This window comes from Halopseudomonas aestusnigri (assembly GCF_002197985.1).
Lineage (GTDB): Bacteria > Pseudomonadota > Gammaproteobacteria > Pseudomonadales > Pseudomonadaceae > Halopseudomonas > Halopseudomonas aestusnigri.
The window spans coordinates 89,041-146,711 of the sequence record NZ_NBYK01000002.1 but is presented as its reverse complement, the minus strand read 5'-3'; the positions used below and the strand labels follow the sequence as shown (position 1 = coordinate 146,711).

46 protein-coding genes, 1 tRNA gene and 1 riboswitch (1 of these 48 running past the window's edge) are annotated in these 57,671 nt (G+C 62.1%); of the genes, 14 read left to right on the top strand and 33 right to left on the bottom strand.

Features of this window, described 5'->3' with window-relative positions; translation table 11 throughout:
* On the bottom strand, window positions 1-2,041 hold the 5' portion of the coding sequence (gene rlmKL / locus B7O88_RS04745) for a bifunctional 23S rRNA (guanine(2069)-N(7))-methyltransferase RlmK/23S rRNA (guanine(2445)-N(2))-methyltransferase RlmL (RefSeq protein WP_088274069.1). 134 nt of this gene lie to the left of the window's left edge; only the first 2,041 of its 2,175 coding nucleotides appear in the window; the start codon lies at window positions 2,039-2,041; its stop codon lies off the left edge, out of view.
* A gap of 269 nt (window positions 2,042-2,310) precedes the next feature.
* On the opposite strand from rlmKL, the gene rmf reads away from it, so the two are divergent.
* Window positions 2,311-2,526 carry a ribosome modulation factor gene (gene rmf / locus B7O88_RS04740; protein WP_088274068.1) on the top strand — a complete coding sequence of 72 codons (216 nt, stop codon included), beginning with the start codon at window positions 2,311-2,313 and terminating at the stop codon, window positions 2,524-2,526.
* A 99-nt stretch (window positions 2,527-2,625) separates the two neighbouring features.
* Here rmf and B7O88_RS04735 read toward each other — a convergent pair whose 3' ends face one another.
* From B7O88_RS04735 to B7O88_RS04725, 3 genes are read right to left on the bottom strand one after another with little or no spacing between them, the layout of a single operon-like run.
* Window positions 2,626-3,648: a quinone-dependent dihydroorotate dehydrogenase gene (locus B7O88_RS04735; RefSeq protein WP_088274067.1), complete on the bottom strand. Its 1,023-nt coding sequence runs from the start codon at window positions 3,646-3,648 to the stop codon at window positions 2,626-2,628.
* 60 nt (window positions 3,649-3,708) lie between these two features.
* A complete protein-coding gene (locus B7O88_RS04730; protein ID WP_088274066.1) occupies window positions 3,709-3,933 on the bottom strand; it encodes a DUF2835 domain-containing protein in 225 nt (74 codons plus the stop codon).
* Window positions 3,921-8,792 (bottom strand): NAD-glutamate dehydrogenase, encoded by a 4,872-nt coding sequence (locus tag B7O88_RS04725; RefSeq protein WP_088274065.1) that lies wholly within the window; start codon window positions 8,790-8,792, stop codon window positions 3,921-3,923. The genes B7O88_RS04730 and B7O88_RS04725 overlap by 13 nt, the downstream gene beginning before the upstream one ends.
* Window positions 8,793-8,966: 174 nt before the next feature.
* On the opposite strand from B7O88_RS04725, the gene B7O88_RS04720 reads away from it, so the two are divergent.
* The 6 genes from B7O88_RS04720 to B7O88_RS04695 are packed head-to-tail and all read left to right on the top strand — an operon-like array spanning window position 8,967 to window position 15,776.
* On the top strand, window positions 8,967-9,926 hold the full coding sequence (locus B7O88_RS04720) for an AAA family ATPase (protein ID WP_088274064.1): 960 nt from the start codon (window positions 8,967-8,969) through the stop codon (window positions 9,924-9,926).
* A 3-nt stretch (window positions 9,927-9,929) separates the two neighbouring features.
* A complete protein-coding gene (locus B7O88_RS04715) occupies window positions 9,930-10,880 on the top strand; it encodes a DUF58 domain-containing protein (RefSeq protein ID WP_088274063.1) in 951 nt (316 codons plus the stop codon).
* The gene (locus B7O88_RS04710) at window positions 10,877-11,338 is read left to right on the top strand and encodes a DUF4381 domain-containing protein (protein WP_088274062.1); all 462 of its coding nucleotides are present in this window, start codon (window positions 10,877-10,879) and stop codon (window positions 11,336-11,338) included. The genes B7O88_RS04715 and B7O88_RS04710 overlap by 4 nt, the downstream gene beginning before the upstream one ends.
* The gene (locus tag B7O88_RS04705) at window positions 11,331-12,329 is read left to right on the top strand and encodes a VWA domain-containing protein (protein ID WP_088274061.1); all 999 of its coding nucleotides are present in this window, start codon (window positions 11,331-11,333) and stop codon (window positions 12,327-12,329) included. The genes B7O88_RS04710 and B7O88_RS04705 overlap by 8 nt, the downstream gene beginning before the upstream one ends.
* Window positions 12,319-14,115: a VWA domain-containing protein gene (locus B7O88_RS04700; RefSeq protein ID WP_088274060.1), complete on the top strand. Its 1,797-nt coding sequence runs from the start codon at window positions 12,319-12,321 to the stop codon at window positions 14,113-14,115. Before B7O88_RS04705 ends, B7O88_RS04700 begins: the two co-directional genes overlap by 11 nt.
* The gene (locus B7O88_RS04695; RefSeq protein ID WP_088274059.1) at window positions 14,112-15,776 is read left to right on the top strand and encodes a BatD family protein; all 1,665 of its coding nucleotides are present in this window, start codon (window positions 14,112-14,114) and stop codon (window positions 15,774-15,776) included. The genes B7O88_RS04700 and B7O88_RS04695 overlap by 4 nt, the downstream gene beginning before the upstream one ends.
* 538 nt (window positions 15,777-16,314) lie before the next feature.
* On the opposite strand, the gene B7O88_RS04690 is transcribed toward B7O88_RS04695, so the two are convergent.
* The 10 genes from B7O88_RS04690 to B7O88_RS04645 all read right to left on the bottom strand — a co-directional run bounded on the left by B7O88_RS04690 (window position 16,315) and on the right by B7O88_RS04645 (window position 30,484).
* Window positions 16,315-18,669 (bottom strand): efflux RND transporter permease subunit, encoded by a 2,355-nt coding sequence (locus B7O88_RS04690; RefSeq protein ID WP_088274058.1) that lies wholly within the window; start codon window positions 18,667-18,669, stop codon window positions 16,315-16,317.
* Between the two features lie 24 nt (window positions 18,670-18,693).
* On the bottom strand, window positions 18,694-19,827 hold the full coding sequence (locus B7O88_RS04685; protein WP_088274057.1) for a YCF48-related protein: 1,134 nt from the start codon (window positions 19,825-19,827) through the stop codon (window positions 18,694-18,696).
* Between the two features lie 284 nt (window positions 19,828-20,111).
* The gene (locus B7O88_RS04680; protein WP_088274056.1) at window positions 20,112-22,487 is read right to left on the bottom strand and encodes an efflux RND transporter permease subunit; all 2,376 of its coding nucleotides are present in this window, start codon (window positions 22,485-22,487) and stop codon (window positions 20,112-20,114) included.
* Window positions 22,488-22,514: 27 nt separating this feature from the next.
* Window positions 22,515-23,642: a WD40/YVTN/BNR-like repeat-containing protein gene (locus B7O88_RS04675; RefSeq protein ID WP_088274055.1), complete on the bottom strand. Its 1,128-nt coding sequence runs from the start codon at window positions 23,640-23,642 to the stop codon at window positions 22,515-22,517.
* A gap of 261 nt (window positions 23,643-23,903) precedes the next feature.
* Window positions 23,904-26,558, bottom strand: a complete 2,655-nt coding sequence (pepN, locus tag B7O88_RS04670) for an aminopeptidase N (protein WP_088274054.1) — start codon at window positions 26,556-26,558, stop codon at window positions 23,904-23,906.
* Between the two features lie 80 nt (window positions 26,559-26,638).
* Window positions 26,639-27,445: a DUF2797 domain-containing protein gene (locus tag B7O88_RS04665; RefSeq protein ID WP_088274329.1), complete on the bottom strand. Its 807-nt coding sequence runs from the start codon at window positions 27,443-27,445 to the stop codon at window positions 26,639-26,641.
* A gap of 32 nt (window positions 27,446-27,477) precedes the next feature.
* Window positions 27,478-27,744, bottom strand: a complete 267-nt coding sequence (locus B7O88_RS04660) for a YeaC family protein (RefSeq protein WP_088274053.1) — start codon at window positions 27,742-27,744, stop codon at window positions 27,478-27,480.
* Window positions 27,745-27,787: 43 nt separating this feature from the next.
* Window positions 27,788-28,624 carry a rhomboid family intramembrane serine protease gene (locus B7O88_RS04655; RefSeq protein WP_088274052.1) on the bottom strand — a complete coding sequence of 279 codons (837 nt, stop codon included), beginning with the start codon at window positions 28,622-28,624 and terminating at the stop codon, window positions 27,788-27,790.
* A gap of 8 nt (window positions 28,625-28,632) precedes the next feature.
* Entirely contained in the window at window positions 28,633-29,592 is a 960-nt protein-coding gene (locus B7O88_RS04650; RefSeq protein ID WP_088274051.1) for a metallophosphoesterase, read from the bottom strand.
* A gap of 7 nt (window positions 29,593-29,599) precedes the next feature.
* Window positions 29,600-30,484, bottom strand: coding sequence for an NAD(+) kinase (locus B7O88_RS04645; RefSeq protein ID WP_088274050.1), 885 nt, complete (start codon window positions 30,482-30,484; stop codon window positions 29,600-29,602).
* 97 nt (window positions 30,485-30,581) lie between these two features.
* On the opposite strand from B7O88_RS04645, the gene B7O88_RS04640 reads away from it, so the two are divergent.
* Window positions 30,582-31,487, top strand: coding sequence for a DUF1853 family protein (locus B7O88_RS04640; protein WP_088274049.1), 906 nt, complete (start codon window positions 30,582-30,584; stop codon window positions 31,485-31,487).
* Between the two features lie 22 nt (window positions 31,488-31,509).
* Here B7O88_RS04640 and B7O88_RS04635 read toward each other — a convergent pair whose 3' ends face one another.
* Both B7O88_RS04635 and B7O88_RS04630 read right to left on the bottom strand, forming a co-directional pair.
* Window positions 31,510-32,370 carry a hypothetical protein gene (locus tag B7O88_RS04635; protein WP_088274048.1) on the bottom strand — a complete coding sequence of 287 codons (861 nt, stop codon included), beginning with the start codon at window positions 32,368-32,370 and terminating at the stop codon, window positions 31,510-31,512.
* A gap of 232 nt (window positions 32,371-32,602) precedes the next feature.
* Entirely contained in the window at window positions 32,603-34,639 is a 2,037-nt protein-coding gene (locus B7O88_RS04630; protein ID WP_088274047.1) for an NADPH-dependent 2,4-dienoyl-CoA reductase, read from the bottom strand.
* A 165-nt stretch (window positions 34,640-34,804) separates the two neighbouring features.
* On the opposite strand from B7O88_RS04630, the gene B7O88_RS04625 reads away from it, so the two are divergent.
* The gene (locus B7O88_RS04625; RefSeq protein WP_088274046.1) at window positions 34,805-35,842 is read left to right on the top strand and encodes an AraC family transcriptional regulator; all 1,038 of its coding nucleotides are present in this window, start codon (window positions 34,805-34,807) and stop codon (window positions 35,840-35,842) included.
* Between the two features lie 222 nt (window positions 35,843-36,064).
* On the opposite strand, the gene B7O88_RS04620 is transcribed toward B7O88_RS04625, so the two are convergent.
* The 13 genes from B7O88_RS04620 to btuB form a co-directional block, all read right to left on the bottom strand.
* Complete coding sequence (locus B7O88_RS04620) at window positions 36,065-36,799, bottom strand: adenosylcobinamide-GDP ribazoletransferase (protein WP_088274045.1); 735 nt, start codon at window positions 36,797-36,799, stop codon at window positions 36,065-36,067.
* The gene (gene cobC / locus B7O88_RS04615) at window positions 36,796-37,371 is read right to left on the bottom strand and encodes an alpha-ribazole phosphatase family protein (protein WP_088274044.1); all 576 of its coding nucleotides are present in this window, start codon (window positions 37,369-37,371) and stop codon (window positions 36,796-36,798) included. Before cobC ends, B7O88_RS04620 begins: the two co-directional genes overlap by 4 nt.
* Window positions 37,368-38,420, bottom strand: a complete 1,053-nt coding sequence (gene cobT, locus B7O88_RS04610; protein WP_088274043.1) for a nicotinate-nucleotide--dimethylbenzimidazole phosphoribosyltransferase — start codon at window positions 38,418-38,420, stop codon at window positions 37,368-37,370. Before cobT ends, cobC begins: the two co-directional genes overlap by 4 nt.
* On the bottom strand, window positions 38,417-38,938 hold the full coding sequence (cobU, locus tag B7O88_RS04605; RefSeq protein ID WP_088274042.1) for a bifunctional adenosylcobinamide kinase/adenosylcobinamide-phosphate guanylyltransferase: 522 nt from the start codon (window positions 38,936-38,938) through the stop codon (window positions 38,417-38,419). The genes cobT and cobU overlap by 4 nt, the downstream gene beginning before the upstream one ends.
* A complete protein-coding gene (locus B7O88_RS04600) occupies window positions 38,931-40,391 on the bottom strand; it encodes a cobyric acid synthase (RefSeq protein ID WP_088274041.1) in 1,461 nt (486 codons plus the stop codon). Before B7O88_RS04600 ends, cobU begins: the two co-directional genes overlap by 8 nt.
* On the bottom strand, window positions 40,388-41,380 hold the full coding sequence (gene cobD / locus B7O88_RS04595; protein WP_088274040.1) for a threonine-phosphate decarboxylase CobD: 993 nt from the start codon (window positions 41,378-41,380) through the stop codon (window positions 40,388-40,390). Before cobD ends, B7O88_RS04600 begins: the two co-directional genes overlap by 4 nt.
* Entirely contained in the window at window positions 41,373-42,287 is a 915-nt protein-coding gene (cbiB, locus tag B7O88_RS04590) for an adenosylcobinamide-phosphate synthase CbiB (protein WP_088274328.1), read from the bottom strand. Before cbiB ends, cobD begins: the two co-directional genes overlap by 8 nt.
* Entirely contained in the window at window positions 42,284-43,081 is a 798-nt protein-coding gene (locus B7O88_RS04585; protein WP_088274039.1) for a cobalamin-binding protein, read from the bottom strand. The genes cbiB and B7O88_RS04585 overlap by 4 nt, the downstream gene beginning before the upstream one ends.
* Window positions 43,081-43,728: a 5,6-dimethylbenzimidazole synthase gene (gene bluB / locus B7O88_RS04580; protein ID WP_088274038.1), complete on the bottom strand. Its 648-nt coding sequence runs from the start codon at window positions 43,726-43,728 to the stop codon at window positions 43,081-43,083. The genes B7O88_RS04585 and bluB overlap by 1 nt, the downstream gene beginning before the upstream one ends.
* The gene (locus B7O88_RS04575) at window positions 43,725-45,005 is read right to left on the bottom strand and encodes a cobyrinate a,c-diamide synthase (protein ID WP_412779062.1); all 1,281 of its coding nucleotides are present in this window, start codon (window positions 45,003-45,005) and stop codon (window positions 43,725-43,727) included. Before B7O88_RS04575 ends, bluB begins: the two co-directional genes overlap by 4 nt.
* 8 nt (window positions 45,006-45,013) lie before the next feature.
* Window positions 45,014-45,625, bottom strand: a complete 612-nt coding sequence (gene cobO / locus B7O88_RS04570; protein WP_088274036.1) for a cob(I)yrinic acid a,c-diamide adenosyltransferase — start codon at window positions 45,623-45,625, stop codon at window positions 45,014-45,016.
* Window positions 45,622-46,197, bottom strand: coding sequence for a hypothetical protein (locus tag B7O88_RS04565; protein WP_088274035.1), 576 nt, complete (start codon window positions 46,195-46,197; stop codon window positions 45,622-45,624). Before B7O88_RS04565 ends, cobO begins: the two co-directional genes overlap by 4 nt.
* Window positions 46,198-46,299: 102 nt before the next feature.
* The gene (gene btuB / locus B7O88_RS04560; protein WP_088274034.1) at window positions 46,300-48,102 is read right to left on the bottom strand and encodes a TonB-dependent vitamin B12 receptor; all 1,803 of its coding nucleotides are present in this window, start codon (window positions 48,100-48,102) and stop codon (window positions 46,300-46,302) included.
* 121 nt (window positions 48,103-48,223) lie between these two features.
* Window positions 48,224-48,453: riboswitch (cobalamin riboswitch) on the bottom strand.
* A gap of 160 nt (window positions 48,454-48,613) precedes the next feature.
* Here btuB and B7O88_RS04555 point away from each other — a divergent pair.
* Entirely contained in the window at window positions 48,614-48,961 is a 348-nt protein-coding gene (locus B7O88_RS04555) for a DUF5064 family protein (RefSeq protein ID WP_088274033.1), read from the top strand.
* A 67-nt stretch (window positions 48,962-49,028) separates the two neighbouring features.
* On the opposite strand, the gene B7O88_RS04550 is transcribed toward B7O88_RS04555, so the two are convergent.
* The 3 genes from B7O88_RS04550 to B7O88_RS04540 all read right to left on the bottom strand — a co-directional run bounded on the left by B7O88_RS04550 (window position 49,029) and on the right by B7O88_RS04540 (window position 53,338).
* Window positions 49,029-49,105 (bottom strand) — tRNA-Asp (locus B7O88_RS04550).
* 145 nt (window positions 49,106-49,250) lie between these two features.
* Entirely contained in the window at window positions 49,251-52,286 is a 3,036-nt protein-coding gene (locus B7O88_RS04545) for an efflux RND transporter permease subunit (protein ID WP_088274032.1), read from the bottom strand.
* Window positions 52,283-53,338 carry an efflux RND transporter periplasmic adaptor subunit gene (locus B7O88_RS04540; RefSeq protein WP_200818406.1) on the bottom strand — a complete coding sequence of 352 codons (1,056 nt, stop codon included), beginning with the start codon at window positions 53,336-53,338 and terminating at the stop codon, window positions 52,283-52,285. The genes B7O88_RS04545 and B7O88_RS04540 overlap by 4 nt, the downstream gene beginning before the upstream one ends.
* Before the next feature lie 144 nt (window positions 53,339-53,482).
* On the opposite strand from B7O88_RS04540, the gene B7O88_RS04535 reads away from it, so the two are divergent.
* From B7O88_RS04535 to B7O88_RS04525, 3 genes are all read left to right on the top strand, one after another.
* A complete protein-coding gene (locus tag B7O88_RS04535) occupies window positions 53,483-54,115 on the top strand; it encodes a TetR/AcrR family transcriptional regulator (protein WP_088274030.1) in 633 nt (210 codons plus the stop codon).
* Window positions 54,116-54,183: 68 nt separating this feature from the next.
* Complete coding sequence (locus B7O88_RS04530) at window positions 54,184-54,357, top strand: DUF2897 family protein (protein ID WP_088274029.1); 174 nt, start codon at window positions 54,184-54,186, stop codon at window positions 54,355-54,357.
* 84 nt (window positions 54,358-54,441) lie between these two features.
* Complete coding sequence (locus tag B7O88_RS04525) at window positions 54,442-54,969, top strand: DUF2058 domain-containing protein (protein ID WP_088274028.1); 528 nt, start codon at window positions 54,442-54,444, stop codon at window positions 54,967-54,969.
* A 33-nt stretch (window positions 54,970-55,002) separates the two neighbouring features.
* Here the strand turns inward: B7O88_RS04525 and rloA3 are convergent, their stop codons facing one another.
* Window positions 55,003-55,626 carry a retropepsin-like aspartic peptidase RloA3 gene (rloA3, locus tag B7O88_RS04520; protein WP_172409638.1) on the bottom strand — a complete coding sequence of 208 codons (624 nt, stop codon included), beginning with the start codon at window positions 55,624-55,626 and terminating at the stop codon, window positions 55,003-55,005.
* 268 nt (window positions 55,627-55,894) lie between these two features.
* Between rloA3 and B7O88_RS17930 the strand changes: the two genes are divergently transcribed.
* Window positions 55,895-57,529 carry a methyl-accepting chemotaxis protein gene (locus tag B7O88_RS17930; protein WP_088274026.1) on the top strand — a complete coding sequence of 545 codons (1,635 nt, stop codon included), beginning with the start codon at window positions 55,895-55,897 and terminating at the stop codon, window positions 57,527-57,529.
* The last annotated feature ends 142 nt before the right edge of the window (window positions 57,530-57,671 follow it).

Here is a 57,671-nt window from a genome sequence, read left to right as displayed (position 1 = left end):
AGTTATTGGAGAAATACAGTACCCCGCCCGGCGCCAGGCGCTTCATCGCCAGCTCCAGCAAGCGCGCATGATCGCGCTGCACGTCAAATACCCCTTCCAGCTTTTTCGAGTTGGAGAAGGTAGGCGGATCGATAAAGATCAGATCGAATTGCTGATCCCCTGCCTGCTCCAGCCACGCCATCACATCCGAGCGCACCAGCTTGTGCAGGTCAGACAGGCCATTGAGCGACAGATTGCGCCGCGCCCAGTCCAGATAGGTATTGGACAGATCCACACTGGTGGTTGAGCGGGCACCGGCTGCTGCCGCATGCACGGTGGCGGTTGCGGTGTAGCAGAACAGGTTGAGGAAACGCTTGCCCTTGGCCTCGGCGGCGATACGCAGACGGATTGGGCGGTGATCAAGGAACAGCCCGGTATCCAGATAGTCGGTCAGGTTGACCAGCAGACGCACCTGTCCTTCACGCACCTCGAAAAACTCTCCCTGCTGAGCCATGCGCTGATACTGCTGCTTGCCGGACTGACGCTGGCGCTGCTTCAGGGCGATATGCTCGGGTGGCACACCCAGCACCTGTGGCAGCGCCGCCATGACATCCTGCAGGCGCGCCTGCGCCTTGTCTTCATCAATCGACTGCGGCGGCGCATATTCCTGCACGTGCACCCGATCGCCATACAGATCAACCGCTACGGCGAATTCCGGGATGTCGGCATCGTAGACCCGGTAGCACTCGATGCCCTGCTGACGCGCCCACTTGCCGAGGTTCTTGAGGTTCTTTTTCAGCCGGTTGGCAAACATCTGCGCCGACTCACTGAGGCGGGCGGCTTCGACCGGCGCCGCTGCACCTGCCGGAGTATCGGCTGCCTTGGTGACAAAGCGTTCCGATTGCAGATCCATCAGCAACAACTTGCACGGCAGCGCGCCATTAAACAGGTTGTATTGCTTGTGACTGCGAATCCCCATGCGCTTGCCCAGATCCGCATTGCCGGTAAAGATCGCCGCCTGCCAGCCCTGACACTGCTGACGCAGCACCTCACCCAGCTTCTGGTAGAGATACACCAGACTTGCGGTCGTGCCCAGGCGCTCGCCATAGGGCGGGTTGCAGACCACCAGACCCTTCTGCCCGCGATCCGGGTTTGGCGCGAAGGTCGCCAGCTCACCCTGGAACACCTTGACCCACTCCCCCACGCCGGCACGTTGAATATTGTTGCGAACCGGCTGCAGCAGACGGGGATCGGCCTCATAGCCGCGAATCCACAGCGGCGGACGCGCCAGCCCGCGCTCGGCACGCTCGCGGGCATCGGCCAGCACCTTTTGCCAGAGCACAGGTACGTGCTGCTGCCAGCGGCTGAAGCCCCAGTGCTCGCGCTGCAGGTTGGGGGCAACATCGGCCGCCATCAACGCCGCTTCCACCAGAAAAGTACCCGAACCGCACATCGGATCGGTCAGTGCACCGCCAGCCTCGGCCAGCGCCGGCCAGCCCGCACGGATCAGAATGGCCGCCGCCAGGTTCTCCTTGAGCGGCGCCGCGCCCTGCTGAAGGCGGTAGCCGCGCTGGTGCAGACTGGCACCAGACAGGTCCAGCGCCAGCTGAACCTCGCCGCGGTGGCAATGAACGTTGATACGCAGATCCGGCCGTACCTTGTCCACCCCCGGACGGGTACCGTCAGGGCGACGCAGCTGGTCTACAATCGCATCCTTGACCTTGAGCGCGCCGAAGTGCGTGTTGTCTACCCCCGCCAGAGTGCCGGTAAAGTCAATCGCCAGGGTGCCATCCACCGCCAGGTGATCGCGCCAGTCGATGAGCTGCACGCCGGCATACAGGTCCTCGGCCGTGCCGGCCAAAAAGCGCTTGAGCACCAGCAGTACCCGGTTACCCAGGCGCGACCACAGACACAGGCGGTAACCGAGTTCGATATCGCCCTGCACCGAGACACCGGCAACGGTTTCCTTGGCGGCATCGGCGCCCAATGCGAGCACTTCATCGCGCAGCAGACCCTCCACACCCTTCGGACAGGTAACAAAAAATTCAAGGATCTCGCGCATGTCGTTGATTTCCGGAATACGATGACGTTTATATTTCAGTGACAGCTAACCAGCTGCCTCAGGTATGCCAAATCGGTCTTTGTAGCGGTGACGACCGATAGGGTACAACAGGGTATGACTTGAGCGGTGACCCTATTAGAAGCCGGGTCCAATACACCTTTTTCGACCGGCTTCCCTGTAGCGTAGACAAACACTGGCTACGCGCTACCTTGGAACGGATCGACGGTTCGACTGTTCCACAATGTCATACCACACGAGGACGCTACCCTATGAGAAGACTCAAGCGTGATCCGATGGAACGAGCATTTCAGCGTGGTTACCAGCACGGAGTGAGCGGCAAATCCCAAGACACCTGCCCTTTCAACAATCCCTCTACCAGACAGAATTGGATCAATGGTTGGCGTGAAGGCCGCGCGGACCGTTGGGATGGCTTCACCGGCATTTCCGGCGTGCACCGACTCAACGAGATGCATGCCGTAGGCTAGACTCCCAGTCAGTCAACTCATCTTTCCCAAGGGCGCTTGCCCATAGCGCCGGGCCTCTGGAAGGCCCACCCAGCCCCCGCTCTGCGGGGGCTTCCATTTTCACCGGGGCATAGCCGCAATGGCATCCGCACACTCACGAATCAATTCCGGCCCACGATAGATAAACCCGCTGTAAAGCTGGACCAGACTGGCTCCGGCGGCGATCTTGTCGGCTGCATCGGCACCACTGAAGATTCCGCCCACGCCAATGATCGGCATCTGCCCTTTCAGCTCGGCGGCCAGCAGGCGGATTACCTCGGTCGACATATCGGTCAGCGGCGCACCGGACAAGCCACCGGCCTCACTGGCATAAGGTGAATCGGCTACCGCACTGCGATCCAGCGTGGTGTTGGTCGCGATCACGGCATCCATTCCCTCTGCCAGTAGCGTTGCACCAACCAGGGCCACCTCTTCAGCGGTCATGTCCGGCGCAATCTTGATGGCAATCGGCACATAACGGCCACGCTCCTCGGCCAGCACCTTTTGGCACTGTTTGATCTGTCCGAGCAACACCTTCAGGGTCTCGCCGTATTGCAAGGTACGCAGACCGGGAGTATTGGGTGACGACAGGTTGACGGTGACGTAACTGGCACGGTCATAGACCTTGCGCAGACAGTAGAGATAATCGTCAACGGCGTTCTCGACGGGCGTCACCGCGTTCTTGCCGATATTGATGCCCAGCACACCCTGGTAGCGCACACCGGACAGACGCTCCAGCATGGCGTCAACGCCTTCGTTGTTGAATCCGAAGCGGTTGATGATTGCCAGTTGCTCGGGCAGACGGAACAGGCGCGGCTTGGGGTTGCCTGGTTGCGGCCGCGGGGTGACGGTACCAACCTCCAGAAAACCGAAGCCCATTGCTGCCATGCCGTCGACGGCAACCGCGTTCTTGTCCAGCCCGGCAGCCAGCCCGACCGGGTTGTCAAAGGTCAGCCCCATCACCTCTACCGGTTGAGCCGGTACCGGGCGCACCAGCTTCTCGGCCAGTCGCAGCCGCCCGGCGGCGCCGATCAAGTCCAGTGCAAGGTCGTGGGAGGTTTCCGCGGGCAGGCGGAACATCAGCGAGCGAAGCAGATCGTACATGGCGGGCATCCAGGGGCAGAAAATCAGGCGGCAGAGTATACCTGAATCAGGCGCCCAGGCTCAGCCGGCCAGACGCTCCAGCTTGAGCAATTTGCCGTCATCGGTAAATTGCATGAGAAAACTGCCGTAAACCCCCTGATGGGTCAGGAAGGGCCGCAGGTGATGGGCCGGCAAACTCACACGCCGGCCATCACGGCTGTACATCAACACCCGCTCGGCGCGACCCTGATACCAGGCCAGGTAGCGCTCGGCGGGTAACGCCAGATCGATTATCAGTTGCTGCATTCATTGTCCTGAGAGGTGAGACGGGCATGCTGGGCCAAATCCAGCAACTCGCGCATCGCCACTGCCACTATGGGGTAATCACCGGCACCGGCGCTCCTGAGTTCGCCCAGCATGGCCTGCCAGCGCAGCACCATCGACTGATTGCGATCGACCCATTCAGCCACCAGAGCCTCCACCGGCGTTGACGCATCGCCGCCCTGCAGGGCAGCAATGGTCATGCTGCGTGCCTGCCAGTCGAGATCATCCCGATAGCTTTCACGCGCCAGCGCCTGCCAGTGGTTATCCACCTGCAAGCCGGCCACCTGTTGACTGAACCAGGGAAGCTGAAGCTGGGAGCCGAGCGCGAAAAATACCTGCGCAACGCGCTCGGCATTCTGCCCGGTTGCATCGGCGGCTTCAACAATGCCAAGCAGCGTGTAGGCATGGCCGGTTCCAGCGACCACCCGAGCGATGGCTTCGGGCACCCCTTCATCGACGTAGTGCTGATAGCGATCATCCCAGAGCTGCCGCACATCCCCTTCCAGCAACTGATCGAAGCGTTCTGCCAGTGTTCGCACGCAAGGTCCGAAATGTGCTACCTCGCGCTCGGGTGACAGCTCGCTGCGACGATTGCGAATAAACCAGCGGCTTGCCCGGCGACCAAGTCGCATCAGCTCTTCCATCAGCTCAAGCTGAACCTCTGCCGCAACCTGGTAATCCAGCGCCTCGATACCGGCAAAATGCGTCTGCAGCTCGAACACGTCGCGGGCAACAACCCAGGCCCGGGCGATATCGGCAGCAGCGGCACCGGTCGACTGTTCCAGCCGTCGCAGAAAGGTGATCCCCATATGGTTGACCAGATTATTGGCCAACTGGGTGGCGACGATCTCGCGGCGCAGACGATGGCGACCCAGCGCGTCGCGCCAGGATTTGAGCAGCACCGGCGGGAAGGCGGTTTCAAGCTCGCGCGCAAGGTAGGAATCTTCGGGCACGTCTGAGGCAACCAGCGCCTCCTTGAGATCCGCCTTGGAGTAGGAGATCAGCACCGATAGCTCGGCGCGGGTCAGCCCCTTGCCGCTGGCCTTGCGCTCGGCCAGCTGATCGTCCTCAGGCAGGAACTCCAGAGCACGATTGAGCTTGCCGCTGCCTTCCATCGCGCTGATGAACCGCTGGTATTCCCCCATGGTCTGCGCGGCCTGGCGCTGAGCAAGGCTGATGGCCTGGGTCTGCTTGTAGTTGTTGCCCAGCACCAGTTCGGCTACCGAGTCGGTCATGCTGGCCAGCAGCCTGTTGCGCTGTTTTGCGGTCATGTCCTGGGCGGCGACCACTTCGTTCAGCAAAATCTTGATATTGACCTCGTGGTCGGAGCAGTCAACGCCACCGGCATTGTCGATAAAGTCGGTGTTGAGCGCGCCGCCATGGAGGCAGTATTCGATTCGCCCCAACTGGGTCAGCCCCAGGTTGCCGCCCTCACCCACGACCCGGCAACGCAGGTCACGACCATTAACCCGCAGCGCATCGTTGGCCTTGTCTCCGACATCGGCGTGGGTCTCGCTGCTGGCTTTCACATAGGTACCAATGCCGCCATTCCAGATCAGGTCAACCGGCGCCTTGAGCAGTTGCTGAATCAACTCGGTCGGGGTCAGCCGTTCGGCACTGATCGCAAAGCGTTCACGCATCTGCGGCGTCAGGGTGATCTGCTTGAGGCTGCGAGAAAATACCCCGCCGCCCTCGGAAATCAGGTCGCGATCATAGTCTGCCCAACTCGAGCGCGGCAGGCTGAACAGCCGCTCACGTTCGGCAAAGCTGCGCTCGGGCTCCGGATCCGGGTCGATAAAGATATGCTGGTGATTGAATGCCGCCACCAGCTTGAGCGTGCGCGACTGCAGCAGGCCGTTGCCAAATACGTCGCCGGCCATATCTCCGATGCCGATTACGCTGATCGGATCGGTCTGCACATTAATGCCCAGTTCCCGGAAGTGCCGCTGCACCGACACCCAGGCACCGCGGGCGGTAATACCCATTTTCTTGTGGTCATAGCCCGCCGAGCCGCCGGAGGCGAAGGCATCACCGAGCCAGAAGCCGTAGCCGGCGGCGATCTCGTTGGCTATATCCGAGAAGGTTGCCGTGCCCTTGTCTGCCGCCACCACCAGGTACGGATCATCGGCGTCGTGACGAACCACGTTGGGCGGCGGCACCACCTTGCCTTCGGCCAGGTTGTCCGTAATGTCCAGCAGACCCTGAATGAACAGCCGGTAGCAGGCGATCGCCTCCTGTTGGACCTCGTCGCGCGTGCCACCCGGAGGCAGCCGGCGCGGAACGAATCCACCCTTGGCTCCGACCGGCACGATGACCGCATTCTTGACCTGCTGCGCCTTGACCAGCCCGAGCACCTCGGTACGGTAGTCCTCCTCCCGATCCGACCAGCGCAGCCCGCCGCGGGCGACCTTGCCGCCACGCAGGTGAACCCCTTCCACCCGCGGCGAATAAACAAATATTTCGAACATCGGACGGGGCAGCGGCAACTCCGGAATCGTCGAGGGATCAAACTTGAGACTGAGATAATCCTTGCTCTGGCCGTTGGCGTCCGGCTGGTAGAAGTTGGTGCGCAGGGTTGCCTTGATCAGGTCCAGGTAGCGGCGCAGGATACGGTCTTCATTCAGCACTGCTACCTCGTCCAGCGCACCAAGAACGGCCCGCTCAAGCTTCTGCTGCATTTCGCCAAGGTCCTCGGCACTCAGCTTGCGGGCCAGGTAAAAGCGGGTGCGGAACAGGCGCACCAGTTCACGTGCGATGTCGGCATGGGCAACCAGGGTACTGGCGATATAGGGCAGTTCGAAGCCCAGGCGGATCTGTTTCAAGTAGCGGGCATAGGCACGCAACAGGGCCACATCGCGCCAGGGCAGGCCCGCCAGCAATACCAGGCGATTGAACCCGTCATTCTCTGCCTGACCGGACCAGACGGCCTTGAACGCATCGCGAAACAGTTCGTTGGCTTCCTGGATGTCCAGGGTTGCCCCGCCAACAAAGGTAAACTCGAAGTCGTGAATCCAGAAAGCGGTGCCATCGGCCTGGGTAATACGAAAGGGAAACTCGCCAAGCACCCGCAGCCCCAGATTCTCAAGCACCGGGATCACGTCCGACAGCGGCAGAGAATCGCTTAGATGATACAGCTTGCAGTGCAGAATACCCTGCTGCTGGGCCAGAGGCTGATAGAAGCTCATCGCCAGCGGCGACTCGGGCGTCAGTTCCAGCAGCGTTTGCAGGTCGACCACACCGGTCGCCGGGGTAAAACGATCACTGTAGCCTGGCGGGAAGCCGTCCCCGAGATGGGCCAGCACGTCAGTGGCACGAGCCTCACCCATGCTTTCCAGCAGCCGGTCACGAAACTCGTCCTGCCAGTTGCGGCACGCGCGCACCACTTCCTGTTCAATTTTCACGGGGTCGATATCCGGATTTTTGGTCGGGTCAACGCGCAGAATAAACTGGGTACGCGCCAGAATGGATTCGGAAAAATAGGTCCAGAACTCGCTTTCGCTCGCCTGCAGCCGCTCCATCAGCACCGTCTGAATCTTCAGGCGGATATCGGTCGAGTAGACATCGCGTGGCACGAACGCCAGGGCGTAATAGAAGCGCCCATAATTGCCGCGCCGCAGGAACAGGCGTATCTGGTTGCGCTCCTGCATCTGCACGATATTGAGCGAGGTTTGGGCCAGTTCGTCGACCGACATCTGAAACAGGTCATCGCGCGGCAGCACCTGGAGCACCTGCTCCAGTTCCTTGGCCAGATGACTGCGCGGCAGAAACCCGGAGACAGAACGCACATGCGCGACCTTGCGGCGCACGTGAGGGATATTGTCGACCAGCGCCGAATACACCCGCGAAGTATAGAGCCCCATGAAACGGTGCTCCTGGACGACCCGCCCGTCCGAATCGACCTCACGTACCGAGACATAGTCCGGGTAGGCCGGTCTGTGCACCCGGCTGAGCTGCGATGCCTTGGCGAACGACAGCAGCAGCGGCGCCTGCAGGTAACGGATCACCTGCTCCGGCAAATCCTGCACACTTTCGTCCCGCGGATTTAATGCCAAAGCGCCCAGGCTCGCACCGGTGCGCAGACCCAGTTGCTGTTGCGGCAACCCCTCATTGATCGCGAAGCACTCATAGCCCAGGAAGGTGAAGTGGTCATCCAGCAGCCACTCGAGAAACGCCACCGCCTCGGTGCGCTCTTCCCTTGCGAAATACTGGCGCTTGCGGCTGCCCAGCATGGCGATCAACTCAAGTATCCGCTCGCGCATGGCCGGAAAGTCCTTTACCGTCGCCCGGACGTTGCTCAACGCTTCGAGCAGGCCATCTTGCAAGGTGCGCAAATCCGCGTTGGTGGTCGCGCGGTCGATCTCGACATACATCACCGACTCGGCACGACCGCCCTTGGCCTCGCTGCCGCCCGGCAGCAGTTGAACAAGCTTGCCGCCCTCGTCGCGCACCACCGTCATGATGCTGTTATAGAGGTTGTGAATCGCATAGCCCTGACGGTTCAGCTCCATGCGCACCGAGTCAACCAGAAACGGCAGGTCGCGGTGCACCACTTCCACCACTGTATGGGTGCTCTGCCAGCCATGCTGCTGGGTATCGGGGTTGAACACGCGCAGCTTTACCTCACCCCCGGGCAGGTTCTGCAGGAAGCGCCAGGCAGAGAGGGTGCAGCCGAGCAGGTCATGATCCTGACGCGAGGCCAGTTCGGCGTGGGAGGCGATGCCGAAAAAGTTGTTGCAGAACAGGCCGATGCTGTCACGGTCGGCCTTGCCGACGAGCGCACGCAAACGCTCGGTCAATGAATCGATAAATGCCTGCTTGGAGCTGGCCATGATCAACGCCATCTTGCCGACCTCCCAAATCGCGGGGTGTATCTGCGGCGTCTGGCAGATCGGTGCCCGAGGGCCGAAACCTGCTGCGCCGGATTAATTGTGATCAGAGGATAGTCTAGACCAAAGGGATTTCGTTAAAGTGACGTACACTGACGCCAGCCAGTGAACCAGGACAACGGATAACACATGACCCATCGGGAATCCCTGCTGCAGTTGAAGGCCTTTATGGGCCAGCACATTTTCGGCCAGGAGCATCTGATCGATCGCATGCTGATCAGCCTGCTCGCCGGCGGCCACGTGCTGGTCGAAGGCGCGCCCGGTCTGGCCAAGACCAAGGCGATCAAGGCCCTGTCCGAAGGCATCGAAGCGGATTTCCATCGAATCCAGTTCACCCCGGATCTGCTGCCGGCCGACATCACCGGCACCGAGGTATACCATCCGGAAACCACCACCTTCAGTTTCCAGCAAGGGCCAATTTTTCATCACCTGGTACTGGCTGACGAAATCAACCGTGCTCCGGCCAAGGTCCAGTCGGCGCTGCTTGAGGCAATGGCCGAGCGTCAGGTAAGCATCGGTCGCCAGACCTACGCCTTGCCCGAGCTGTTCATGGTGATGGCGACCCAGAACCCGATCGAGCAGGAAGGCACATACCCGCTCCCTGAGGCACAGCTTGACCGCTTTCTGATGCACGTGCGGATCGGCTTCCCGGACGCGGCGCTGGAGCGTCAGATCCTGCAACTGGCCCGCGGCGAAGCGCGCGGCGACGAACCGAAAATGGCCGAGCGCATCACCCAGCAAAGCATTCTGGCCGCCCGCCGGGAGGTACTGGACCTGTTTATGGCCGAGGCGGTGGAGGAATATCTCATCCAACTGGTGATGGCGACCCGACGCCCTGACCAGTACAACCCGCAGTTGGCCGAATGGCTCGAAATGGGTGCCAGTCCGCGCGGCACCATCGCCCTTGATCGCTGCGCCCGCGCCCACGCCTGGCTGGCCGGCCGTGATTTCGTCAGTCCGGAAGATGTGCAGGCAATTGCCCACGATGTGCTGCGTCACCGGGTTCTGCTGAGCTTTGAAGCCGAGGCGGCCGGCATCGACAGTGACCAGGCGATCAACCTGCTTATCGACTCGGTCCCTGTTGTCTGAACCATGACGGTCAACCTTGATCCGGCCCTGCACACCAGCCTCGACGCATTGCTGGCGACACGCCGACATTGCCACGAGCTGCCCCTGTTCACCCGCCCGGTACGCAGCGGCCGGCAGACCGGTCAGCAAAACTCGCGCCTGCGTGGCCGAGGGGTCGACTTTGATCAGGTTCGCGCCTACCTGCCGGGCGATGACATTCGCAACATCGACTGGCGAGTAACCGCACGCAGCCAGAAGGTGCACACCAAGGTATTCAATGAAGAACGCGAACGCCCGGTGTTCCTGATCGGCGAGCAGAGCCCCCGGCTGTTCTTCGGCAGCCAGCGCTGCCTCAAATCGGTACTGGCCGCAGAAACCTGCGCCCTGATCGCCTGGACGGCACTGGCACACCACGATCGGGTTGGCGGCATGGTGTTTGGCCCCGGACAATGCCACGAGGTACGCCCAAGGCGCGATCGCAAGGCTCTGCTCCAACTGTTGCAGCTGCTGGTTCAGGCCAATCAGATGCTGACACCTGAACCGTCGGAGCCGCTTGAGCCGGCTTCCGAGGCGCTCAATCTGGCGCTGCGCCATAGTCGGGAAATCATTCGCCCGGGCAGCATCCTGTACATCGTCTGTGATCACGCTGCCATCGATGGCCTGAACCAGAGCCTGCTGGTGCCGCTGGCCGGTCACAACGACCTGATCCTGCTGCCGGTATTTGATCCGCTCGACAGCGAGCTACCCGCCAACGGTGCACTGGATTTTGTCCAGGGAGAACAACGGCTAACCCTCAACAGCGGCGACACCTCGCTGCGTGAAGCCTACGCCGCCCAGTTCCAGTCCCAGCGCCAGGCCTGGCTTAGACTCGCTCGCCGCCTGCGCTGCAGTCTGCTGCCGCTGGACACCCGGTCACCCGCCCACGAGCAACTGCGCGACAACTTCGGCAGCCTGCCAAAGGCGCCGCAGACATGACCAGCCCGCTGGAAGGCAGCCTGCTGCTGCCCGCCCTGCCGCCCCCGATCAGCTGGTGGCCCCCGGCGCCGGGCTGGATCGCGCTCGCCCTGCTGCTGTTGCTGCTGGTCATCCTCTCACCACTGGCGATACTGCTGAACCGGCGCCGGCAACGCAGGCGGCTCAAGGCCCAGCGCATTCTTTGGGAAATTGCCGACGACCTCTCGGATCACGACTGGCTGGCCGCACTCAACACCCAGCTCAAGCGCCATCTGAAAAGCCGCGGCGAGGTCGCCGCTACCCGGCTGTATGGCAACGCCTGGGTCAGCTATCTGTGCCAGCACTACCCCAAGCCGCGGGCCGACGTTCTGGCACCACTTGGTGGCACCCTGTACCAGGCCGATGCCCACCTCAGTGTTGCTGATCGCCGCATCCTGCAACGCGAGCTGCTGCGCTGGATAAGGCACAATCATGTTTGAACTGGCCTGGCCCGCGAGTCTTCTGCTGCTGCCGCTGCCATGGCTGTTGCGCTGGCTGCTGCCGCCGGCAAAACGGCCAGAGGCCGCGCTGCAGATCGCCTTTCTGGCACGTCTGCAGCGGCTGAATGCCGGCCAACTCTCCGCTGCGCGCACCCATCGACGCTCGGCACCGCTCATTCTGATCTGGCTGCTGCTGGTGCTGGCGGCGGCTCGCCCGCAACTGCTCGGCGCCCCCTTGCCGCCCCCGAGCAGTGGCCGCGACATGATGCTGGCAGTGGATCTGTCAGCCAGCATGGACACCCGTGACATGCGCCTGGATGACCAGCCCAGCGACCGACTCAGCGTGGTCAAGCACTGGCTTGATGCACTGATCGAACAGCGCACCGGTGACCGCATCGGTCTGATCCTGTTCGGTACCCGCGCCTACGTGCAGTCCCCGCTGACATACGATTTGCACAGCGTCCGGCAATGGCTGGATGAAGCCTTTATCGGCCTGGCCGGGCGCGATACCGCCATTGGCGATGCCATTGGCCTGGCCATCAAGCGCCTGATGGAACAGCCAACCAACAGCCGGGTGTTGCTGCTGGTAACCGATGGCGCCAATACCGCCGGCGGCATATCGCCGATTCAGGCCGCAAGACTTGCCGCTGACGAGCATATTCGGATCTTCACCATCGGCGTCGGCGCTGAAAGTCAGGGCAACACGGATCTGATGAGTCTGCTCGAGGGCAATGCCGACCCGGCCAGCGATCTGGATGAAACAACCCTGCAGGAAATCGCCAAGATTACCGACGGCGCCTACTTCAGAGTGCGCGACAGCGCCTCGCTGGCGAGCGCCGTCGAGCGCATCGAGCAGCTTGAACCCAGCCTGCGCAGTGGCCCGGCGACTCGCCAGGCACTGCCGCTTTACCATTGGCCGCTGGCCATGGCGCTACTGATCAGCCTGTTGTGGAGCAGCCCCTCGCTGCGCCGGAGGCTGCATGCCGACTGAACCCATGCTGCCCTTCACCTTTTTGCGCCCGCTCTGGTTGTTCGGCATAGTGCCGATCCTCGCGTTGTCCTGGTACCTGTACCGCCATCGCCGTCAACGCTCGGGCTGGGACAGCCTGCTGCCGGCGGCGATGCGCAAGGCGCTGGTAGAGGGCCAGCCGGGCCGGCACTACATCGGCCGCTATCTGCTGCTGGCCGCCGTCTGGACACTGGGCCTGATCGCCCTCGCCGGCCCGGCCTGGGAGTCAACCGACAGCGTACAACGTGAAGACAGCAGCAGCCTTATCCTGGTGCTGCAGGTGTCGCGCAGCATGCTGTCCAATGACCTGCAGCCGACGCGGCTGGAGCGCGCCAAACGCAAGATTCGCGACATTCTGGAGCATTACCCCGACCGCCGGGTAGCGCTTGTTGCCTACGCCGGCAGTGCCCACCTGGTCGCCCCGCTGACTCGAGATCACAGCACGCTGATCAATCTGCTCGACGCCCTGCATCCCGACATCATGCCGGTTCGGGGCCAGCAGGCCGATCAGGCCCTGTTGCTGGCCGCCAGCCTGCGCAATGAGCAAGGTGGCAGCGCCACTCAGGTATTGTTGCTGACCAGCGGTATCGAGGACCTTGACCGCGCTCGTCTTGAACTGGCCGCCGAGCGCTTGGGCGACAGCCTGCAGGTCATTGGCATCGGAACCGCCGATGGCGCACCGGTACCGCTGGCAGAGGGCGGCTTCATGCGCGACGACAAGGGGCGCATCCTGCTGCCACGTCTGAATGAACCCGAGTTGGCCGAGTTCGCCTACTCGCATGGCGGACGCTACGCCCGCATGAGTCTGGATGACAGTGATATAACCCAACTGCTCAACAGCGAGCAGGCAGCGCAACAGGTGAGCGCCGAACAACGACAGCGCAGCGACCAGGGCCACTGGCTTGTGCTATTGCTACTACCACTGGCGGCCCTTGGCGCACGCCGTGGCTGGCTGCTGCTGATGTTCTGCGCCATCTGGCTGCCACCGCCGGCCTCTGCAATGAGCTGGGCCGACCTGTGGTTACGAGCCGACCAGCAGGCCGCAGCCATGATGGCCGAAGGACGGGCAGCGGACGCGGCAGCACGCTTCGAAGACCCGCAGTGGCGAGCCCATGCCCTGCTTGAGAGCGGTGACTACGCCGGAGCGGCAGAGGTCTGGGGCGCGCTGACCGAGCAGCAACCTGACAATGCAGAACTGCATTTCAGCCACGGTACCGCCCTGGCGCTCGCTGGAGACTACCCCGCCGCGCTCGCGGCCTTCGAACAGACACTGACACGGGCACCCGACCATACCGCAGCACGTTACAACCGCGAGCGGGTTGAAGCCTATCTGGCAGAACAGAAAGCCGAACAGACCGCACCCGACGGGACAGAGTCTGCGCCGCAACCCGAAACCGGCGCTGGCAGCGGCAATCGCAGCAGCGACACCGAAGACGGTGCCGGCGCATCGAATGCCAGCGCAGCCGATGCCGACAAAGCCGGCGCCCAGACCGGTATATCCGCAAACTCCGCCAGCAGCTCTGCGAGCAATGCCGAAAGCACGGGCAGCAGCAGTGAACCAGCGGTTGCCGGGGAGCTGATCGACAGTCCGGAGCTGGAAAATGGCGACAGCACCGTCATGGGCGGCGGTGCCGGCGGTCGGCGACAGATCGAACAGCGCCAGGCTGTGCAACAATGGCTGCGGGACATACCCGATAACCCTGCTGAGCTGCTGCGTCGCAAGTTCCTGTATCAGCACCTGCAACAAAACGACGGACGCCCTCGATGATGCGCCAGCTGCTTTTCACCCTGCTACTGCTAACCATCAGCCTGCCCGCTTTCGCAGCTTTGCAGGCAAGTGTGGATCGCACCCAGTTGATCGAAGGGCAGCCGCTGGAACTGACACTGGAAAGCACCCTGGCAAAGCGCGATGATGCGCCGGACCTGACTCCGCTGGAGCAACACTTCCGGATCGAATCCAGCCGCAAGCTCAATCTGGTCAGTACCATCAACGGACGCAGCCTGCCGGTGACCCGCTGGATCGTGCGCCTGATGCCGCTGCGCACCGGCTTTGTGGTTATTCCTCCGCTGCAACTGGCCGATGAGCGCAGCGAACCGGTTACCCTGCGCGTGCTGAGCGCCGAGCAGGCTCGTGATGTCAGCCCGTCCGACATTGCGCCGATTTTCATCGACAGTGAATTGGATACCCGCACGCCCTATGTTCAGGCCCAGGTGCTACTGACCCTGCGTATCTACCATTCGGTCTCGCTGTACGACGACTCGGCCCTCAGCGGGCTGGAAATACCCGATGCCCGCGTTGAGGCGCTCGGCGCGCCCAAAACCTACGAACAGGAGATCAACGGCGTCGTCCACGGTGTCATTGAAGTGCGCTATGCCATCTATCCGCAGCACAGCGGCACACTGGACATTCCCTCCCAGCTGTTCAGCGCCACCGCGGTGCCGCCGCGCGCATCCGAAGGTCAACCCGGGACCCACAACGCCCGCTTTATTCAGCTGCGATCGCCGAGCCAGCAGCTGACCGTCAAACCCATCCCCGACACCTATCCCGCAGGCGTTCCCTGGCTTCCCGCCAGACAGGTCAGGCTGAGCCAGAACTGGCAGCCTGATCCGAGTACCGAGCTGACCCGCGGAGAGCCGCTGACAAGAACCCTGTCGATCCAGGCTGACGGGCTAACCGCAACCCAGTTGCCTGAACTCAACACCTTGACCAATGATCAGGACGAGCTGCGCCAATATAGCGACCAGCCCCAGCTGGAGAACCAGCTGTCGAGCAACGGCATACTGGGTCTGCGCCAGGAAAGCTCGGCGGTGGTGGCGCGTCACGCAGGACGTTTCACCGTGCCGGCGATCCGTGTGCAATGGTGGAACACCACCACCGACCAGCTGGAAGTGTCCGAGCTCGACGCCGTGACCCTGACTGTTCGCGGCAACAGCAGCTTTAACGACAGCAGTGCACCCTACCCCAGCCAACCCGCCGGCGAATTGCCACTGCTCTGGCCGTGGCAGCTTGCTACCGCATTGCTGCTGGCGGCACTGGGCTGGGCGCTGCTGCAGCTGCGTACAGCCCGACGTGCCCTGATCGCGCTCGATGAGCTGGGCGAAGATACGGTCAATCTCGAAGCCGATCAGGCCGGTAATCCGCTGGCCGACCTGCAAACAGCCTGTCGTCACAACCAGCCTGCCGAGGCCCGCAAGGCCCTGGAACACTGGGCCAAACAGCAGGAAAGCGACCTCATCGCCCTCAGTCACGCCCACCCCATCCTTGCCGACGCGCTGGATGATTTGAACGGCTGCCTGTTTGGCCAGACCGAACACGCCTGGCGCGGCAAACCGCTCTGGCGCGCCGTTCGCAAGGTAACCCAAGCCCGCCAGCGCGAGGCCGAAGCGCTGGGTGAGAATGCGATTGAGCCGCTATATCCGGATGTGTGACACAGACAATCCTTGGTTTGTCGTATCGACGCCCAACACGGTCTGCCTTGACAGGTCATTGAATCTCATTAACCGAGCTTCGTTCCTGTAGGCCCAAGACGGCACACCGCGCCGTCTCCGATGGTCGAGTGTGCACAAGCTCAAGTCCCGTTTACGCGGGCGAGTAGCGCAGGGCTGGCGGGAAGAAGGACGGCAGCCTGTTTGAGGAGCGTAGCGACGAGTTCTGCCGGCCCCCGCCAGACCGAGCAACGCAGCGAGCCCGCAGGGCCGCGTAGCCGGGTGCCCGGGGGGATTGCTAAGGGGGGCCGGGCAAGCGGTCCCCCTTGGCTCGCCAGGAAAGGCGAAAAATGAGGATCGCGGCAACTCGGCAAACAGCTCTGCTACTCGAATTATCTCTTCCCAGTTACAGCATTACCCCTGCCCTCCCCGGACCGCTGAGCAACGACCTCCAACAGATGCGTTTATCTCGAAACTCAGCGTTGAACCGTCCCCACAAAAAAACCGCCCGAAGGCGGTTTTTTTGTGCAGCTCAAACCACTCAGCTACGCAGCTTCTCCGGACGGATCAGGAAGCGAGCCAGAGCCGGCAACAGCCACAGTGCGCCGAACATGTTCCACAGGAACATGAAGGTCAGCAGGATACCCATGTCGGCCTGAAACTTGATCGCAGAGAAAATCCAGGTCGCCACACCAATGGCCAGGGTGAAGCCGGTGAAGGTCACGGCCTTACCCGTGGTCTTCAGGGTTTCATAGTAGGCCTCCTGCAGCGGCAGGCCCTGACGCAGATAGGTTTCCAGACGGCTGTAGATATAGATGCCGTAGTCGACACCGATACCCACACCGAGCGCAATTACCGGCAACGTTGCCACCTTCACGCCGATGCCCAGGAATGCCATCAGGGCGTTGGCCAGAACCGAGGTCAGGGCCAGCGGGATGATGATACACAGCACCGCGCGGATCGAACGGAAGGTAATCAGACACATCAGGATGACCACCGCGTATACGGTGAGCAGCATCTTGGTCTGGGACGCTTCGATCACGACGTTGGTCGCCGCTTCGATACCGGCATTACCGGCAGCCAGCAGGAACTGCATGTCCTCGGTGTTGTACTCGGCAGCGAACGCTTCCACTTCTGCGGTCGCCCGCTTCAGGGTGTCTGCCTTGTGATCGTCCAGGAAGATCATGACCGGAGCCAGCGAGCAGGCCGAGTTGAACATGCCCGACGGCGCACGGCTGATGGCGTTGTTCAGGTTGTCCTGGTTACGCGACAGGGTTTGCCACTTCAGGTTGCCCTCGTTGTTACCCATGATCACCTGTTTGGCTACCGTAACCAGCGAAACCGCCGACTGCACGCCTTCCAGGTTGTTCATCCGCCATTCCAGCTGATCGATGGCTTCCATGGTCTCGTAGGCCGAGCACATCTCGTCTGGCGTCTTGACCATGACCACCAGAATGTCGGAGCTGGTGGAATAGTTTTCGATGATGAACTGGTTATCCAGGTTGTAACGCGAATCGGCACGCAGCTCCGGTGCACCCGGATCCAGGTCGCCGATGGCCACGTTCTTGCCGTGATAGATACCAAAGCCGAAGGCAATAATGGCCAGCACGACCGAAATCGGCGCGACCGTCGGATGAGCAAACTTGGCAACACCGAGCCACAGGCCTTGCGGACGGTTGGCCATGTTGCGGTTGCGCTCGACCGCCTTGCGGCTGATACCGATGTAGGACATCAGGATCGGCAGCAGCATCAGGTTGGTCAGGATGATCACACCCACACCCACAGACGCTGCAATACCCAGCTCACGGATGACCTCGATCTCGATCAGCAGCAGGGTTACAAAGCCGACCGCATCGGAAATCAGTGCAACGATGCCCGGGATGTACAGTGCACGGAACGCACGACGGGCAGCGGTCTGGCTGTCATCGGCGTTGGTGTACTCGATCGCCATGCCATTGATGATTTGCACACCGTGGGAAATGCCGATGGCAAATACCAGGAACGGAACCAGAATCGAGTACGGGTCCAGACCAAAGCCCAGGGTACGCAGCAAGCCAAGCTGCCAGACCACCGCGATAACCGAGCACACCAGTGTGGTGATCGAGCTTTTCAGGCAGCGGGTGAACATCATCAGCAGAACAAAGGTGATCAGCAGCGCAGCACCGAAGAACATCACCACCTTGATGATGCCGTCGATCAGGTCACCGACCTTCTTGGCAAAACCGACAATGTGAATCTGGATGTTCGGGTTCTCGCCCTGAAACTCGCTGCGGATCTTCTCTTCCAGCTGACGGGAGAAATCGCCGTAGTCGAGCTGAATCAGTTCGCCCTGATTCTCCGGGTTGGGATACGCTTCCTGCAGCGGGATGTCGATGATGGTGGACTTGAAGTTGTTCGCCACCAGACGACCGATTTCACCGGACTTGAGCACGTTTTCACGCAGCTCTTCCAGGTCGGCCTCGCTCAGATAGGCCGGACGATTGGCAACCGGACCACCGTCAAAACCGTACTCGGTCACCTCGGTCCAGCGCACGTTAGGCGTCCAGAGCGAACGCAGATTGGAGCGGTCAACACCGGGCAGGAAGAACACCTCGTCGTTGATCCGCTTGAGGGTCTCCATGTACTCGGTACTGAAGATATCGCCATCCTTGATCTCGACAGCGATGCGAATCGAGTTGCCGAGGTTCGGCAGATCGTTCTCGTGCGCGATCATGTTGGCAATGTAGGGATGCTTGAGAGGAATCATCTTCTCGAAGCTGGTATCGGGCTTGACCTGCGCAGCCTGATAACCGAAGAACACGGTCAGCAGCGCGAACAGCAGAAGAACAACAATCCGATTGTTGAAGATCAAGCGTTCCACAAAGGGAGCGCTCGTTTCCTGATGAAGCTTGGACATCCAGACTCTCCTGGCAGCTGTTTGTTATTGGTTTTCGGGCAGGCCATTGGCTGCCGCCTTGACCACGCCTTGCTGGCCGACCAGCACCAGCTCGCCGTCTGGCAGGCGCTTGGCTGTTGCCAGGGCAACGCGGTCCGGACGAACCGCAACATTGAAGGTCTTGCCATGATCGGTGCTGGTCACCACCACGCCACCGGCGCCAACAACCGACAGCGAACCGTCAGCAGACAGGTTGCCACCAAGCAGGGTCGCTTCCAGCGGGCCATTGTTCGGGGTGTGCAGCTCGACCTGCTCCCAGCTGTCGCCAAAATCAGCCGAGCGGTACATGTTTCCGCGCAAACCCCAGACTACGACCTGGCCTTCAAGGCCGGTACCGGCGGTACCGAACCAGGTACCGTCATAGGGCGAGCTCTGCAGAGTTTCCCAGCTATCACCAAAGTCGGGGGAACGATACATGGTGCCCATCTCGCCAACCAGGAACAGGCCGGTGCCTTGCACGGCGGTCACCGCGTTGTAGTGGAAGCCATCGGGGTTATCGATGTCGAAAGACAGATCTTCCCAGGTCTTGCCCGCGTCATCGGTGCGCAGGTAAGTACCATAGGCACCGAAGGCAAAACCGGTGTTGGCATCACGGAACCAGACGTCCATCAGCGGGCGCTCAAGCAGGCCCGGGCCGTCCGGATCGGCCGCTTCATCCAGGGCGGGGTCACGGTACTGCAGCTCCCAGCTGGCACCGGCATCACTGGAATGCAGGATCACGCCATCGTGACCAACCGCCCAGCCGTGGCTGGCGTCAGCAAAATAAACGGCGGTCAGCAGCTGGCGTACGGGAGATTGAGCCTGAGTCCAGCTGGCACCCTGATCATCCGAATAGACAATATGGCCACGGCTGCCCACGGCCACCAGACGATCGCCGGCAGACGCGACATCCAGCAGCAGAGAGTGACTGGCCAGATCAGACATGATCGCCGGCTTGGGTGCTTCAGCAACGGTATCGGCAGCCAGAGCGGGTGTGATTGATGCGGTCATCAGTAGAGCGCCCAGGCCAGCGGCCTTGAGCACACGTGCAGCAAAGGATTGCTTGCGGAACTGCGCCCGCTGGCCGATGGCAAAGGCCAGTTGAGTCGTTTGAGTGCGCCAACGAGTGGGCTCGCGCATACACCATTCCCCCTTATTGTTATCCATCTTTCCGTTATTGAACGGGACTGCCCATGGTAACGAGCACGGGGAGGCTGCGCCAACGGCTCACGGTTATCTTTTGTTAATCACGTTATCAATGCAGAAGCCCGCATTTTCACTGCAATATTTCGTCACACAGTTTATTGAATGCATGATGCATTGGAGCAGGCTGGCGAATAAACCGTGGCACCGGCCCATCGAAAGCAGGCGCCAAGACATAAAAAAACCCGCCGGTTGGCGGGTTTTTTTACAGCAGTCAGCTATCAGTGAGACAGCTTGCTACCGCTGGATTTCCGTACCTTCTCCGGGTTGATCAGGAAGCGCGCCAGTGCCGGCAGCAGCAGCATCGCACCGATCATGTTGACCAGGAACATGAAGGTCAGCATCAGACCCATGTCAGCCTGGAACTTGATTGCAGAGAAGATCCAGGTAGCGACACCGATCGCCAGACACAGACCGGTAAACAGTACCGCCTTACCAGTGGAGCGCAGGGTCTCGTAATAGGCCTCCTGCAGCGGCATGCCTTGACGCAGAAAGCTCTCCAGACGGCTGTAGATATAGATACCGTAGTCCACACCGATACCCACGCCCAGCGCGATAACCGGCAGCGTTGCCACCTTCATACCGATGCCGAGGAAGGCCATCAGCGCGTTACCCAGCACCGAGGTCAGAATCAGCGGCAGTACGATACAGATGGTCGCCGGCAGCGAACGGAAGGTGATCATGCACATCACACCTACCCAGATGTACACCAGCACCAGAATCAGCAGTTCGGAGCTGGAGATGATCTCGTTGGTTGCCGCTTCGATACCGGCGTTACCGGCAGCCAGCTTGAACTCCATGTCATCGGTGTTGTACTCGGCTGCGAACTCTTCGACGGCCGCCGTGGCGCGCTTGAGCGTGTCAGCCTTGTGGTCATCCAGGAAGACCATGACCGGAGCCAGCGAACAGGCCGCGTTGAACATGCCCGACGGCGCACGGCTGATGGCGTTGTTCAGCACATCCTGGTTACGCGACAGCCCCTGCCACTTCAGGTTGCCCTCGTTGGAGCCCATGATCACCTGCTTGGCGACGGTTACCAGAGACACAGCGGACTGCACGCCTTCCAGGTTCTGCATCTTCCACTGCAGCTGATCGATCGCTTCCATGGTTTCGTAGGCAGAGCATTTCTCCGGCGGAGTCGCAACCATGACAACCAGAATGTCAGAGCTGGTGGTGTAGTTCTGAATGATGAAATCGTTGTCCTTGTTGTAGCGCGAATCCGGACGCAGCTCCGGCGCACCGGCATCCAGGTCACCGACCTTGATGTTGTTCTTCTGGTAAACGAAGCAGGTAGTACCGGCTACCAGAGCAACGATGACCATCCAGGGCGCCACATTCGGATGAGCGACGTTGGACAGGAAGCGCCAGAACGGGTGCTCGCGAACCGCATCGCGCTTGGAGCGTTCAACCGCCTTCTTGCTGATGCCCAGATAGGAAATGGTGACCGGCAGCATGATCAGGTTGGTAAACACGATCACCGCAACACCGATGGATGCACCGATTGCCAGTTCGTGGATCACGTCGATCTTGATGACCAAAAGGGTAATAAAGCCTACCGCGTCAGCCAGAATCGCGATCATGCCCGGCAGGAACAGCTGACGGAAGGTCAGACGTGCCGCCACCAGCGCGTTATCCGCCCCACCGGACTGCAGGGCAATACCGTTGATCTTCTGCACCCCGTGGGAAATACCGATGGCGAAGATCAGGAACGGCACCAGCATCGAATACGGGTCCAGACCAAAACCGACCAGGTTGATCAGACCCAGCTGCCAGATCACCGCAATCACGGTAGTCACCAGCACCGATACGGTACTGCGAATACACCAGGTAAACATGTACAGCAGAACGAAGGTAATGACGAACGCAATGCCGAAGAAGCCGACAACGCCGATCAGACCATCGATCAGATCACCCACCTTCTTGGCGAAACCGACAATGTGAATCTTGATGTTCGGGTTTTCGGACTGGAAGCGATCACGAATCTTCTCTTCCAGCAGGTGCGAGAACTGCTTGTAATCCAGACGCAACAGCTCGCTCTGGTTGTCCGGATTGGGATAGAACTCCTGCAGCGGCACCTCGATGATGCTCGACTTGAAGTTGTTCGCGACCAGTCGACCGATCTCACCGGATTTCAGGACATTGGCACGCAGCTCTTCCAGATCCTCCTCGTTGGTGTAGGACGGATGGTTGGTTACCGGGCCGCCGTCGAAACCGTACTCGGTTACCTCGGTCCAGCGCACGTTCGGCGTCCACAGCGAACGCAGGTTCGAACGGTCTACACCGGGCAGGAAGAAGACTTCGTCGTTGATCTGCTTGAGCGTCTCCATGTACTCGGTGCTGAAAATATCACCGTCTTCGATGGCGACCGCAATGCGGATCGAGTTGCCGAGGTTGGCCAGATCATTCTGGTGCTCAAGCATGTTGACGATATAGGGATGTTCCAGCGGGATCATCTTGGCAAAGCTGGTGTCGGGTCGCACCTGCAGCGCCTGATACCCCAGAAACAGGGACACGAGAGAGAAAATAATCACCACGGCAAGGCGGTTATTAAATACCAACCGCTCCATGAATGGTGCGTTACTCTGGTCAAAAGACATCCAGATTCTCCTGGCTTGTAATTATTATCAGTGAGCTTTCAAGGCGCTTGCCGGCATGGTGGCGACACCATGTTGACCGACCAGCAGCAGTTCGCCGTCACCCAGCGCCTTGGCAGAAGCCAGTGCGATACGGTCAGGACGGGTCATCACGTCAAAGCTGTTGCCGCCATCAGTACTGCTCAGCACAACGCCGCCAGCACCGACGACAACCAGCTTGCCGTCGCCGGACAGACCACCACCCAGCAGGGTCGCTTCCAGCGGACCGTTGTTCGGCGTCAGCAACTCGACCTGCTCCCAAGTGTCACCGAAGTCGGTGGAGCGGAACAGGTTGCCACGCAGGCCCCAGACCAGAACCACGTTGTCGCTGCTGGTACCGGAAGCACCAAACCAGGAGCCGTCATAGGGCAGATCGGTCAGGGTTTCCCAGGTATCACCGAAGTCCGGCGAGCGGTACAGGGTGCCCATTTCGCCAGCCAGCATCAGGCCGGCGCCCTTGACGGCGGTGATCGCGTTGTAATGGAAGCCATCGGGATTATCGATGTCGTAGGAGCGGTCTTCCCAGGTTTTGCCGCCATCATCGGTACGCAGGAAGGTGCCGTAGGCACCAATTGCAAAACCGGTATTGGCATTCTTGAACCAGACATCCATCAGCGGACGCTCGAGCAAGCTCGGGCCTTCGGGATCAATCGGTTGATCCAGCTCGGGATCGCGGTATTGCATCTCCCAGTTGGCTCCGGCATCACTGGTATGCAGGATCAGCGAATCGTGCCCCACCGCCCAGCCGTTCTTGTCGTCGGCAAAGTAGACGGCTGTCAGCAGCTGACGCACAGGGACGTTCGCCTGTGTCCAGGTCTTGCCCTGATCATCGGAATAAACGATATGACCACGGCTGCCAACAGCAACCAGGCGATCACCGGCAACGGCCGCGTCGACCAGCAGGGTATGGGCTGCCAGATCCGACTTGATTGCAGGTTGAACGCTTTCCTCGGCGACATCAGCGGCATGGGCTGATGCGGCGCCCAGTGCCATCATGCCGGACAGCATCACGGCCTGAGTCAACGCACTGAGAGAAAAGCCTTTCTTAAGATAGTTGCCCGACGCGTTCAGGTCTGTCCGGGCCACGAATGGAGCGCGCCAATTGCACGGCTTACGCATACACCACCCCTCTTTGTTTTTATAGGTGCTTCTGCTCCGCTACGGGAACACGTTTTATTATCAACCCGGACCGCACCCCACACAGGCGCACCCGAATCAGTTATCCCTCCAGCGGACAAGGCATATTAGAGGCCCGCAAGGCGCTGCACAAATACCTCTCGGTAATTTTTTATTAAAATTTCGGCCTTGCGTGTGCTGAGTAACTCATTTATCAAGGCCGACTTCAAGACCCGCGCCCAACACGAGCGCGGGCTCGCCGGGTCAAGCCAGCGACTTGCTGACCACCTCATAGACATCAGGCGACAACGGACTTTGCGCCATGATGCGCGCCAGCTCGGTCTTCATCAGCTCCTGACGCTTGGGCTCGAACTTGCGCCAGCGGCTAAGTGGCGTTACCAGGCGCGAGGCAATCTGCGGATTACTGCGATCCAGTTCAATGATACGGTCAGCCAGAAACGCATAGCCACTGCCGTCCAGCGCATGGAAATTGATCAGGTTCTGGTTGGCAAAGGCGCCGATCAGCGCACGCACCTTGTTCGGGTTACGCATGGTGAACAGCGGGTGCTCCATCAGCTTGCGCACGCGGTCCAGCGCGCCGGGCTGGCTGGCTGCAGCCTGAATGCTGAACCACTGGTCCATGACCAGAGGGTACTCCGCCCAGCGCTCGGCGAACTCGGCCAGCGCCGCTTCACGCTGCTGCTCGAACGGCGAATTGACCAGCGCCACCAGCGCGGCCTGGCGGTCAGTCATATTGGTCGCCTCGACAAACTGGCGCACGCACCAGCCCACTACCTGCTGCTCACCCGTCAGCATCAGATAACTCAGCAGGCTATTTTTCAGGCTGCGCGCCGCCATGGCATCGGCCTTGGCGCTAAACGCCCCTGACCCGGCCGCGGCCAGAATCTGATAACGCGCCGACATCTCGTCACGCAGCGCCTCGGCCAGTGCCCGGCGCAACCACTCGCGGGTGTAGTGGATGGCATCCACGTCAGCAACTTCGGCCAGCTCGATCAGATAGGCTTCGGAGGGCAGACGGATGATTTCCGCGACCATGGCAGCGTCCAGCTCGGCGTCGGCAATCACGCTGCGCATGACCTCGACCAGCCGCTGATCCAGGTTCAGCGGACGACCGGCACGATGAATCTCGACCAGCCCCTGCAGCACGTCAACGGCCAGTCCCTGCGCCGCTTCCCAGCGGTTGAAGCCGTCCGGATCGTGCTTGGCAAGAAACACCCGATCATCGCGGCTGTAGGGGTAGCTGAGCTTGACCGGAGCGGAGAAGCCGCGCAGCAGCGACGGCAGCGGGCAGTTCGGTACATTCTCGAACACCAGCGTCTGCTCTGCTTCGGTAATCGACACCACTGCCTCGTTGCCAAGGGCCTTGCCCTCCAGCTGCAACGGGATTTCGTTGCCGTCACGATCCAGCAGCGCCATGCGTACCGGGATGACCTGCGGTTGTTTCTCGGGCTGACCAGGGGTTGGCGGGCAGACTTGGCTGAAGTGCAAGCGATACTCGCGACTGGCCGCGTCGTACTCACTGCGCACATTCAGGCGCGGGGTGCCGGCCTGGCTGTACCAGCGTTTGAACTGGATAAAGTCCGCACCGTTGGCGTCTTCCAGCGCCTTGATAAAGTCGTCGCAGGTAACCGCCTGCCCATCGTGGCGCTCGAAATACAGGTCGGTGCCCTTGCGGAAGCCCTCTTCGCCCAGCAGGGTATGCAGCATGCGCACCACTTCGGCGCCCTTCTCGTAGACGGTCAGGGTGTAGAAGTTGGATATCTCGATAAAGGAGTCCGGGCGTACCGGGTGCGCCATCGGGCCGGCGTCCTCGGCGAACTGGTTGGCCCGCAGGAAGGTGACATCCTCGATGCGCTTGACCGTGCGCGAGTTCATGTCGGCAGAAAACTCCGAGTCGCGGAAGACGGTAAAGCCTTCCTTCAGCGACAGCTGGAACCAGTCGCGGCAGGTCACGCGGTTACCCGACCAGTTGTGGAAGTACTCGTGCGCAACCACCGCTTCGACCCGCTGGAAGGCCATATCAGTGGCCGTATCCTGATGGGCCAGCACGCAACTGGAGTTGAAGATATTGAGGCCCTTGTTCTCCATCGCGCCCATGTTGAAATCGTTAACCGCGACGATCATGAAGATATCCAGATCGTACTCGCGGCCATAGACCTCTTCGTCCCAGCGCATGGAGCGCTTGAGGCTGTCCATCGCGTGGTCGCACTGGGTGCGGTTTTCCGGCTCGACGTAGATGCGCAGGTCAATGGTACGCCCGCTCATGGTGGTGAAGCTGTCCTGCAGCAGACACAGGTCACCGGCGACCAGCGCAAACAGGTAGGCCGGCTTCGGGAACGGGTCTTCCCAGCTGACCCAGTGGCGCCCGCCTTCGTGCTCGCCCGAGGCAATCGGGTTGCCGTTCGACAGCAGCACCGGATAGCGCTCGCGCTCGGCGATCACCGTGGTGGTGAAGCGGCTCATCACATCCGGGCGGTCGAGGTAGTAGGTAATCTTGCGGAAGCCTTCGGCCTCGCACTGGGTGCAGAACATGCTGCCAGACTTGTACAGCCCTTCCAGCGCAGTGTTGTTCTGCGGCTCGATACGGGTAGTCAGGGCCAGTTCGAATTGCGCGCGGGACGGTTGCAGGGTCAGGCTGTCGCTGTCCACCTGGTAGGCGCCCTCGACCAGCTCCTGCTCGTCCAGTACCACCTTTTGCAGCTCCAGCTGCTGGCCGTCCAGCACCAGCGGCGGCAAGGCGGTCTCGGCATGGCGTTCGGTATTCAGGCACAGGGCCAGACGGCTGTGCACCAATGCATGATCTTCAAACAGCTCGAAGGTCAGCTGGGTCTCGTCGATCCAGTAATCCGGCGCCTTGTAGTCCTTGAGGTATATCGTCTTTGGTTGTTCGGTACGCATGTTCAGGCTCCGCTGCGGCCGGACCGGCCGCTGAATTCATGTTCGGCCGCCCCGCTGCAGGGCGGCCCTGCCGAAATGGCTCAACTGGCGCTGAAGGCCAACTGATAGGCTGTGTACTTGCGAATATTGATGACTGCGGTGTCGAGCAGCAGATACTGCCCCTTGATGCCGAGCAGAGTGCCTTCGAGCACCGGTTCCTTGTCCAGGTTGGCCGATTGCGGCTTGGCAACGTACTGCTCGACCGGATAACGAATCTCGAGCGCCTCGGCCTGCGGCAAGAACTGCACGGCCTGCAGCCCGAACCGCGCCTGCAGCTCGGCTATGCCGGCCTCGGCATTATCGAGCAGGCGATCACGCTCGGCGCACAGGTCCAGCGGCTCGGGGTCGCCCTTGAGCAGGGCACGCCAGTTGGTCTTGTCTGCCACCTGCTGACGCAGCAAGTCTTCCACCAGGCCGGATTGCTGGCGGGTAGCGACGCGCAGAATCGGCAACGCCTGACTGGCCCCCTGATCAACCCAGCGAGTCGGCACCTGAGAGGCCCGGGTAATGCCCACCTTCAGGCCCGAGGAGTTGGCCAGATAAACGATATGGTCGGTCATGCAGAACTGCTCGCCCCAGGCCGGTTCACGACAGGTACCCTGGTCGTAATGGCACTTTTCCGGGCTCATGATGCAGCTGTCGCACTGCGCCAGCTTGGTAAAGCAGGGGTAGCAGTAACCCTGATTAAAGCTCTTCTTGGTCTTGCGGCCGCAGTGCACGCAGTGAATCGGCCCCAAGGCTTCCAGCCGAATGGTTCTGCCCAACAGACCATTGAGCGGCACCCGCTCTTCGCCGATGGGCAGACTGTAATCGACCGGAGCGTCGGCTGTATCGAGCCGACCGATCATCTTGCTGACGTTGCCTTCGAACTGCAAAAGACTCAATGCAGGGTCTCCGAACCGGTCGAAAACAGGATGTTCGGCACGTCCTTCTGCTGCGACTTGCAGCTCTGCGGCCCCATGTAACCGGTACGTTCCTCTTCCGGCAGGTTGTCCTGTTCCCAGGCAATCATCGCCTGCAGGCACAGCTCCTTCTGCTCTTGCGTCAGCTTGCGGCCATCCGGCCACTTGCCGATCTCCACAGCGAGCTTGAGGCTCTGATAAATATCAGGGGTGATGTTGCGCAGCATATCGATGAAAGTGGTCATCGCGCCTCCCGCTGGAATGATGAAAAACCGCTATTGTACTCGCTCACCGCAGCCGCTGCAGCGTTCCGGCCACGGCGCCAATGGCGCACCCGGCAACAAAGCCGCTGACATGCGCCGCGTTTGCAATGGCACCAAAGCCCAGCAGCGTGATCAGTCCGGTCATGCACAGCACCAGCCACGCCAGCATCATGATGACCACGCCGCGTGGCAGATCAAAAAACACGTTGGGCGCGAGCTTCTGGTAAACCCAGCAGTAGCCCAGCAGGCCATAGAGCACGCCGGAGAGCCCGCCAAACAGGCTGCTGCCACTCCACAGCCACTGGGCGGTGTTGGAAAGCACGCCGATCAGCAGCGTCAGCCCGAGCAGCCAGAGCCCGCCGGAGCGCATCTCGATACGCCGACCCAGCTCCCAGTACCAGAGTGCATTGAACGCCAGATGCATGACACCGAAGTGCAGGAAAATCGGTGTAATCAACCGCCACCACTGGGCCATGTCGGGCTGCGCCGCCAGGTAGCCGGAGTCTTCCAGCGGCGTAAAGGTAAACATCACAATGCCACGCGCGTCGCCGCCAAGGCCAGTCAGCAATGCCACCACAGCGGTAAGCGCCAGTACCGCCAGGGTAACCGGTATCAACCGATGTGCCCGGCGCCAGAACTGCGCTGCCTGGCTGGACGGGCGCTGCGGCGCCGGGCTGTCCGCAAGCGCTTGCGGCCCCTGCGCGTAGGCGGCGCGAACAATCTGGGCGGCAGCTTCGTCGACCACCCAGACCACCTGCATGCCACCCTCTTCCACCACTCGGTGCACCACGCCACGACTGCGCAGAAAACGCACCAGCGGCGACAGATCCTCATCGAGCTGACAGGTCAATGCCTTGAGCATGAAACACCTCAATCGAGCCTGGGTACGTCGACCCAGACAAAGTGGTCGCGATCCAGATGGCGCTCGCCGTCCCACCGATAGGCCACCAGCTTGCCGTACTTGACCGCGCTGTAATCCAGGCAGGCCAGATTGGGGCGAATCGGATGCGGCCGCCCCTGCTGCCAGTAATGACCCACAAACAGCATCGGCTGTTCCGGACCATAGATCAGCAACTCGGCGCGCTGATCCTCGCTGAGCGGTCTGGCCGCAATCTCGCCGGGCAGCGCATCAGGTTGAAATACCACGTCGCCGTAGGTCAGCGGCGCTTCTTCCCAGAACTTGGTCCGGAAAAAGGCGCGGGTAAAGCCGTCCTTGCCGGTCATGGTCATGCCGTGCGGCAGGCGCATGTCGGTGCCACGCAGCAGTCGGTCAAAGGTCTGGGCGGCAAAGCTGCCCCGCTCCACCGAGGCTTCGATGAACTCGCGATCCACCCGCCCATCCGGATACTGCTCACGCAGCGGCTGTATCAGCCGGGCGTCCCAGCAGGCATGCACCATACGGAACAGGCCAAAATCAAGAAACAGCGGTAACCGGCCGAACCAGCCGACAAAGTCGCGCCACTCCTGCGGCCAGTTTGCAAACTGCTCCAGGGTGTCGCTAATCTGACGCAGATGGCGCTCGTTGTGCTCACGCAGATACTCGCGGCCACTGCCGGCCGGTGCGCGGATTTCCCAGCAAAGGGCATTGAACTCATGGTTGCCCATGATGCACTGCGCTTCACCCGCCTCCACCATGCCATGGACCAGATGCAATGCCTCGCGAATACGCGGACCACGGTCAATAATGTCGCCAAGAAACAGCGCCTTGCGCTGCGGGTGACGCCAGACGCCGGCCTGCACCCGATAGCCCATCAGCTCGAGCAAGCGCTCCAGCGTATGCGCACAACCGTGCACATCGCCAATGATGTCGTAACCCTGATTCTCGACCATCCGTAGCCTACTGATCCGTCAGCCGGCTGGACCAGCCGAGCTTGCTGCGACAGATCGCGTAGAAGTTGTGATCCAGCGGATGCAGCAGACGCAGCTTCTGCGGCTTCTTGCGGATGGTAATGCTGTCACCGGGCGCACAGGAGATGTGCACCTGGCCATCACAGCTGACCTGCGGATAGATACCGCTCTGCTTGGAGATAATGATCTTGAGTTCGCTGTTGCCATCGACCACGATCGGTCGGCTCGACAGGGTATGCGGGAACATCGGCACCAGCACCACGGCATCCAGTTTCGGATGCATGATCGGGCCACCGGCCGACAGCGCATAGGCGGTCGATCCGGTCGGGGTGGCGACAATCAGGCCATCGGATTTCTGGCTGTAGACAAACTGGCCGTCCACATACAGCTCAAACTCGATCATCCGCGCCGACTTGCCCGGATGCAGCAGCACATCGTTCAGCGCCTCGCTGGTACCCAGCTGCTCCTCGCCGCGACGCACGAAGGCGTCCAGCAGAAAGCGGGTCTCGACCATGTACTGGCCGGCCAGCACATCGCCAACCTTCTGTTCCAGTTCGTCCGGCGGAATATCGGTCAGAAAGCCGAGGCCGCCACGGTTAACCCCCAGTACCGGAATGTTGTAGCGGCACAGCGCCCGGGCCGCGCCAAGCAAGCTGCCGTCACCGCCCACCACGATCACCAGATCGCAGATCTCCCCCATCATCTTGCGCGAACAAACCTGCTGCTGATGACCGGGGAGCAAATCCGCCACGGCATCTTCCAGGATCACCGTATGCCCGGTATCGAGCAGAAAGCGCTTGAGGCGTTTGAGGGTATCGACCACCCGCCCGCTGCCGAGGCGTCCGATGAGACCGATATTGCGGAACTGATCCATACCACCTCTTTGCGTTCGTGTCAGAGATGCCCGAGACTGAGCGGACGAGCGCCGATTATTCCGCAGCCAGCCTGGGCTGGCAAATACGAGAGGTTTCATGCTGCCCGTCTTTGCACACGCCAGCGTCCGAGACATGGCCTGGATTGCCTTCAGCCCGCCCCTGCTCAACGACCAGCTGCTGCCCATGCGCGACCCGCTGCAAGGCAGCGCATGGCGGGACGATCCCGAGCAACTGCTGCACGCCCTGCAGACCCTGGACCAGGACCCTGCGGCGCTCGACGCGCTGCTCGGCGAATCACCGGACCGCCGCCTGGGCAATTATTACGAACGCCTCTGGCATGCCCTGCTCAGCCTTGCTCCCGACACCCGCATCCTGGCCCACAATCTGGCCCTGCGTGACGGCGCGCACACCTATGGCGAACTGGACCTGATCATTGAGGCGGCCGATGGCGCCGTGGTTCACCTCGAACTGGCGATCAAGTTTTATCTCGCCAGACCCGAGCTGCATTCAACTGACAACGCTGTCAGTGATCCTGCCATCTGGAGGGGCGTGGATCCGCGCGACAATCTGGCCAGCAAACTGCAGCGGCTGCGTGAACACCAGCTGCCGCTGGCGGCGCGGCTACCGGAACTGGCGACGGCCCATCGCGCGCTACCCCTGCCGGACTGCTCGGCGGCCTGGCTACAGGGAGGGCTGTTTCAGCACCTGCTGCGGCAGGTACCTCCGGTAGAGGGTCAGCAACCGCCCGCCGCACCGCTGCACTGGTGTCATCAACATGAGTTGAAATCGCTGGCCCGCACGCATCGCTGGCAACCCATGGCCCACAAGGCGTGGTTGATGCCGCCTGAGCCAGAATACGGAGCAGGTCTGGACGCACAACAGATGGGCAGAATAAGCGAGCGCGCAGGAGAGCGCCGCGCCGTGATGTTCTGTACTGCGGACCAGCCACCGCTGGCAAGTGAACGACTGCTGTGTGTAGGTAATAACTGGCCGAACGGCTGAAACCGCCCTGGCGCTCCGAAGGTTATTCGTGATCGCTTGCGGTCCGATTTTGCGCCTTGCCCAGCTCACGCTTGAGGGCAGCGTTGATCCGCTGCTGCTCCGCCAGTTCCTGCTTGATGTCCAGCAACTCGCCCTGAACAATCTCGAGATGATCAGCGTGGATGCCTTTGAGCTCGACCAGTGCCTGATCCTTCTCGATAGCCATGGCCTTGATTCGCGTAGTCAGCGTATCGATCTGCTGGCGCAGGTCGCGGACTTCCCGCGCATGCTGTTCACGCAACTGCTGCAGCTCACCGGTACCGCTCGGCGCCACAGGCCGCGTGGAAGTCAGCGGGATAAGGTCGTCCACATCATTGACCTGCCCACCACCGTACCAGGTGTCTTCGGCCGCCATGTGCAGGCGCTCGGGCGCGATATAGCGAATGGCTTCCTCATCCTCGCCAAGAATACCCAGTGCGTTGTTGGCAACCGCTTCCTTGACCAGCGCCAGATCATTGCTGTTGCCCCGCGTACCCGGCTTCCACAGCATTGCCCGATACTGCGGCTGCTTGTTGAACCCGAGGCAGACCAGCCGAATCGGGCCGCCACCCATATCCGGGCCACGATCGCCGCGCTCGGCGATCTGCCGCAGCGGCAGGTTCCACAGGCGATTGACGTAGCCATCAAGGTCAAAATCGATATTGAAGAACACCGCTGCGCGCACGTGCAGCCGGGTGTTGATTTGCAGAAACACCGCCTCCACGGTTTCATCGGCGTGCTCGGGTGCTGCCACCAGCCCATCCAGCAATGCCTCGAACTCGGGGAACAGCATCTCCTTGCAGATGCCCCGCTCCGAAAAGAACATGACCGCCTCGGTCAACAGCGGCTTTGTTGGCGTATTCATGACCTTTTCTCCTTGCCCCGAGCATCAATGTGCGCCTTTTTCAGGGCGAATGCACCCCGCGATTTCTCAGGCAACAAGTGTAGGCAAAAGGTTCATTCAGGTGTGTGATCGACTTGGCAAGCGATCGGCAGTCCCGGCGCTGTTGAAGGGAAAAAGCGGACATTCGTCGCAGAACGGATGCAAATGGCAGCGCCCGACAACCGGGCGCTGCGCACGGATCACATCAGGCCGATCAGAGCGCGGCCGCCAGACGCGAGCCCTGGTCGATGGCACGCTTGGCATCCAGCTCGGCCGCCACGTCGGCGCCGCCGATCAGATGAACGGTCTTGCCGGCGGCAACCAGGCCATCCTGCAGTTCGCGCAGCGGCTCCTGGCCGGCACAGAGGATGATGGTGTCAACCGGCAGCACCTTCGGCTCACCGTTCTCGCCAATGCGGATATGCAGGCCCTCATCGTCGATCTTCAGATAGTTGACCGAGTTGAGCATCTGCACCTGCTTGCTCTTCAGGCCCGCGCGGTGAATCCAGCCGGTGGTCTTGCCCAGCCCATTGCCGACCTTGCTGTTCTTGCGCTGCAGCAGGTAGACCTCCCGCGCCGGCGGATGGGGTTGCGGGGTAATGCCGGCAATGCCGCCACGCGCCTTCAGTTCCGGATCAATACCCCATTCCTTCCAGAACAGGTCGATATCCTGACTCGGGCTGGTGCCCTGGTGGGTGATCATCTCGGAGACGTCAAAGCCGATACCGCCGGCCCCGATCACGGCGACCTTCTGACCCACCGGCTTGCGCTGCAGGATGGCATCCAGATAGCTGATCACCTTGGGATGGTCGATACCGGGAATATCCGGTGTGCGCGGCACGATACCGGTCGCCAGAATAACCTCGTCAAACTCGGTCAGATCGCTCGCATCAACCCGGCGGTTAAGCTCCAGCTTGACCCCGGTCTTCTCGATCCGCTTGCCGAAGTAGCGCAGCGTCTCGTAGAACTCTTCCTTGCCCGGGATCAATTTGGCGATATTGAACTGGCCACCGATCTTGTCTGCAGAATCAAACAGGGTGACCTGATGCCCGCGCTCGGCAGCCACGGTAGCGGCAGCCAGACCGGCAGGGCCAGCGCCGACTACCGCAATGTTCTTCACCTGGGTGGTCGGAATAAAGTTCAGCTCGGTCTCGTGGCAGGCACGCGGGTTGACCAGACAGCTGGTCAGCTTGCCGCCAAAGGTGTGGTCCAGGCAGGCCTGGTTACAGCCGATGCAGGTGTTGATCTCATCGGCACGGCCAGCGGCCGCCTTGTTGACGAACTCGGGGTCCGCCAGGAACGGGCGCGCCATGGAGATCATGTCCGCCGCGCCGTCAGCCAGCAGTTGATCGGCCAGTTCCGGGGTATTGATGCGGTTGGTGGTCACCAGCGGGATCGAGACCTCGCCCTTGAGCTTGGCGGTCACCTTGGCGAAGGCACCACGCGGCACCTTGGTGGCGATGGTCGGAATCCGCGCTTCATGCCAGCCGATACCGGTGTTGATGATGGTCGCACCGGCCTTCTCAATCGCCTTGGCGAGCATGACGATCTCATCCCAGGTGCTGCCGCCCTCGACCAGATCGAGCATCGACAGGCGATAGATGATAATGAATTCAGGGCCGACCGCCTCGCGTACGCGGCGTACAATCTCGACCGGCAGGCGCATGCGGTTTTCGTAGCTGCCGCCCCAGCGGTCGGTACGCTTGTTGACGTGGGCAACCAGAAACTGGTTGATGAAGTAGCCTTCCGAGCCCATGACTTCGACGCCGTCATAACCCGCTTCCTTGGCCAGTGTGGCGCAACGGGCAAAGTCGGCAATCTGCTTTTCGATCCCTTCCTCGTCCAGCTCCTTGGGGGTGAACGGGTTGATCGGCGCCTGTACCGCGCTGGCAGAGACCTGCTTGGGGCTGTAGGCGTAACGACCTGCATGCAGAATCTGCATGCAGATCTTGCCGCCTTCGGCGTGCACCGCATCAGTGATCACCTTGTGCTGGGCCGCTTCTTCCGGCGTGGTCATCTTGGCCGCGCCATGGGCAACGCAGCCCTCCTCGTTCGGACCAATACCACCGGTAACGATAAGGCCGGCACCCCCGCGGGCGCGCTCGGCAAAGTAGGCCGCCTGGCGGTTGAAACCGTTCGGGCGTTCTTCCAGACCGGTATGCATTGACCCCATCAGGGTACGGTTGCGCAGCGTGGTAAAGCCCAGGTCCAGCGGGGCCAGCAGGTGCGGATACAGAGATTGTTCGCTCATCGGATACTCCGGCATCATCAGGATCGGCGCGGCGGATACCTGTCCGGCGCCTCGTTATGGAGCCAACAATAGGCCGAGCCGGGTGCTTACTCAATAACCCGAAGTGACACTTTCATAACCCTGAATTACACTGGCGTGCGACCTTCCACAGCGACCCCCCACGCCATGAAACTCGGTGATATCTCCGTTGGTTATCTGTTCAGCCTGCGCGAGGTCGTGCAGCAACTCGGCCACGACCCGACGCCACTATTGAGCCGCTTCAGAATCACCGACGAGTTGCTCGCCCAGCCCCACGCCCGCATCAGCATTCCCCGTTTCATGCGCCTGGGTAACGCGGCGATTCGCTATACCCGCGAGCCCGCCATCGGCCTGTTGATGGGCCAGTCGAGCCGCATCAGCCACCTCGGCCTGACCGGCATGGCAGCGCAATGCGCCCCGACCCTGCGTGCCGCCTTCAGCACCATGATCGAGTTCGAGTTGCTGGGTAGCCAGAATTACCGCGGCCATTCCAGCTTCGAGCCGCCGGCGGTGCGCTTTTACTCGATCAGCCCGTACAACATGTTCAACCTGTTCGTGGTGGACTCGGCGCTGGCGGCGCGGGCCCGGATCGGCCGTGATCTGACCGGCGGGAGGGCCCAGCTGCGCGAGGTGCACATCGAGTTTCCCGCGCCGCCCTATGCCGCCCGCTATGAAGCGGTGTTCGGCTGTCCTGTGCATTTTGAGCAGGCACACAACCAGATCATCTGGGAGCCACGTAGCCTCGACCTGCCGTTGGAGCAGAGCGCCGCAGCCACCCACGCCGATCTGCGCGAGCTGTGCCGGCAGCGCCTGAGCGAACTGACCCGCCATCGGGGATTGCGTGAGCGGGTCGAGACCCTGGTTGCGCCGCAGCTGGACGGCCAGCCGCCAACGCTGGCAGAGGTTGCTGCAGCACTCGGACTACCCGCCTGGACCCTGCGACGGCGGCTCCAGCAGGAGGCCGGAACAGGCTATCAGAACATCATTGACGACATGCGCCGCGACCTCGCGGTGACCTACATCCGCGATACCGAAATGGCGTTGGGGGAGATTTCCTTCCTGCTGGGGTTCTCGTCGCCGGAGGCGTTTCAGCGCGCCTTCAAGCGTTGGACAGGCGCTGCGCCCGGGAGTTACCGCAAGGCGATCTTTGCAGGAAACGAAACAGAAGAATATTTAAAACAATAACTTGGAAGATACTTGCAGAAATGACGCGAAGAGCAGTTACAGCTCTTCGGCATCTTCCACGTCGTCGTCCCACTGCTGGGACTGCAGTTCAATCAACTCTTCAATGTAATCACTCATGTGATTTTCCTTCTTTGCGTGTCTGTTGTAGTAACGACCCTAGCGGCCGCAGATGACAGTCAGATGAAGATTAACCACAGAGGTTCCCCGAGGAATTGATCTGCATCAGCCAGGCAGCACAGCCAGCGCCACCAGCAACGCTGCCTCCAGCACTTCCACCAATGCGCCTGCGGTATCACCGGTGGTGCCGCCGATCCGCATACGCAGGCGCTGACGCCAGAACAATGTCAGCAAAGTCGCTACCAGCAGCGCCAGCAACCCGCTCCAGCCAAACAGCAGTACCAGCACGGCATGCAGTACCAGCACCTGTAACAGACGACTGCGGGGCATCTGCTCGACCAGCTGCGTCCCCATACCCTGCGGGCGCACGTAAGGTGTACTGAGCAGCAGCCCCGCCAGCGCACCACGCGCCACCCAAGGCGCCAGCAGCAGCGCGGGCCAGACACCTGATTCAAGCAGACTGACCAGGGCAGCCCACTTCACCAGCAACACCAGTACCAGCGAAACTACGCCGACAGGCCCACAGGCCGGGTCTTTCATGATCGCCAGGGTACGCTCGACACTCCCCATGCCGCCGACCCAGGCGTCTGCGGTATCCGCCAGGCCATCCAGATGCAGTCCACCGCTGAACCAGACCCAGAACACCAGCAGCAGCGCTGCCTTAAGCGGGGCGTCAAGGTCGCCCAGCAATGCAGCCAACAGCAGCAGCGCCAACCCGAGCAACACGCCTACCGTCGGGTACCACAGCACGGAGCGCCCCAACTCCCGTGCAGTGGGAGCGCGCCACAGGCGAACCGGAATGCGACTGAGCAACTGCAGCGCCAGGCCAAAGGCAATCACGACCGCAGCTCCTCGACAGCACCGCCCGCGTAGTGCAGCCGATGCAGAGCACCGTGCTCAACTTCAACCTGCAACAGCTGGCTCGGCGGCAAACCACGTGCCGCCGCCAACAGCAACCGCATCACTCCACCGTGAGTGATCAGCAGGATCGTCTGCCCAGGGTAGTCCCGCTCCAGCTGCGTCAACGCTGCCCAGACACGCTCGGAAAATTGGGGCATCGGCTCGCCGTCAGGCGGCGTAAAACCGTAGGGATCGTTCCAGAATGCGGCCAACGCATCGGCCTGATCTACCATCAGATCGCGTGGATGACGCCCTTCCCACTGACCGAAGTGCAGCTCGCGCAGACCGTCCGCATACTTCAGCGGCAGTCGGTCACGCAGGCTCAGCTGCAGCGCAAACTGGGCGCAACGGCGCAGCGGGGAACTGACAATACGCTGCCACTGCGGCTGCGCCGGCAACGCCGACCACATCTGCTGCCAACCCTGCTCGGTCAGGTCATCATCCAGACTGCCGCGCAGGCCGCCGCCCAACTCGGTCTCGCCGTGGCGCAGTAACAGCAGACTCAAACTCATTTGAAGCTCCCCGACACCGCGGCTTCGGCGAAGGTCGCCATTTCATTGTGCAGCCGACAGGCGGCCTGCAGCAGCGGTACCGCCAGTGCCGCACCACTCGCCTCTCCCAGCCGCAGATCCAGCGCCAGCAAAGGCTCGGCGTCCAGCGCCTGCAATAGCAGACGATGGCCGGGTTCGGCACCACGATGGCTGTAGAACAGCCAGCTGTGCACATCTGCGTTCATACGCACCGCGCATAGCGCGGCAGCGGTACTGATGTAACCATCCACCAGCACCGGCAATCCCTTCTGCGCAGCGGCGATGTAGGCCCCGGCCAGCGCCGCGACTTCCAGCCCGCCAACCCGGCGCAGGGTCTCCAGCGCATCATTGGCATGGGGACGGTGATGGGCGACCACGCGCTCGATGACTCTGGTTTTGTGCCGCAAGCCGAGCGCCGTGAGCCCGGTACCCAGGCCCACCAGCTCGCTGACCGGCTGATCCAGCAGCAAGGCCGACAGCGCGCAGGCGCTGCTGGTATTACCGATGCCCATCTCGCCGCCGATAAAGAGCTCGGCACCGTCCTCAACAGCACGCTGAACAGCCTCCTGACCAGCACTCAGCGCGGCATCGCACTGGGCTGCAGTCATCGCCGCGCCATGCAGAAAACTCTCCGTACCCGCCGCTATACCGAGGTGGCGCACACCCGGCAGCGGCGCAACCGCATGCGCCAACCCCAGATCAACCAGTTCCAGCGGCGCGTTCAGGTGTCGCGCCAGCACACTGATCGCAGCCCCACCCCGAGCAAAATTGGCCAGCATCTGTCCGGTCACCTCCTGCGGGAAGGCCGATACTCCCTCCGTCGCAATGCCGTGATCAGCCGCAAAAATACTGATCCAGATACGCTCCAGACGCGGCGCAGCACGGCGCTGCAGGCTGGCCAATGTGGCCGCGATTTGCTCCAGTCGCCCAAGCGAACCGGCCGGTTTGGTGAGTTGCGCCTCCCTCGCCAGCGCCTGCGCCAACCGCCCTCTATCCACCGGCTGCGCCGGATGCTGCCACCACGCACTCACAACAGCTCTCCTTTCAACACCTGCGGCAGGCCCGCAACGCAGAAAACCACCCGCTCACACTGACCCGCCAGCGCCTGATGCAGCCAGCCAGCCTCATCGACAAAACGGCGGGTCAACTCGCCCATCGGCACCACACCCAGACCGGTTTCGTTGCTCACCAGCAGCAGCCGCCCCGGCAGCGCAGGCAGCGTCTCCAGCAGCGCGCTGCGTTCACGAACACAGGCTTGCGGGTCGTCGACCAGCAGCAGGTTGCTCAGCCACAGCGTCAGACAATCGACCAACAGGCAGCGGTCTTCACGGGCCTGCTCCCGGAGCATCCGCGCCAGCGCGAGCGGCTCCTCGACCAGCGCCCAATGGGCCGGGCGCTGGTTGCGGTGGCGTTCGATGCGCTCGCGCATCTCCGCATCGCGCGGCTGGCAGGTGGCGATATACACCACCTCCAACCCGCTTTCAGTTGCCCGCCGCTCGGCATATCGGCTCTTGCCGGAGCGCGCACCACCGAGTATCAACTCAGCCATGGGCCACCCCGCACAGCTCGCGCAGGGCAGCGGTATCCAGATGCTGTTCGACCAGATCGGCGAGCCGATCCAGGTCGCGTTCGCGCAGGGCGGCGTAGTCCACACCCTGTGCCGCCCGCAGCCCGGCCCAGCCAAGCAGCGCCTGCTGCGCCGCCGGCGACTCGAACAACCCGTGCAGATAGGTGCCAGCCACTTGCCCGTCGTCACTCAGGGCTCCGTCGGCCCGGTCGTCATCCAGCAGCACCAGTGGATTCTCCAGCGCCTCGCCCTCGCTGATGCCGGCGTGAATTTCGTAGCCGCTGACCTCGGCGTGATCGAGACGCAGACGTCCGATTACGTTGCGCAACTGTTTTTGCGCGCGCAGCTCGGTGCTCATCGTCAGCAAACCCAGCCCCGGCTCGGAGCCAGCCTGCCCCTCGAGCCCCAGCGGATCGTCGATCCGGCGGCCAAGCATCTGAAAGCCGCCGCAGATACCCAGCACCCGGCCGCCGTAGCGCAGATGGCGGGCGATATCCTGATCCCAGCCCTGCGCACGCAGATGCTGCAGATCTGCCCGTACGCTCTTGGAGCCGGGCAGAATGATCAGGTCAGCCGGCGGCAGCCTCTGCCCGGCCGGAATAAACTGCAGGTCAACCTGCGGATGCAGGCGCAACGGGTCAAAATCGGTGTGATTGCTGATGCGCGGCAGCACCGGCACGACTACGCGCAGCGCATCGGCAGCGCCGCCGACCTGCCGCGTCTCGACCGCGTCTTCGGCTTCCAGATGCAGGTCGTGCAGGTACGGCAGCACGCCGAGTACCGGTTTGCCGGTGTACTGCGCCAGCCACCGCAGCCCCGGCTCCAGCAGCGCAATATCGCCACGGAAACGGTTGATGACAAAGCCCTTTACCCGGGCCTGCTCGGACGCCGACAGCAGCGCCAGCGTCCCGGCCAGATGCGCGAATACCCCGCCCTTGTCGATGTCGGCAACGATGATCACCGGGCAATCGACCGCCTCGGCAAAGCCCATATTGGCGATATCGCCTTCACGCAGATTGATCTCGGCCGGCGAACCGGCGCCTTCCACCATCACGACCTGCGCCCACTCGCAAAGGCGTCCATGTGCTGCCAGCACCGCCTGCATCGCGGTCGGCTTGTAGGCGTGGTAGCTCACCGCATCCATGCTGCCGATCGGGTGGCCGTTAATGATTACCTGCGCGCCCACGTCGGTATTGGGCTTGAGCAGAATCGGGTTCATGTCAGTGTGGGTCGGCAGCCGCGCAGCCTGCGCCTGCACCGCCTGCGCCCGGCCAATCTCGCCGCCATTGGCGCTAACCGCGGCATTCAGCGCCATGTTTTGTGGTTTGAACGGCACCACCACCACGTTCTGGCGAACCAGCCAGCGGCACAAGGCGCTGACCAGCGTACTTTTGCCGGCATCGGAGGTGGTGCCCTGCACCATCAGCGTTGTCATTGTCGTTTTCTCATGCGGGTGTTCAGGGCCTGTTCGAGTCGCTCCCAGTCACGCTGGTGATGGGGCAGGCCAAAACGCAGTCCGTTGAGGGCCGGAAACAGGCGCACCAGTACGCCCTGCCGGGCCAGATTGAGGTACAGCTGTTCGGCGCGTTCCGACTCACGCCACTGGAACAGGCCACAGCCCGCCCCACCGCTCAGGCCAGCCTGGGTCAGCAGCGCGTCGAGTCGCTCGCTGGCATTCTGCAGTCGGTAGCGCCAGAGCTGCTGGGTGCTGGCATCGCGCAGCGCGGCAAGGCCGACAGCCCGGGCCGGACCGCTCACGGCCCAGGGGCCCAGTTCCTGCTCCAGCGATTGGAGCAGCGCTGGTTGGGCCAACGCGAAGCCCAGCCGCACGCCGGCCAGGCCAAAGAACTTGCCAAGTGAGCGCAGCACGATCAGTCCGGCACGGTCTGTATACCCGCCAAGGCTGTGCTCGGGGGTAACATCCATAAAGGCTTCGTCGACCACCAGCCAGCCGGCACGGGCGGCCAACTCGGCGTGCCAGCCAAGCAGCTGTTCAGCGTCCAGCCGCCGGCCGGTGGGATTATTGGGGTTCACGACTACCAACACGTCGAGCTCACCGAGCAGCTGCGGCAGCTCCGCCTGCGTAACGCTGCGCACCGCGTGCCCGGCCCGGCGCCAGGCCTCGGCGTGCTCGGCGTAGGTCGGCTCCAGCACCCCTACCCGGCTGTTTTCCCGCAGGAGCGGCAATGCCTGAATGGCCGCCTGCGAGCCGGCCACCGGCAATGCGGCGGGGGCGCCGTAATAGTCGCAGGCCACGCCGGACAGGTTGTCGTCGGTTTCGGGCAGCCGCTGCCAGATCGACTGCGGCAGTGTCGGCACCGGCCAGGCAAAGGGTGAGATGCCGGTCGACAGATCCAGCCACTGCTCCACCGGACGCTTGAAGCGCCGGGCGGCCTCGCGCAAACGCCCGCCGTGTTCAAGCATGGCTGAGCCCCCAGATCAGTACGATCACCAGCACCCACAGCAGCACGCTGCGACGCACCAGCGCCAGCGCGCGGTCGATATCGGCAGCCGTGGCCCGTGGCCCCTCGCCGAGCAACGGCCGCTCTTCAATAACGCCGTGATAGATCGCCGGGCCACCCAACTCACGCTCCAGCGCGCCGGCGCCCGCGGCCATTACCGGCCCGGCATTCGGGCTGTCCCACAGCGGGGCCCGGCTGCGCCAGCAACGCCAGGCCAGTCGCGCGTTACCGCACAGGGCGTAGCTCAACGCCACCAGCCGGGCAGGAATAAAATTGAGCAGATCATCCAGCCGCGCCGCGACGCGGCCAAACAGCAGAAAACGCGGCGAACGGTAACCCCACATCGCATCGAGGGTGTTGGCCAATCGGTACAGAACAACACCGGGGGCGCCGGCCACAGCGAACCAGAACAGCGCCGCAAACACCGCATCACTGCCATTCTCCAGCACCGACTCGACGGTGGCGCTGGCCACACCCTCCTCGTCCAGCGCGCGGGTGTCGCGGCTGACCATGCGCCCGACCAGCTCTCGCGCACGCGGCAGATCCCCGTGCTCAAGCGCCTGCGCAACAGGCCGGGCATGGGCGCCCAGACTTTCCCAGCCGATGGCCGCGTACAGGCACAGCAGTGACACCAGCCAGCCGATCACCGGCTGCGCCGCCAGCCACCAGACCAGGGCTACCGGCGGCACCACTGCCAGTACCCAGCCCAGCGCGCCGCGGGCAATGCTGCCGCCCGCCGCGGTATTCAGACGCCGCTCCAGCCCGGCGGCGAGATTGCCAAAGCCCACCAGCGGATGATGCCGACGCGGTTCGCCGAGCAGGGCATCCAGCGCCACCCCGGCTACCACCAGCGGCCCGAGCAGACTCATGAAAGCGCCCACTGGCGAATCAGCGCAGCGAGCTGATCCAGCCCGTCGGTCAGCGCGCCGATCCCCGGCTGCAGAATGTCGGCCGACTTGATCTCGAACGGCTGCGCCTGCGCCACCGCCGGAACCCGATTCCAGCCAGTGCGCTCGACCACCTGTTCCGGACGAAAGCGCTTGCCGCACCAGGAGCCGATGATAATATCGGGCGCGCGCCGCACCACCTCAAGCGGGTCGGCGATGATGCGCTGCTTCGCCCGCGGCAGCGCGGCCAGATCACTGAAGCAATCGTCGCCGCCAGCAAGAGTGATCAACTCACTGACCCAGCCGATGCCACTGATCAGCGGCTCATTCCACTCCTCGAAATACACCCGCGGGCGGCGTGGCAGTGCCGCTGCCTGCGCGGCAACCGCCGCCATGCGCCCTTCCAGCTCCTGAACCAGCGCCGCGGCGCGATCTGCCGCGCCCACCAGCGCCCCAAGCGTGCTGATCATTGCCAGAATGCCGGCAATACTGCGCTGGTTGAACAGGTGAACTTCCAGCCCTGCCCGCGCCAGGTCGGCAACAATATCTGCCTGCAGGTCGCAGTAACCCAGCACCAGATCCGGCTGCAGGGCGAGAATCTCGTCGTGCTTTGCGCTGGTGAACGCGCCGATCTTGGGTTTTTCCTTGCGCGCCTGCGGCGGGCGCACGGTAAATCCGGAAATGCCGACAATGCGCTGCTGTTCACCGAGCGCATAGAGCACTTCGCAGGTTTCAGTCGACAGGCAAACAATACGTTGCGGTCCGAATGCGCTCATCAGCGCTCCTCCCATTGATCGGTAAACAGCATGTCATCCAGCGGTCGGGCCTCGGTCCAGTGCTCCTGCTCCAGCATCGGCCGGCTGTAGAAAGCATCGACCGGGCCCAGACAGAGCACCGCGACCGGGCGCGCACCCGCCGGCAACGCCAGCAGGTCGGCCAGTGCCTGCGGATCAAACAGCGAGACCCAGCCCAGCCCCAGCCCTTCCGCCCGCGCCGCCAGCCAGAGGTTCTGGATAGCGCAGGCGACCGAGGCCAGGTCCATATCCGGCATGGTCCGGCGACCAAACACGTGGGCCTCACGCCCCGGTGGCAAGGCTGCGACCAGCAGTTCAGCGCAGCTCAGCACCCCTTCGACCTTGAGTCGCATGAACTCGTCCTCCCGCTCGCCAAGAGCCCGCGCTGTCTCCAGCCGCTCCTGCTCGACCAACTGATGGATCGACTCGCGCAGCGCCTGACGGCTAATACGCACAAAGCGCCAAGGCTGCATCAGGCCGACACTCGGGGCCTGATGCGCGGCCTGCAGCAGCCGTTGCAGCTGCTCCTCTGGCACCTCGCCCGCAGCAAAGTGGCGCATGTCGCGGCGCTCGCGAATGGCCCGGTACACCGCGTCACGCTCCTGCGGGTCAAAGGCGTGCCGGGTCATGGCCGGAACAGCGCCGCCGCAGCCTGCGGATTGCTCGGCAGGTAGAAGTGGATATAGGACGCCGTCAGTCGGCCGTCTCGGAACACCGCTTCGCTGGTGCGCCGGTAGTTTGGACATTCGCCCTGTGCCAGCGCTTCCAGCCGGGTATCCAGCAAGGAGTGATGGAAGGTGTGGCCACGCAGCGTCCCCTCGGGCAAACGTACCTCCTGCAGCGCCAGCGCAGCCAGGCGCAGCTGCATCGCCGCCTTGCCCGGCAGCACCCCGGCCATGCGGTGCTGCACGCCGTCGCGGTCGGTCAGGGCGTCAAACAGATACAACATCCCGCCGCACTCGGCGACCACTGGCTTGCCCGCAGCGTGATGAGCGTGCAGCGCCTGCGCCATCGAGGCATTGGCCGCCAGGCTCTCACCATGCAGTTCCGGGTAGCCGCCGGGCAGATACACGCTGTCTACCTCGGGCAGAGCCCTGTCAGCCAGCGGCGAGAAGAAGATCAGCTCGGCGCCCATTGCCTGCAGCAGCGCCAGATTGGCCTGATAGACAAAGGCAAAGGCCTGATCTCGCGCCACACCGATACGCACGCCCGCCAACAGCGGCTGCAGAGTCTCGGCACTCGGTGCCGGGAAGCTCACCGGTTCCGGCAGGGGCGCGCCACTGCTCTGCTCCAGCGCATCGGCCGCAGCATCCAGCCGCGCCAGCAGGTCCGGCAGCTCTGCCGCCTGCACCAGACCGAGATGCCGGCTGGGCAGTTCCATATCTGTCGACCTGGGCAGGCCGCCATACCAGTGCAGGCTGTCTGGCAGACTGTCGCGCAGAATCTCGCCATGACGCGCGCTGCCAAGCTTGTTGCCCAGCACCCCGGCAAAGCCCAGATCCGGCTGGAAGTTCGCCAGTCCCCAAGCCACCGCCGCAAAGGTTTGCGCCATACCGGAGCCATCGATCACGCCCAGTACCGGCACGCCAAACTCACGGGCAAGATCAGCCGCAGACGGCGTACCGTCGAACAGCCCCATAACCCCTTCAATCAGGATCAGATCAGCCTCGGCCGCCGCTTCCCAGAGCAGCCGACGAGACTGTTCCAAACCCACCATCCACAGGTCCAGCTGATATACCGGCGCACCACTGGCGGCCTGCAGAATCATCGGATCGAGAAAGTCCGGGCCACATTTGAACACCCGCACCTTTCTACCCTGCCGGCTGTGCAGCCGCGCCAGCGCGGCGGTTACCGTGGTTTTGCCCTGCCCCGAGGCCGGTGCGGCGATCAGCATCGCCGGGCACATGCAAGCACTCAAAACTCCACCCCTTTCTGCGCCTTGATACCCGCCTTGAAGGCGTGCTTGGTCATGCCCATATCGGTCACGGTATCGGCGGCCTCAACCAGCGCCGGCGGTGCACCGCGCCCGGTGACGACCACATGCTGATGGGCCGGCCGCGCCTGAATATCGGCGATCACCTGATCCAGCTGCAGGTAGCCATATTTCAGTGCGATATTCAGCTCATCCAGCAGCACCAGCGCGACCTGCGGATCGCGCATCAGCTCGACCGCGACCGCCCAGGCCGCTTCGGCCTTGGCAATGTCGTCCTGCCGGTCCTGAGTTTCCCAGGTAAAGCCGGCGCCCATGACGTGGTAGCGCACCTCATCGGGAAAGCGCCGGAAGAAGGTTTCCTCACCGGTGCTGCGCGCGCCCTTGATGAACTGCACGATGCCCACCCGCAGACCATGCCCCAGCGCACGTGCCGCCATGCCGAAACCGGAGCTGCTCTTGCCCTTGCCATTGCCGGTCAGCACCAGCAGCACCCCGCGCTCATCGGGCGCCTGGGCGATTTTCTCGTCGACCACCTGCTTCTTGCGCTGCATCCGCTCGCGGTGGCGCTGATCGCGCTCGGCAGACTCGCTCATGCGCGCTGGCTCGCGTTACCGAGCAGCGCTGCTGCACTGCGCGCACCCACGTAAAGAACCACCGCCACGGCAACGTAGGCCGCCATGGTGCTCAGATAGGACGGGTAGTAATGGGCCAGCCGCTCGATCATGCCGATAAAGGTCGGCTCGGCGTAGCGGCCGGAGAACCAGTAGAAACCACCACTGGTGAAGACCTGACAGACCAGCGCGCTGATCATCATGGTCGGCAACAGAACCAGCAGCGACGAGGCCTGGTCACGGTGCCAGCCAGCGTACAGGCGGCCGCCAAACCAGAGTGCAGCGTAACCGGGCAGCAGCGCCCAGTAGGCGATAGTCATGCAGTGGTGACCGGCATTTACCCAGCCGACCGTCATCACGTCCACTACAAAAGCGGCTGCGAAGAACAGCGGGTACGCCCAGAGCGGACGCAGAAATACACCAACCAGGAAAAACACCGCCCAGGAGGCGCTTGGCAGGTTGAGCTGCGGGAAGTGGCTACCACGGGTCATGATCAGGAGCGCCAGCAACAGCGCGCCAACCACCAGTTGGGTATGTTTCGAGGTTTTCAGCACAGCTCTCTCCTTTACGGTTTATCCAAGCATCAGTGCCGGGCGGCGCCCGGCTTTTTCATTCAGGGCGCCACCGCGAACGGCGGCGCCAGTCAAACGACGCGATTACAGCGGCTGGTAGCGCAGGGTCAGATACCCTGCGCGGCCCGGCTGCGTGTAGGTCGAGGCGGTTTCATACTCGTTGTCGAACAGGTTGCTGACCCGCGCCTGAACGCGCCAGGCATGGCTTAGCCAGTACTCGGCCCGCAGCTCGACCGTGTTGTAGCCATGCATGTCGCTGGTGTTGGTCGCGTTGTCCCAGCGGCGGCCCTCGGCGTGGACGCTCGCACCCAGGCCGATACGGCCGAAACGGCGGCCCACATCCAGGTTGAAGATCTGCTCGGGAACGCGGCGCAGCAGCAGATCGTCATTGGCGCCGCTGGAACGGTTCTCAGGGTCCTGCAGGGTCAGGTTGGCCTGCCAGTTCCAACCCAGCTGCTGGGTCAGTACTTCCAGCTCCAGACCGGTAATGCGCGCCTTGTCGACGTTCTCGGCCATCGACACCCCACCCACGCGGACGCTGGCAATCATGTCGTCGATGTCATTGCGGAAGGCGTTGGCCGACCAACTGCCCCAGCGGTGCTGGCCACGCAGGCCCACTTCGATGTTGTGCGAGGTTTCCGCCTGGATATCCGGATTGCCGTAACCGGGGAAATACAACTGATTGAAGGTCGGCGCACTGAAGGCCGTGCCATAGCTGGAGGTCAGGCTGATGCTGTCGGTCAGCGCATAGCCATAGCCAACACTGCCGGTAGTGTGTTCACCGTAGGCCTCGTTGTCGTCGTGGCGCAGACCCAGCTGCCATTCATGACGGCCGGCGTGCAGCAGATATTGCGCAAACAGGCCGTGGTTGAAACGGCTGTCTTCCGGGTAATCAACGCTGCTGCTGATGCTGTCTTGCTGCCAGTCGTACCCGACGGTGAGCAACTGGTTTTCGCTAAGCGCAAGATCGTTCTGCCAGCTGGCACTGTCGCGGCGCGTGTCATAACGCGTATCAAAGCTACTGCCCTTGAAGTTTTCGTTCTTGTCCTCGCTATGGCCGATCTGCAGCGTCACATCCCAGAACGACACCGGAGAATATTTGGCGCGCACGCCATACGCGCTGAGCACACTGTCGGCATTGGCCTTGTTACCGGAGTCGTAATCGTTGTGCGACTCAACCTGAAGCAGGTTGGCATCGAGCAGCAAGCCGCTGGCAAAGCGATAGCCCCCGGACAGGTTGGCCGACAGCTCACGGTAGCCATCGTGGTCCACTTCCCGCGACGGGCGCGCATCATAGCCTTCGGTATCCAGGCTGCTGACGCCCAGGTTGAACCAGGCGTTGTCATTCCCACCGGACACACCGGCAGTAGCGGCGCGATGCTGGCGACTGCCAATGGTGGTCGAGAAATACGGCGTCAGGCCATCGCCCCCCTTGCGGGTGAAGATCTGCACCACCCCGCCAATGGCCTCGGAGCCATACAGGCTTGAGCGCGGACCGCGGACAATCTCGATCCGCTCGATCTGCTCAACCGGCAGGTTCTGCAACGCAGCAACACCCGAGGTAGCCGAGCCGATGCGCACGCCGTCGATCATCACCAGAACGTGCTTGTCGTTACTGCCGCGAATCTGCAGCGAGGTGCTCTTGCCCGGACCACCGTTGTTGATCAGGTTGACCCCGGAGGCGCGGCGCAGCAGCTCTTCAGCGGTATTGACCTGCAACCGCTCGATATCGATCCGCTCGAAAACGGTAGTGGCCGCAATGTTGCTGGCCTGGCTGGTGCGGGTGGCAGTGACAACATCGCTGCCGAGATCCAGAGCACTGGCAAAGGAAAGGGAAGAAAGGCCAAGAAGGCCCAGCGCCAGAGGGGCGCGTGCAGGAATAGTCATGCTGTGTGGTTGCTCCGTCGTACCCACCCGTACGACATTGTCGAATCGGGACAGACGGAGACGGCAGGAACACGGCATGAACACAACGGAAGACGCCGTACACCTACAGCGCCCACCGCACTGTCGTGAAAGGCATCAGGCCGGTCTCCGGGCTTGCGAGTGGACGTGAGTCCGGCGACCTGAGCCTTCCCATGCATCGAGCACAGTGGCGTATATCAGGCGCCTCGCCAAATAGGCGGACGTCGCTTACCGTTGCGGGGGCAGCGCCGGAATTGTCTGATCTGGCAGACGCACCGGCTTCCCAGTTTCACCCTCCTCGAGATGGAGGGCACCTGAAGCGCGGCAGAGAGTAGTGGCCACCTCCCGCCCTGTCAAGCTCGGGCTCTGCATGCCCCCGGCGCCCCGCAGCAACCGGGCGTCGGGGGCACCACGCTTTCGGCACAACAGTTTCCCCGACGCTCAATTAGGCCTATAACTGAGCAAACGTCCCCACCTTGCCCAGGAGGAAGACATGTTTGAGCCGGGCCACCTGCATATCAACCGCATGCGCCTGCTGCCCAGCGATAGCGGGTTCAGTATCGACATTCACTACACCATCGCGGACCAGTGCCGTGCAGTCGAGTTCAGCGTCGATGGCACGATTAACGATGCCGAGGTGCACGAACACTTTTCGCTGCCACGCGATACGGCGTTCAACTTCGCCAGCAATATCGATCATATTCTGCGCCGCCACGGGGTGTTGACGCCGGAGTTCATGTCACTGAAAGCGCACCATGAATATGACGCCGTGTTCGAAGATATCCGCGCGCGGCTGCATGCCTGGAACGGCGAGCCAATTGACTCCAGCCATCTGGGCTAGCACCGAGGCGACCGAAAAACAGGCACAAAAAAACCCCAGTTCTTGCGAACTGGGGCTTCTTGAATAATGGCGCAGCGGACGGGACTCGAACCCGCGACCCCCGGCGTGACAGGCCGGTATTCTAACCAACTGAACTACCGCTGCGCATCGTTCTTCCGAACGCCGTAAATCGCCTTGAAGTCGATCAACTTGTCCGTCGGAACTGGCGCGCATTCTATAGATTCCACCAACCGAGTCAAGCACTTGCAGACGATTTATTGAAAATTTCTTCAGTGTGCCCGTTCGGCACTCAGTTCATCTGCATTGCCGCCTTTTCCGCCCCCGGGGTTGCCGGTCGCAACCACAGCCGACAGACCGCCGGAACCACCAGCAATGTCAGTACGGTGGACGCGAGCAGCCCCGAAATAATCGCCCAGGCCATCGGCGGCCAGAGTGTCGAACTGGAGAATGCCAACGGCAGCAGCCCGGCGATGGTAGTGGCGGTGGTCAGCAAAATCGGACGGGTTCGACGCATCACGGCATCCGACACCGACTGATCGATCGGCCTGCCCTGCGCCAGTCCCTGATCGACCACATCGATCAGCACAATCGCGTTGTTGACCACAATACCGACCAGGGCAATCACCCCAAGCAACGACTGGAAGCCAAACGGCACACCGGAGAACACCAGCCCCGGCAACACCCCGGCACTGGCCAACGGGACCGTGAGCAAAACAATGCCAAGACGTTTGAACGAATTGAACTGCAGCAACAGGAAGAACAACAGCAGCAGGATACCGATCGGTGCCGTGGTAAAGAGCGCACGGTTGGCGTCGCCAGACCCTTCGCTGTCACCGCCGATTTCCAGCCGGGTCCCTGCCGGCAGCGCGGCATCCGCCAGCCGCGCCTGCAAGCCACCCAGCACCTGACTGAAACTGAAACCCTGCTCCAGCCCCGCAGTAACGGTCAGCACCCGCACGCCATCACGCTGCCGGATACTCGCCGGCTGCCAGGCCGGTACCACCCTCGCAACCGCGGTCAGCGGCACCGCCTGCCCTGCGGCATTGAAAACGTTCGCGGACAACAAACGTTGCAGCGATTGCTGACTGCCCTCATGGGTGCGCAGCAGAATCGGGATCGGGTCCAGCTCCTGACGGTACTGTTCCACCGTCGTCCCCAGACTCTGACGGAACAGCGCCTGGGCAACGTCCGCGCGGGTGAGACCAAAGCGCTGCGCCTGGGCATCATCCACCTCAATCTTGACCGTTGGTACGCCGAGGTCGATATCGTGACGCACGTCTACCGCGCCGGGAACCTGCTTGAGTACGGCAAACAGCTGCTCGGCGGCGGCAATGCGCTGACGATCATCGTGGTGATAGACCCGCAGCTCGACCGGCGCCTCGCGCGGCGGCCCCTGACCCAGCGTGGTGGCTACCACATCCAGCTCCGGCCACTGCGTAGACACGCGCTCGCGCACCCAATGCTGCAGCGAGGCGGTATCTCCCAGCGCACTGGTGTTGACCACCAGCCGGGCACGGTTCGGCGCCTTCGGAAAGCGGTTGAGGTTGTAGTAAAAACTCGGGCCGGTAGCACCCACGAAGCGATGCACCGACAGTACGCCCGGCTGCGCCATCAATTCCCCTTCCAGCAGGGCTGCCACCTCGGTGGTATGGCGCTGATCCGTCCCCTCCGGCATGAACAGCTCGACCACCAATTGCGGCCGGTCGGCATTGGGGAAGAATTGCAGCTTGATCAGCGGAGCCAGCGCCAGACTCAGTGCAACCACCCCGGCGCCCAGCAGCAGCATGCGCTTCGGCGCGCGCTCACTGAGCCGCGCCAGAGCTGATGCAAAGGCTTCCATCCGCGGGTTCATGCGCGTCGCAGCCGGTTTGAGAAAGTGCCCTGACAGCATCGGCGCGACACTGATCGCCAGCAGATAACTGACGATCAGCGTGAGCATGATCATGACCGGAATCCCGCGGGTAAAATCTGCCGTTCCGCCCTTCGACAGCAGCATCGGCGTAAAGGCTGCCAGCGTGGTGGCGGTAGACGCGCCCAGTGGACCGGCCAACTCCCGCACCGCACCAAAGGCCGCCTGCCAGCGGGCCTCGCCGGCATTCAGGCGATCCTGAATGTTCTCGACCATGACAATCGCATTGTCGATCAGGATACCCAGCGAGATGACCATCCCGATCACCGCGATCTGGTGCAGGATACCGCCCCCGAGGTCGTAGAGCCCAAGACTGATCAGCGCCACCAGCGGCAGCATGGCTGCCACCAGAATCCCCATCCGCCAGCCCATCCCCAGCAGCACCACAGCGACGATGATCAGCACACTGCTGAGCAGGTTCTGCTCCAGCCCCTCCAGCCGCTCCTTGACCTGATCGGGCTGGAAGAACATTTCATCGACCTGCAGCGGCGCAAACTCCGGGCGCAAGGTATCCAGCCGCGCACGCAACTGCTCGCCAAAGCGGATAGCGTCGACCTGCCCCCGCTCCAGAATCAGCCCGACCAGAACGCTCTGATCACCATCAAACCAGGCCCGCTCGCCAATCGGCTCGACCGGACCACGCCAGATATCAGCGATGGCTGCGAGCGGCACGCTGCCGCCGTTCGGCAGCGGAATCTGGGTCGCCTTGAGTGCGTCCAGATCAACAAATTCACTGTTGGGCAGCACGCCGAGCCGCTGCGAACCCACCACAACAAAGCCGCCGGGAATAACCTGATTACGCTGCGCCAGCACGCTCGACAGCGCCTGCGGCGACAAACCGAGCCGGCGCAGCTCGGCATCGTGCAGCGCGATAGTGATCTGCTCCTCGGTGTCGCCATACAGTTCAACCCGCGCCAGCCCCGGCAGATCCATCAATTGGCGCTTCAGGCGCTCGGCCTCATCACTCAGGCGCACCACCGAGGCATCGCCACGCAGTGCCAACACCACCGCAGGAATATCCAGCAGCCGGTCATCCAGCTCGATGCTGCGCACCCCGGCGGGAAACGACAGCTCCGCGCGCGTCATTGCCTGACGTACACGATCCCAGGCCGCATCGGTGTCGTAGATATTGTCATCCAGCATGACCGATACCAGCGCGACGCCAGTGCGAGCGGTAGCCTTGATGAAATCGACTTCCGATACCTGCGACAGCTCATCGGACAAGGGCTCCAGCACCAGACGCTCGACCGATTCGGCCACCGCGCCGGGGTAAATCACCGTGATCAAGCCAGCCCGATACGGAAAGCTGGGATCTTCCTGTCGCGCCATGGTCAGGTAGGACGCAACACCCAGCAGCGCCAGCATCACCACCACCATACCCAGCAGGCGAGGACGCAACACGCGGCGCAGGTTCATGGCAGCATCTCCACGCTGTCGCCGTCAGCCAATCGGCTGAGGCCGGCGTAGACCACCTGATCACCGGCAGCCAATGCGCCCTCACCAATCAGCGCTCGCTCCCCCTCAAAGCCGGCAACCGCAATGCCAACCCGCTCTACCCGCTCCCCCTCCAGGCGAAACACCGACAGCCCCTCAGCCGAGCGCATCACCGCAGCCAGGGGAACGCTCAGGCCATCCTTGCGCACCGGTTGCAGACCAACCTCCAGTGCCTCCCCTGCCATGACCTGCGCATTCAGGCTGACCACCAGCGGATACAGCACCGAGCCAATCGACGCACCGCGACCGATCTCTGCCAGCCTCCCCTCCAGCTGCACATCACGCAGCACCGACCACACCGGCACCACCTGACCGACCTCAAGCCCCTGCAGCAACTCTGCCGGCACCAGTACCTCTACCTCCGCACCGCCGCTCGCAGCCATCTTCAACACCGGCTGACCTGCGGCGACAAACTCGCCGGGCTCGACCAGCAAGTCTTCGATGGTGCCGTCGAAAGGCGCGCGCATGCGGCTTTCACTGTTCAGCTGTTCGCTCTGCTGCAAACTTGCCCGGGCGCTCCGAACACCGGCCTGCAGCGCCTCCAGCCGCGCCGCCTGCTGCTCCTGATCGGCCTTCGAAAGTGCGCCGCGCTGGAACAGCTGCTCGGTACGCTGCAGATCTCTGCGCGCCTGCGCTGCCTGCACCTGCAGCTCGGCCAGCCGCGCCCGGGCTGCATCACGCGCCGGCTCGAGCTGGGGGTTATACAACGTCGCCAGAACGTCGCCGGCGGCAACGGCCTGCCCAAGCTGCAACGGTCGGCTCGCCAGCGTGCCGCCAACCTGAAAGGTCAGACTGGCGCGCTGCCGGGCCCGGGCGCTGCCAGCGAAATGCAGCATCTCTGCCTGATCGGCTGCGGCGACCTCCGCGACCCTGACCGGCACGCGCTCCTGCGCAGCCACAACCGGTCCGTCCACACCCTCTGCGCGACAACCCGCCAGCGCCAGACCCGCTATCAACGCTGAAGACAGCGCCAAGAAATGACCACACCGCCCTTGCCAACCTGATGCACAGACCATCATCCTGCTCCCGGAAAGAAAACCTGATTAACACTCTGTCAGAGATTGACATATTGTCAACAAATGACAGACTGTTTTTTACTACCGCAATCGAGAGAGCCGATGAGCGCCAACGAACGCAGAGAACGGGAAAAGCAGGAACGCCGGGAAAGCATTCTCGACAGTGCCGAACAGTGCTTCTTCAGCAAGGGTTACGAACGCACCGCAATGGATGAGATCGCCCGCGGCGCGCAGCTCAGCCGCGCCCTCCTGTATGTCTATTTCAAGGACAAGGCGGCGATCATGCGAGGGCTTATGCTGCGCGCCGGACAGCAGTTGCTCACGCGCTTTCAGGCCGCACAGGCAGCCGGTGGCAGCGGCCTGGAGCAGTTGCAGCGTATCGGCTGGAGTTATTACCAGTTCAGCGTTGAGGCGCCGGACTACTTCGACCTGCTGACCGATGCCAGCACCTTTTCTCATCTGGTCGACAGCGATGAGCAGCTGCAGGAGTTGGCCAGTTGCTACGACCAGTCGATGGCCTGCATGATCCAGTCTCTCACCGATGGTGTCGCCGACGGCAGCCTGCACCCTGAGCGCGTGGCAGACCCTGTGTTGACGGCCTGCTACCTGCGTGGTGCGCTGCATGGCGTAATCCTGCAGACACGCCAGCCAGACCCCTGTGAGCAGCCACAAATGCCCGCCGAACAGCTGATTGGCTACACCCTGCAGATGCTCAACCATTCCATGCGTGCCTGAACCCGGCGCTTGTTATCCGCAGTGGCTGCGCCCATGATGGGTCAGGTATTTATCCCAAGGAGAATCCCATGCCCTGGTATGGATGGCTTTTCATGGTGCTGGCGTTGGGCAGCATAATCGGCAGCCTGCTTTTGCTGCGGGACAACGCCGGCAGCAACCGCGTCAGCCCGGAGACACTGGCCAAGGTCAAGGCCCGCGAAGCGCAGCTCAAGGCTGAGGAAGCCGAGGAAGAAAAGCGCTGAACAACGCGGTAGACTATGCAGCTGATACGCCAGACTTCAACCAGGCGCCGCCGCGGTGCCGCATCTACACGACGCTGACAAACCATGGTCAATTCACTACAAGCTCAACTGCTCAAGGCCGGACTGGTCGACGAGAAGAAACTCAAGCAGGCGCAACGCGCCAAGAAGAAGGAAGCCAAGGCCCAGCCGGCTGGCGACGCTGGCCCCAGCGCGGCGCAAAAAGCCCGCGAACAAAAGGCCGAACGTGACCGCGAGCTGAACCAGCAGCGCCAGGCCGAAGCCGCACGCAAGGCGGCCGAAGCCCAGGCCAAGCAGATGATCGAACAGAACGTGGTCGATCGCACCGGTGGCGAAACGCCCTATCAGTTCGTCAGCAAGAACAAGATCAAGAAGATCCACGTTACCGAGGAACAGTTCGGCCTGCTCAGCCGCGGTCGCCTGGGCATTACCCGGCTATCAGGCGGCTTCGTGCTGATCCCCCTGGACATCGCCGAAAAAGTCCGCGAACGCGCCCCCCACTGGCCTGTCCATGTTGCAGAAGTGAAGAAAGAAACGCCTGCAGAGGACGATCCGTACGCGGGATATGAAATCCCCGACGATCTGATGTGGTAAAGCAAATCGGCCGCCCATGGGCGGCCGATTTGTTCAGGCGTCTACTTCGCCAGCCGGAGTCATCGGCTCGTTACCCGCCCCCTTCTCCTCACGATCGTGCTGTCGCTGACGCTCCTGATCGTAATCGGCCTCGGAACAACTGGGCTTGTGCATAAAGGTCTTTGAAACGTCGATCAGCCCCACATGTTCAATGGTGCGGCGGCCAATCAGCACCGGATAGTTCATGTCACCCCGGTCACGCAGGGAAAACTGCTCCTCGTAAACCCGGTCGCCCATGCAGATCGACATCTTGACCACCGGCCGGCGATCAGACCCACCCGCACCGCGCACCAGAATGCGGCGAAACACCGGGCGTTCAAAGTGCATGGTGACCATCTCGTCGGTGTCTGCATCACGCACCGGCACATCGTAGCGGACCCATTCGTGGCCCATGTGCTCGAACTCCTCGATATTGACCGCATGCATCGACGAGGTCAGTGCGCCGGAATCCACCTTGATCTTGACCGCCGTGTATTCAGGCAGAATGAGGCCCTTCTCGATCCATCCGACGACTCTGGGTCCGAACCGAACCGGCTCATCCGCCGCCGACACACCCGTTCCGGCCATGGCACACCACAGACCAACCGATAACGCTGCCACTTTCACTACTGACCGCATGAGATACCCTTACCTTGGTTGACCACCAGCCTTGCAGCCGGCGAAACAGAGCGTGCGACACCGCGCACCTTATAAGCAAAGATCACAAAAACAGATAACCCCTTGCAAGCCCGGCTCGCTTGCAGTCAAATCGCCAGCACGGATGACGGGAAAATACCGCTCAGGTTTTGACGTATTCAACCGATAACCTTAAGGCCACTGCGAACAGGATTCGTTGCCGGCACCACAAAAAAATAACAGACACAAGCACAAGGCGTGCGGAGGTTTCATGAAGCTGTTGCGCAACATTCGAATCAGTCAGCGAGTTTGGCTGATCATGATTATTGCCCTGGCCAGCACCCTGATGACAGAAGGGCTTTCGCTGTCCAACCTGCATCGGGAAATCCGCGACGGCGAAATCGTCAAGGCAACCCATCTGGTCGAGGTTGCGCATGATCTCATGGCCTTCTACCACCAGAAAGAGCTCAACGGCGAACTGACCGGCGAACAGGCCCGCAAGGAAGCCCTGAGTGCACTGGCTGCGCTGCGCTACGACGGGAACGAATATTACTGGGTAAATGACATGAACAACATCATGATCATGCACCCGCTTGCTCCCCAGACAGTCGGCACCGACCTCTCCACCATGCGCAACCAGGAAGGCGTCAACGTCATCGCCGAAATGGTGCGCAAGGCACGCAGCGAAGGCACCGCTAGCTTCCAGTACTCCTGGCCCAAACCGGGCGAGGAGGAAGGATCACAGAAGATCGCTGCATTCAAGCATTTCAAGCCCTGGGACTACATGGTGGGTACAGGCATTTATGTTGACGCCATGCAGGCCAAATTCCGCGACGCGCTGATCAATTCACTGGTTGTCAGCGTACTGGTGATTCTGGTCATGTTCATGCTGCTGTTTGTCATCGGCCGGAGCATTTCCCAGCCGCTGGACAAGATCGTCAACGCCATGCGCGGCATTGCCAGTGGCGAGGCCGACCTGACCCGCCGTCTGGACGACGACGCCCGCGATGAACTGTCGCAGATCGCCAGTTACTTCAACCGCTTCAACCGCAACCTGGCAGATATCATTGGCCAACTGGGCGACAGCGCGCGTCAACTGATCAGCTCCAGCCAGCAACTGGACCAGATCAGCAACAACAGCCTGCGCGACATGAGCCGCCAGTCGGAACGCATGGAGCTGATGGCCACCGCCATCAACGAAATCACCTACGGCGTTCAGGACGTAGCCCAAAACGCCAACGCCGCCGCCCAGGAGGTAGAAAACGCCAACCAGGGCGCAGCCAACGGTCGCCAGCAGGTCGAACAGACCATCCACGAGATTCGCTTGCTGTCCGACAGCGTCAATACGGCCGTGCAGCATATGGAAACCCTGTCCAGCGATGCCCATGAAATTACCTCGGTACTTGATGTGATCCGTAACATCGCCGAGCAGACCAACCTGCTGGCACTCAACGCAGCCATTGAGGCGGCACGCGCCGGCGAGATGGGTCGCGGCTTTGCCGTGGTGGCAGATGAAGTGCGCAATCTGGCCCAGCGCACCCAGCAGTCGACTGAAGAAATTCACAATATGATCAGCAAGCTGCAGACCAATACCCAGACGGTCGTCGGCGTGATCAATGAAAGCAGCCGCCACTCTCAGGCGAGCGTAGACCAGGTGAACGAAGCCGGCGCGGCACTCGAACAGATTGCCCAGTCGATGCAGCAACTGGTCGCACTCAACGCCTCGATCGCCAGCGCAACCACCCAGCAGTCAACCGTGGTCGAAGACGTCAATCGCAACGTCACCGAAGCGGCTGAACTGGCCCGCGAGACCACCGACGGCGCCCGCGAAACCGCGCAGGCCGGTCAACACCTCGCCAGCCTGGGCCGGCAGATCGACGAACTGGTGCGCCGCTTCAGGATCTGATTGGCCTGCCGCAGCGAAAAAGCCCGGCCCGGATTCCCGGGCTGGGCTTTTTTGTGATTCATCTCGGGCGATCAGTGCGAGCCTCCACTTGCGGCTTACCGTTTTATGCATGCGCGGTTGTCGTGTCAGTCTTTCGCCTTCA

Excerpts from the sequence above, each read along its gene's own strand:
- rmf (WP_088274068.1), top strand. The coding sequence starts at position 2,311 with ATGAGAAGACTCAAGCGTGATCCGATGGAACGAGCATTTCAGCGTGGT.
- B7O88_RS04735 (WP_088274067.1), bottom strand. The coding sequence starts at position 3,648 with ATGTACGATCTGCTTCGCTCGCTGATGTTCCGCCTGCCCGCGGAAACC.
- B7O88_RS04730 (WP_088274066.1), bottom strand. The coding sequence starts at position 3,933 with ATGCAGCAACTGATAATCGATCTGGCGTTACCCGCCGAGCGCTACCTG.
- B7O88_RS04725 (WP_088274065.1), bottom strand. The coding sequence starts at position 8,792 with ATGGCGTTGATCATGGCCAGCTCCAAGCAGGCATTTATCGATTCATTG.
- B7O88_RS04720 (WP_088274064.1), top strand. The coding sequence starts at position 8,967 with ATGACCCATCGGGAATCCCTGCTGCAGTTGAAGGCCTTTATGGGCCAG.
- B7O88_RS04715 (WP_088274063.1), top strand. The coding sequence starts at position 9,930 with ATGACGGTCAACCTTGATCCGGCCCTGCACACCAGCCTCGACGCATTG.
- B7O88_RS04710 (WP_088274062.1), top strand. The coding sequence starts at position 10,877 with ATGACCAGCCCGCTGGAAGGCAGCCTGCTGCTGCCCGCCCTGCCGCCC.
- B7O88_RS04705 (WP_088274061.1), top strand. The coding sequence starts at position 11,331 with ATGTTTGAACTGGCCTGGCCCGCGAGTCTTCTGCTGCTGCCGCTGCCA.
- B7O88_RS04700 (WP_088274060.1), top strand. The coding sequence starts at position 12,319 with ATGCCGACTGAACCCATGCTGCCCTTCACCTTTTTGCGCCCGCTCTGG.
- B7O88_RS04695 (WP_088274059.1), top strand. The coding sequence starts at position 14,112 with ATGATGCGCCAGCTGCTTTTCACCCTGCTACTGCTAACCATCAGCCTG.
- B7O88_RS04690 (WP_088274058.1), bottom strand. The coding sequence starts at position 18,669 with ATGTCCAAGCTTCATCAGGAAACGAGCGCTCCCTTTGTGGAACGCTTG.
- B7O88_RS04685 (WP_088274057.1), bottom strand. The coding sequence starts at position 19,827 with ATGCGCGAGCCCACTCGTTGGCGCACTCAAACGACTCAACTGGCCTTT.
- B7O88_RS04680 (WP_088274056.1), bottom strand. The coding sequence starts at position 22,487 with ATGTCTTTTGACCAGAGTAACGCACCATTCATGGAGCGGTTGGTATTT.
- B7O88_RS04675 (WP_088274055.1), bottom strand. The coding sequence starts at position 23,642 with ATGCGTAAGCCGTGCAATTGGCGCGCTCCATTCGTGGCCCGGACAGAC.
- pepN (WP_088274054.1), bottom strand. The coding sequence starts at position 26,558 with ATGCGTACCGAACAACCAAAGACGATATACCTCAAGGACTACAAGGCG.
- B7O88_RS04665 (WP_088274329.1), bottom strand. The coding sequence starts at position 27,445 with ATGATCGGTCGGCTCGATACAGCCGACGCTCCGGTCGATTACAGTCTG.
- B7O88_RS04660 (WP_088274053.1), bottom strand. The coding sequence starts at position 27,744 with ATGACCACTTTCATCGATATGCTGCGCAACATCACCCCTGATATTTAT.
- B7O88_RS04655 (WP_088274052.1), bottom strand. The coding sequence starts at position 28,624 with ATGCTCAAGGCATTGACCTGTCAGCTCGATGAGGATCTGTCGCCGCTG.
- B7O88_RS04650 (WP_088274051.1), bottom strand. The coding sequence starts at position 29,592 with ATGGTCGAGAATCAGGGTTACGACATCATTGGCGATGTGCACGGTTGT.
- B7O88_RS04645 (WP_088274050.1), bottom strand. The coding sequence starts at position 30,484 with ATGGATCAGTTCCGCAATATCGGTCTCATCGGACGCCTCGGCAGCGGG.
- B7O88_RS04640 (WP_088274049.1), top strand. The coding sequence starts at position 30,582 with ATGCTGCCCGTCTTTGCACACGCCAGCGTCCGAGACATGGCCTGGATT.
- B7O88_RS04635 (WP_088274048.1), bottom strand. The coding sequence starts at position 32,370 with ATGAATACGCCAACAAAGCCGCTGTTGACCGAGGCGGTCATGTTCTTT.
- B7O88_RS04630 (WP_088274047.1), bottom strand. The coding sequence starts at position 34,639 with ATGAGCGAACAATCTCTGTATCCGCACCTGCTGGCCCCGCTGGACCTG.
- B7O88_RS04625 (WP_088274046.1), top strand. The coding sequence starts at position 34,805 with ATGAAACTCGGTGATATCTCCGTTGGTTATCTGTTCAGCCTGCGCGAG.
- cobC (WP_088274044.1), bottom strand. The coding sequence starts at position 37,371 with ATGAGTTTGAGTCTGCTGTTACTGCGCCACGGCGAGACCGAGTTGGGC.
- cobU (WP_088274042.1), bottom strand. The coding sequence starts at position 38,938 with ATGGCTGAGTTGATACTCGGTGGTGCGCGCTCCGGCAAGAGCCGATAT.
- B7O88_RS04600 (WP_088274041.1), bottom strand. The coding sequence starts at position 40,391 with ATGACAACGCTGATGGTGCAGGGCACCACCTCCGATGCCGGCAAAAGT.
- cobD (WP_088274040.1), bottom strand. The coding sequence starts at position 41,380 with ATGCTTGAACACGGCGGGCGTTTGCGCGAGGCCGCCCGGCGCTTCAAG.
- cbiB (WP_088274328.1), bottom strand. The coding sequence starts at position 42,287 with ATGAGTCTGCTCGGGCCGCTGGTGGTAGCCGGGGTGGCGCTGGATGCC.
- B7O88_RS04585 (WP_088274039.1), bottom strand. The coding sequence starts at position 43,081 with ATGAGCGCATTCGGACCGCAACGTATTGTTTGCCTGTCGACTGAAACC.
- bluB (WP_088274038.1), bottom strand. The coding sequence starts at position 43,728 with ATGACCCGGCACGCCTTTGACCCGCAGGAGCGTGACGCGGTGTACCGG.
- B7O88_RS04575 (WP_412779062.1), bottom strand. The coding sequence starts at position 45,005 with ATGTGCCCGGCGATGCTGATCGCCGCACCGGCCTCGGGGCAGGGCAAA.
- cobO (WP_088274036.1), bottom strand. The coding sequence starts at position 45,625 with ATGAGCGAGTCTGCCGAGCGCGATCAGCGCCACCGCGAGCGGATGCAG.
- btuB (WP_088274034.1), bottom strand. The coding sequence starts at position 48,102 with ATGACTATTCCTGCACGCGCCCCTCTGGCGCTGGGCCTTCTTGGCCTT.
- B7O88_RS04555 (WP_088274033.1), top strand. The coding sequence starts at position 48,614 with ATGTTTGAGCCGGGCCACCTGCATATCAACCGCATGCGCCTGCTGCCC.
- B7O88_RS04545 (WP_088274032.1), bottom strand. The coding sequence starts at position 52,286 with ATGAACCTGCGCCGCGTGTTGCGTCCTCGCCTGCTGGGTATGGTGGTG.
- B7O88_RS04535 (WP_088274030.1), top strand. The coding sequence starts at position 53,483 with ATGAGCGCCAACGAACGCAGAGAACGGGAAAAGCAGGAACGCCGGGAA.
- B7O88_RS04530 (WP_088274029.1), top strand. The coding sequence starts at position 54,184 with ATGCCCTGGTATGGATGGCTTTTCATGGTGCTGGCGTTGGGCAGCATA.
- B7O88_RS04525 (WP_088274028.1), top strand. The coding sequence starts at position 54,442 with ATGGTCAATTCACTACAAGCTCAACTGCTCAAGGCCGGACTGGTCGAC.
- rloA3 (WP_172409638.1), bottom strand. The coding sequence starts at position 55,626 with ATGCGGTCAGTAGTGAAAGTGGCAGCGTTATCGGTTGGTCTGTGGTGT.
- B7O88_RS17930 (WP_088274026.1), top strand. The coding sequence starts at position 55,895 with ATGAAGCTGTTGCGCAACATTCGAATCAGTCAGCGAGTTTGGCTGATC.